Genomic DNA, 42814 nt, shown 5'->3' on the forward strand with positions numbered 1-42814 from the left:
AGAGCACTTGGTTTGGGACCAAGGGGTCGCAGGTTCGAATCCTGTCTTCCCGATTTATGGCGGTGTAGCTCAGCTGGCTAGAGCGTCCGGTTCATACCCGGGAGGTCGGGGGTTCGATCCCCTTCGCCGCTATATATGGATTACTTGGACCTTTAGCTCAACTGGTTAGAGCACTCGGCTCATAACCGAGCGGTCGTAGGTTCGAGTCCTACAAGGTCCATATATTATTTAATAATATTTGGAGGATTACCCAAGTCCGGCTGAAGGGAACGGTCTTGAAAACCGTCAGGCGTGTAAAAGCGTGCGTGGGTTCGAATCCCACATCCTCCTTATAATTAACGCGGGATGGAGCAGCTAGGTAGCTCGTCGGGCTCATAACCCGAAGGTCGTAGGTTCAAATCCTGCTCCCGCAATTTGGCTCGGTAGCTCAGTTGGTAGAGCAATGGATTGAAGCTCCATGTGTCGGCGGTTCGATTCCGTCTCGCGCCATTTTGTTGTTAAGCGGGTGTAGTTTAGTGGTAAAACTACAGCCTTCCAAGCTGTTGTCGCGAGTTCGATTCTCGTCACCCGCTTTATTTGGAAACAAATAGCCAAGCATTTAGCTTGGGCGCGTAGCTCAGATGGTTAGAGCGCACGCCTGATAAGCGTGAGGTCGGTGGTTCGATTCCACTCGTGCCCATATTGGAGAATTACTCAAGAGGCTGAAGAGGACGGTTTGCTAAATCGTTAGGTCGGGTAACTGGCGCGGGGGTTCGAATCCCCCATTCTCCGTATTATGACGAATTATCTTTTAGATAATTCGTTTTCTTTTTTATAGAGGTGGCAAAATGAAAAATAGTTTTTATCGATTTCTTCTATACGGGTTTGTTCTTATTCTATTTTTTGTAATGCTTTTTTCTTTTGTTTTTACAAACAATAAATTGTCCAAGGATGTTTCTTCTAATGTCTCGGGTGTTTTGTCTAAAGTAGATTCTGTTATTTCACTTCCATTTACTGCATTAGCAAAATCTCATGATGTTATTTCTGATTTTTTGTCAACCTATTCTGAGAATCGAGATTTAAAGAAATCATTATCTACTGTAGAAAATCAATCTGCTGTCATCTCTAATTTACAAGAAGAAAATGACTCTTTGAGAGCTTCTTTAAATCTTTCAGATAAACTTAGTCGTAATAATGTAATTACTGCTGAGGTTTCAATGCGTCCATCTGTTACTTGGTTGAAGGAGTTAACGATTAATGTTGGAAAGTCTAAGAATGTTAGTAAGTCTATGTTGGCAACTTCTAATGGAGGAGTAATTGGTTTTATAACTAAAATTTATGATCATAGCACAACTATTTCTTTACTCTCTAATAGCTCAAATGATTTTTATATTGCTTCTAGTGTAAATGGTGAGGATGGGAGTCAGATTTTTGGAATTATATCAGGTTATGATAATAAAAAGAAGCTTTTGGAAATGAGTCAGCTAAATTCATCTTCTGATGTTAAGGTTGGTTCTGAAGTGGTAACAAGCGGTCTGGATGAAGTTTCAGTAAAAAATGTCCCAATTGGTACGGTTGAATCTGTGATTGATTATGAAGGGAATCGTACGATTTTAGTTAAAGCTTATGCTGATTTTGATAAAATTTCTTATGTTACTCTTGTTGGAGATGGTAAATGATATGAAGTTTTTCAAGTTTTCTGTTATTCCATTCTGGTTAAGTATTATTCCTTTTCTATGGGATGGTCATATTTCGATGCTACTTAACCATTATTTTTCTCCAGAATTATTTCTATCGTCCCACCTCTTTATTATCTATATATTCATCTTAATTCTTAGCCGTCCTAATAATTTTTCATTTCTATACCTTGTTTGTTTAGGATTTCTATATGATACATATTATTTCAAAACACTCGGTATAGTAATTATAACTCTCCCACTTTTATCCTATCTATTAGCTCAACTATTGCGGTTTGTTAAGAGAAATGTTTATGTTGATTTTTTACTGGCCTTTTTATTCTTATTTCTCTTTGATACTATAAATTTTGGTTTTGCCTTATATTATGGCTTCACAAATGAGTCTATTAGTGATTTTATTATCTATCAACTCAGTCCTAGTCTAGTGTTTAATCTTTTAATTTTTATTTTGATCAAACCTATTGTCGAAAAATTATTTTTGTATCTGTCAGTTGATAGATTTAAATAAAACTGTAATATTAGCGTAACAAATTTTGCGCCATTTTTTGATACAATTAATGAGTCTTATCGAAAAGGAGTAGTATTTATATTATGAAAAAACGTATTCTTTCTGCAGTGTTGGTAAGTGGTGTAACCTTATCAGCAGCTGCATCAGTACATGCAGAGGATTATGATTCGCAAATTGCTGCTGCAGATAACGCAATTAGTAACCTTGCTTCTCAACAAGAGACTGCACAAGCGCAAGTTGCTACAATCCAATCTCAAGTATCTACACTTAGAACACAAAAATCAGAATTGGAAACTAAAAATGCTGAACTTGAAAAAGTATCAGCAGATTTGGAATCTGAAATTCAAGAATTATCAAGTAAAATTGTAGCTCGTCAAGATTCTTTGGCGAAACAAGCTCGTAGTGCTCAACAAAATAATACTGCGACTAGCTACATCAACTCTATCTTGAACTCTAAGTCAATCTCTGAAGCTATTACTCGTATCACAGCTATTTCAAAAGTTGTTACAGCTAATAATGACATGTTGACAAAACAAGAGTCTGATCAAAAAGAGCTTGCTGCAAAACAAGAAGAAAACCAAGCTGCTATTAATGAGATTGCAACTAATAAAGCAGAACTTGAAACTACAGAAGCTGGTTTGACAACTCAACAAGCAGAACTGGAAGCAGCACAAGTTACTTTGGCTGCAGAATTGGCTACAGCTCAAGATGAAAAAACATCACTTGTTTCTGCTAAATCAACTGCAGAAGCAGTGGCAGCTTCAACTGCAGCATCAGTTGCTCAGTCTCAAGCAATTGCAGAATCAGAGGCAGCAGCACAAGCAGTAGCTTCTTCAGAAGCGGCAGCATTTGTAGCTCAATCAGAGGCGGCAGCAACTTCAGAAGCTACTGTTTCAGAAACAGCAACATCCTCAGAAGCAGCACAAGAACCTGTTTCATCAGAAACTTCAGAAACTACTCAAGCTCCTGCAGCTCCAGCAACATCTGAAGCACAACCAGAATCAGCTGCTCCAGTAGCTTCAGAAGCTCCAGCTCCTGCTAGCGAAGCACCTGCGGCAACTTCAGAAGCACCTGTAAGTCAAGCGCCTGCAGCTTCAGAAGCTCCAGCCCCTGCAGCCTCAACTCCTAAAGTATCAGCTACCTCAACTCCTAATACATATCCTGTTGGTCAATGTACTTGGGGTGCTAAATCATTAGCTTCATGGGTTGGTAACTACTGGGGTAATGCTAAAAACTGGATTGCTAGCGCACAAGCAGCTGGCCACTCAGTTGGGACAACTCCTGTAGCCGGAGCAATTGCGGTTTGGCCAAATGATGGTGGTGGTTATGGTCACGTAGCTTACGTCACATCAGCATCAAGTGCAAATTCAATTCAAGTTATGGAATCAAACTATGCTGGTAACATGTCAATCGGTAACTACCGTGGTACATTTGATCCAACATCTTCAGCTCATGGTGGTTCTGTATATTATATTTACCCATAATGAATACAAAAAGGCGATTCGAATTTTTTCGAATCGTTTTTATTTTATCTTGAATTGTCAAATTAAGTGCATACTTTCCCTATAGAATACTTCATAAGGTGTCTTCCAGTTAAAACATTTTCGTGGCCTATTATTAAGTTTGTTCTGCCACAGCTGAATAGTCTGCACATCAACCAATGTTAAATCACTTCCTTTTGGAAAATATTCTCTTAGTAGTCCATTCGTATTCTCATTAGTCCCTCGTTGCCATGGAGCATGGGATCAGGAAAATAGACTTCAATTTTTACATGAGATAGTGAGTTATCATCAAAATGTCCTCTGTAAATGGCTCTATAGATTGTTTGATAACTAATAACACTTTTCCCATACTCTAATCTCAACTGACCTTCTATTTCTTCAGGAGACCATTGGTAATCGAGAAATAAATGTTTGATGGTATTGCTTAAATTGTGATTTCTTTCAAGCATACGTTTTCGCCCACAGTGTGATTTAGCAATATAGTAGGATTTCTGTTCATGACTTGGAGAATCTCTTCCTTCTTTTAGATGTCGCTTCCACTCACGACTAATACTAGACGGATGACGATGAAGTAATTTAGCAATTTGAGAAAAATCTATGCCTTGCGTACAGTAAATGAGCATACTTTCACGTTCGTCTATGGTAAAATGATGGTAGCTCATAAGATTTCCTTTCGTAACTAGTTCGTTCAATTCTATTTTACTAGAAGATCTTATGAGTTTTTATTGTGCACTTATATTGTATATTTAAGGTATAAATAATACCTTCAGCCTGGGAAAATAATGGTGTATGAAAAAAATCTAGATTAAGGGGAAATATTTTTATCCTTGTTAAGTTCATGTGACACCATTTATTTTGCATTGAAAATCAATCTAAAAAAAGGTAGAATGGTTTAGTAGATATTTTGGAGGAAATCATGTCTTATACGAATTTAAAGTTGTTTGCTTTGTCGTCTAACCAAGAATTAGCAGCAAAAGTTGCTGATGAAATTGGTATTGAACTTGGAAAGTCAAGTGTTCGTGAATTTTCAGATGGCGAGATTCAAGTTAATATTGAAGAGTCTATTCGTGGTCATCACGTTTTTATTCTTCAATCTACAAGCTCTCCTGTAAATGATAACTTGATGGAAATCTTGATTATGGTTGATGCACTAAAACGTGCTAGCGCTGAGACAATCAGTGTTGTTATGCCTTATTATGGATATGCACGTCAAGATCGAAAGGCACGTTCACGTGAACCAATCACATCTAAGTTGGTTGCTAATATGCTCGAGGTAGCAGGTGTTGACCGTCTTTTGACAGTTGACCTTCATGCTTCTCAAATTCAAGGATTCTTTGATATCCCAGTAGATCATTTGATGGGAGCTCCTCTTATCGCAGATTATTTTGATCGTGCTGGTCTTACTGGAGATGATGTTGTTGTTGTTTCTCCAGACCATGGTGGTGTGACTCGTGCGCGTAAACTTGCTCAATGTTTGAAAACACCAATCGCTATCATTGATAAACGTCGTAGTGTTGATAAAATGAACACTTCTGAGGTTATGAATATCATTGGTAATGTTAAAGGGAAAACATGTATCTTGATTGATGATATGATTGATACTGCGGGTACCATCTGTCATGCAGCGGATGCACTTGCTGAAGCTGGTGCAACTCATGTCTATGCCTCATGTACTCACCCTGTATTGTCAGGTCCAGCACTTGATAACATTCAAAAATCTGCTATTGAGAAGCTTGTCGTATTGGACACGATTTATCTTCCAGAAGAGCGTTTGATTGATAAGATTGAACAAATTTCTATTGCTGATTTGATTTCTGAAGCAATCATTCGTATTCATGAAAAACGTCCATTGTCACCATTGTTCGAAATGGGTCATAAATAGATTAAAGCTAGCCTAGGCTAGCTTTTTTTGGTGTTTAAATGCGTTTGAGTTTTTGATATAATGTAAGGCATAATTGCAAAGAGGTGACAGTAATGGATTTAACACAACGTTTTAATAAAAATTTAGATAAGATTGAAGTCTCAATGATTCGTCAGTTTGACCAATCAATTTCAGATGTTCCAGGTATTAAAAAGTTGACGCTTGGAGAACCTGATTTTACGACTCCAGATCATGTGAAAGAGGCTGCTAAAGCTGCGATTGATGCGAACCAGTCACACTATACAGGTATGGCTGGACTTCCTGATTTGCGTCAAGCTGCTGCGAATTTTGTTAAGGAAAAATATAATCTTACTTATAACCCAGATAATGAAATTTTGGTAACTATTGGGGCAACAGAAGCCCTTTCTGCAACTTTGACTGCTATTTTGGAGCCAGGAGATACGATTCTTTTACCTGCACCAGCCTATCCAGGATATGAGCCAATTGCAAATCTAGTTGGGGCTGAAATTGTTGAAATTGATACAACAGCTAATGATTTTGTTTTGACTCCGGAGATGTTAGAAAAGGCAATTTTGGAGCAGGGAGATAAGCTTAAAGCTGTTTTGCTTAACTACCCAACTAATCCAACAGGTGTGACTTATTCACGCCAACAGATTGAAGATCTTGCTGAAGTTCTGAAAAAATATGATATTTTTGTTGTTAGTGATGAAGTTTACTCTGAGCTAACTTATGTGGACCAACATGTATCTATTGCTGAGTATTTGCCGGAACAAACGATTTTGATTAATGGTTTGTCTAAATCTCATGCGATGACGGGCTGGCGTATTGGTTTGATTTTTGCACCTGCAGTCTTGACGGCTCAGTTGATTAAGAGTCACCAGTATTTGGTAACAGCTGCAGCTACTATGGCACAATTTGCAGCTATCGAAGCATTATCTGCTGGTAAGGATGATGCACAACCAATGAAAGTTGAGTATTTGAAACGTCGTGATTATATTCTTGAAAAAATGACTGAACTTGGTTTCAAAATTATTAAACCTGATGGTGCCTTCTACATCTTTGCTAAGATTCCAGAAGGATATAATCAAGACTCCTTTAAGTTCTGTCAAGACTTTGCTCGTGAAAAAGCTATTGCTATTATTCCTGGTGTTGCTTTTGGAAAATATGGCGAAGGTTATGTTCGCTTGTCGTATGCAGCCAGCATGGATACTATTGAAACAGCTATGGCTCGTTTGAAAGAGTTTATGGAAGAACATGCAGAAGCTTGAGAGTAGAGGGCTTGTCCTCTTCAATCGTAATTATCGTGAGAATGATAAGCTAGTTAAGATTTTTACCGAGCAAGCTGGGAAACGGATGTTTTTTGTTAGAGGTGGTGGGTCAGGTAAATTAAGTGCTGTGATTCAACCTTTAACCATCGCTGAATTCATGATGACTGTAAATGATGAGGGCTTATCTTTCATAGAGGATTATAGCCAGGCAGAGTCTTTTAAGGAAATTACAAGTGATATTTTTAAGCTGTCTTACGCGACCTATTTAGCTGCCTTGACTGATGCTGCTATTGCTGACGGTGTGGTAGATGCACAATTATTTGCATTTTTAGAGAAAACCCTTGAGTTAATGGAAGAGGGCTTAGATTATGAAATATTGACTAATATCTTTGAGATTCAAGTTTTGGACCGTTTTGGCGTACGATTGAATTTTCATGAATGTGTCTTTTGTCATCGTGTTGGTCTTCCTTTTGATTTCTCGTATAAGTTCTCAGGTTTACTTTGTCCCAATCATTACGAAGAAGATGAAAGGCGTAGTCATTTGGACCCTAATGTGCCTTATCTTTTAGATCGTTTTCAGGGTCTTTCGTTTGAAGAATTGAAAAGCATATCTGTTAAGGATGATATGAAACGAAAGTTGCGACAATTTATTGATGAGCTTTATGATAATTATGTTGGGATTCATCTTAAAAGCAAGAAGTTTATTGATAATCTAAATTCTTGGGGCCATATTATGAATAAAGAAGATAGTGCTGATTAAGCATTGTCTTTTTTTGTTTCACGTGAAACAGGAATGTAGAGGTTTTCAGTCTCAGGGGTTAAAATGCAGATCAGTTCGTGCTATAATAAGAAGATAATAAGCTGAAAGACTCTGCTAGAAACAGTGAACTAGTCCATTTTAGTTACATAATATTTTATTGATAGAAATCTGAGTTTATATTTGATGGCAGAGGACAAGAGGGAGAATGCTATGCATGTAATTGCAGTAGATGCTATGGGTGGCGATAATGCGCCACAAGCAATTGTAGAGGGAGTCAACCAAGCTATAGCAGATTTCAAAGATATTGAAATCCAGCTTTATGGTGATGAAGCTAAAATTAAGACCTATTTGACAGCGAATGAACGTGTGAGCATTGTGCATACTGATGAAAAGATAAATTCAGATGATGAGCCAGCTAAAGCCATTCGTAAGAAGAAAAAAGCTTCAATGGTCTTAGGTGCACAGGCTGTTAAGGAGAAAAAAGCAGGTGCCGTGATTTCTGCGGGGAATACAGGTGCTCTTTTGGCTGCCGGTCTTTTTATTGTTGGACGTATTAAGGGAGTTGAACGACCAGGTCTCATGTCAACGATGCCAAGTTTTACTGGTCAACCCTTTGATATGCTTGATTTGGGTGCTAATGCGGAAAATACAGCTAGTCATTTGCATCAATATGCTATTTTAGGATCTTTCTATGCTAAAAATGTTCGTGGAATTGCCAACCCTCGTGTAGGTCTCCTTAATAATGGGACTGAGGAAACAAAGGGGGATAGTCTTCGTAAGGAGGCTTTTGAGCTCTTATCTAAGGAGCTAAGTATTAACTTTGTTGGTAATGTTGAGGCGCGTGAAATCATGTCTGGAGCTGCTGATGTGGTAGTAGCTGATGGTTTCACAGGAAATGCAGTTCTCAAGGCAATTGAAGGAACGGGACTTGGTGCTATGAAGACCCTTAAGTCAGCTATCATGAATGGTGGTCTTAAAGCTAAGTTAGGTGCCTTCCTATTGAAAGACAGCCTAAAAGGGATGAAAGAGACTATGGATTACTCTAGCGCTGGAGGTGCGGTTCTCTTTGGTCTTAAAGCTCCCGTAGTAAAATGTCATGGATCTAGTGATGCTAAAGCAGTCTACTATACCATTAAGCAGGTTCGTACGATGCTCGATACTAAGGTGGTAGAGCAACTAGTTGACGCTTTCGACCCGAAAGAGGAGGCTAACTGATGAGTAGAGTAGAAATTCTTCAGGAAATGCAGCTCGTTATTCAAGAGCAGATGGGGAAAGAGGACATTGTTTTAACCGAAGCTACCAAATTAGATGACTTGGGTGTAGATTCAATAGAGCTTATGGAATTCATTATTAATTTGGAGGATGAGTTTGCCCTAGAGATTTCTGATAATACCATTGATCATATGGATAAGGTATCAGATTTGTTAGACTATTTGTCTGAGCAATTGAATAATAAATAAGAAAATTAGACTCTAGTTGTTAGATTCTAGAGGAATACAATAATGAAGCAACTATATGTTGCATTGTTATCATTTTATTAGAGTGAGATAAAAAGCTAAAAGTTACATTGATTTAGCACTATCTCACTCTTTTTTTCTATACATTTTTTATTAAAAAACTCTAAGTAATACCATAAATCCGAACTTTATTCGTTCAATCGATCGATAAAGTTTGCTATATGTTGGTTTTTGGATTCTGGTGTGGTATAATTAAGACGAATAAACTTGAAAGGCGAACAATTCTATGTCAAACCAACTGATTTATACTGGGAAAGCTAAAGATATTTATAGTACAGAAGACGAAAATGTGATTAAGTCGGTCTATAAAGACCAGGCAACCATGCTTAATGGTGCTCGTAAGGAGACTATTAAAGGAAAAGGTGTGCTAAATAATCAGATTTCGTCTCTTATTTTTGAAAAATTGAATGCTGCGGGTGTAGCTACTCACTTTATCGAACGTATTTCTGATACCGAACAACTTAACAAGAAAGTTACTATCATTCCTTTGGAGGTTGTTCTTCGTAATGTGACTGCGGGTTCTTTCTCTAAACGTTTTGGTGTTGAAGAGGGTTTGGACTTGAAAACTCCAATCGTTGAATTTTACTACAAGAACGATGATTTGGATGACCCATTCATCAATGACGAGCATGTGAAGTTCTTGGATATTGCCAATGATGAACAAATTGCTTATATCAAGGAAGAAACGCGTCGTATCAATGAATTGCTGAAAGATTGGTTTGCACAAATTGGTCTTCGCTTGATTGACTTCAAATTGGAATTTGGTTTTGATAAGGATGGCAAGATTATCTTGGCAGATGAATTCTCACCAGATAACTGCCGCCTCTGGGATGCTGAAGGGCACCATATGGACAAGGATGTTTTCCGTCGTGATCTTGGTAGCTTGACAGATGTTTATGAAGTTGTATTGGAAAAATTGAAAGGATTGAAGTAGTCTTTTACAAATAGAATACTTGGTCTTCACTACAATCTTTAAGTAGAAATAGATAAAGGAAATAAAATGGATAAACGTATTTTCGTTGAGAAAAAAGCTGATTTTCGTGTGAAATCGCAGTCTTTAGTGAAAGAATTAAAGCATAATCTTCAGTTGAGAACTTTGAATGATCTTCGTATTGTTCAGGTTTACGATGTCTTTAATTTGGCAGAGGACTTGTTTGCGCGTGCGGAAAAACACATCTTCTCTGAGCAAGTGACTGATACTGTTTTGGACGAGGATGCGGTTAAAGCTGATCTTGAGAAGTATGCTTTCTTTGCTATCGAAAGTTTGCCTGGTCAATTTGACCAACGTGCGGCATCTTCACAAGAAGCTTTGCTTTTGCTTGGTAGTTCAAATGATGTAACAGTGAACACAGCACAACTTTACTTGGTAAACAAGGATATTGATGCGAATGAGTTGGAAGCTGTCAAAAACTATCTCTTGAACCCAGTAGATTCTCGTTTCAAAGATATCACTGTTGGTATTGCTAAACAGGATTTCTCTGAGTCTGACAAGACCATTCCAAGCTTGGATTTCTTTGAAACTTATACGGCAGAAGATTTTGCTAAGTATAAGGCTGAGCAAGGATTGGCAATGGAAGTGGATGACCTTCTCTTCATCCAAGATTACTTCAAATCTATTGGACGTGTACCAACTGAGACTGAGCTTAAGGTTTTGGATACTTACTGGTCTGACCACTGCCGTCATACAACTTTCGAAACTGAGTTGAAAAACATCGACTTCTCAGCTTCTAAATTTGAAAAACAATTGCAAGCGACTTATGACAAGTATATTGCCATGCGTGATGAGTTGGGACGTACAGAAAAACCTCAAACCTTGATGGATATGGCGACTATTTTTGGTCGTTATGAGCGTGCCAATGGTCGTTTGGATGACATGGAAGTGTCTGATGAAATCAATGCCTGCTCAGTTGAAATTGAAGTGGATGTTAATGGTGTAAAAGAACCATGGCTTCTCATGTTCAAGAACGAAACTCATAACCACCCAACAGAAATCGAACCATTTGGTGGGGCTGCTACTTGTATCGGTGGTGCCATTCGTGACCCATTGTCAGGTCGTTCTTACGTTTACCAAGCAATGCGTATCTCAGGTGCTGGTGATATTACAACACCAATTGCTGAAACTCGTGCTGGTAAATTGCCACAACAAGTGATTTCTAAAACAGCGGCTCACGGTTATTCTTCATACGGTAACCAAATTGGTCTTGCAACAACTTATGTTCGTGAATACTTTCACCCAGGTTTCGTTGCTAAGCGTATGGAGCTAGGTGCAGTTGTCGGTGCGGCTCCTAAGGAAAATGTTGTCCGTGAAAAACCTGAAGCAGGTGATGTGATTATCTTGCTCGGTGGTAAGACTGGACGTGACGGTGTAGGTGGTGCGACAGGTTCTTCTAAAGTTCAAACGGTTGAATCTGTTGAAACAGCTGGTGCTGAAGTTCAAAAAGGGAATGCCATCGAAGAACGTAAGATTCAACGTCTTTTCCGTAATGGGGATGTGACACGTCTTATCAAGAAATCAAATGACTTTGGCGCTGGTGGTGTCTGTGTGGCTATCGGTGAATTAGCAGATGGTCTTGAAATCGACCTTAATAAAGTGCCTCTTAAATACCAAGGCTTGAATGGTACAGAAATTGCTATCTCTGAATCTCAGGAACGTATGGCTGTAGTGGTTCGTCCAGAAGATGTAGATGCCTTCGTTGCTGAATGTAACAAAGAAAATATTGATGCTGTTGTCGTTGCGACAGTGACTGAAAAACCAAATCTTGTCATGCACTGGAATGGTGAAACCATCGTTGATTTGGAACGTCGTTTCCTTGATACAAACGGTGTACGTGTGGTTGTAGATGCTAAGGTGGTTGACAAGGATGTCAAGCTTCCAGAAGAACGTCAAACATCTGCTGAAACCCTTGAAGCTGATACTCTTGAAGTCTTGGCTGACCTTAACCATGCCAGTCAAAAAGGTTTACAAACCATCTTTGATAGCTCAGTTGGTCGTTCAACAGTTAATCACCCACTCGGTGGTCGCTACCAAATCACACCAACAGAAGCTTCTGTACAGAAATTGCCAGTCCAACACGGCGTGACAACAACTGCTTCTGTTATGGCGCAAGGATTTAACCCTTATGTAGCAGAATGGTCTCCATATCATGGTGCTGCCTATGCAGTAATCGAAGCAACAGCTCGTTTGGTTGCTGCTGGTGCAAACTGGTCTAAGGCTCGTTTCTCTTATCAAGAATACTTTGAGCGTATGGATAAACAAGCAGAGCGTTTTGGTCAACCAGTATCAGCTCTCCTTGGATCAATCGAAGCTCAGATTCAACTTGGTTTGCCATCTATCGGTGGTAAAGACTCTATGTCTGGTACCTTTGAAGAATTGACAGTACCACCAACTTTGGTTGCCTTTGGTGTGACAACAGCAGATAGCCGTAAGGTTCTTTCTCCAGAATTTAAAGCTGCTGGTGAAAATATTTACTACATCCCAGGTCAAGCTTTGGCACAAGAAATTGACTTCGATCTTATCAAGTCTAACTTTGCTCAATTTGAAGCCATCCAAGCTGACCGCAAAGTCACATCTGCATCAGCTGTCAAATATGGTGGTGTCGTTGAAGCGCTTGCCCTTGCAACATTTGGTAACCATATTGGTGCCACTGTAACCCTTGAAAATCTTGAGACTGCCTTGACAGCTCAATTGGGTGGATTCGTCTTCACATCTCCGGAAGAAATTTCAGGTGTTGCCAAGATTGGACAAACAGCAGCTGACTTTACACTCACTGTCAATGGTGTAACGCTTGATGGACACAAACTTGACAGTGCCTTCCAAGGTAAATTGGAAGAGGTTTATCCAACAGAATTTGCACAAGCAACTGAGTTGGAAGAAGTACCAGCAGTGGCATCAGATGCTGTTATCAAAGCTAAAGAAATAGTTGAGACACCAGTGGTTTACATCCCAGTATTCCCAGGTACTAACTCTGAGTACGATTCAGCTAAGGCCTTCGAAAAAGAAGGTGCGAAAGTCAACTTGGTACCATTTGTAACACTTAATGAAGAAGCTATTGTCAAGTCTGTTGACACTATGGTTGACAATATCGAAAAATCTAACATTATCTTTTTTGCAGGTGGCTTCTCAGCAGCGGATGAACCAGATGGATCAGCTAAATTTATTGTTAACATCTTGCTCAATGAAAAAGTACGTGCAGCTATCGATAGCTTCATCGAACGTGGTGGTTTGATTATTGGTATCTGTAACGGATTCCAAGCCCTTGTTAAATCAGGTCTTCTTCCATACGGTAACTTTGAAGATGCAAGTAGCACGAGTCCAACCCTCTTCTACAATGATGCCAACCAACACGTGGCTAAGATGGTTGAAACACGTATTGCCAACACTAACTCACCATGGCTTGCTGGAGTAGAAGTTGGTGACATCCATGCCATCCCAGTATCACACGGTGAAGGTAAATTTGTCGTGACAGCTGAGGAATTCGCAGAGCTTCGCGATAATGGTCAAATCTTTACCCAATATGTTGACTTTGAAGGTAAACCAAGCATGGATTCTAAATACAATCCAAATGGATCTGTAAATGCTATCGAAGGTATCACAAGCAAGAACGGTCAAATTATTGGTAAGATGGGACACTCAGAACGTTTCGAAGATGGTCTCTTCCAAAATATTCCAGGAAATAAAGACCAGTATCTTTTTGCGTCAGCAGTTAAATACTTCACTGGAAAATAATAGAGCGTGTTTAGCGCGCTTAGTAATGATATTTTTCGCTGTAGCGATATTCCTAGATAACTTGAGAATTTTGCAAAATCGAGATCAAATTGGAAGAATGAGACGCTAGAGATAGCTACACTCATTCTTGTTACCTAAGGAAAATATCACAAATAAAAGGTATATAAAATGACATACGAAGTTAAATCTCTTAATGAAGAATGTGGTGTTTTTGGTATCTGGGGTCACTCGGATGCTGCCAAATTAACTTATTTCGGCCTTCACAGTCTTCAACACCGTGGTCAAGAGGGGGCAGGAATTCTCTCAAATGATGCGGGTCAATTGAAGCGTCATCGTGATATGGGGCTTCTCTCAGAAGTTTTCCGTGATCCAGCCAACTTAGACAAGCTAACTGGTACGGCTGCTATCGGTCATGTTCGTTATGCGACTGCCGGTGAGGCTTCTGTAGACAATATTCAACCATTTATGTTTAAGTTTCACGATGGACAGCTTGGTCTTGCTCATAATGGGAATTTGACTAATGCAGAGTCACTAAGACATGAGTTGGAAAAAAATGGTGCAATCTTTAGCTCAACATCTGACTCAGAAATTTTGGCTCACTTGATTCGTCGTAGCCACAACCCATCCTTCATGGGAAAGTTGAAAGAAGCTTTGAACACTGTTAAAGGTGGATTTGCTTACCTCCTCATGCTTGAGGACAAACTTATTGCAGCCTTGGATCCAAATGGTTTCCGTCCCCTTTCTATTGGTAAGATGGCCAATGGAGCTATCGTGGTTTCATCTGAAACCTGTGCCTTTGAAGTGGTTGGAGCAGAGTGGATTCGCGATGTAAATCCAGGTGAAGTTGTTATCATCGATGATAACGGAATCACTTACGATAACTATACAACGGACACCCAATTGGCTGTTTGTTCAATGGAGTATATCTACTTTGCCCGTCCTGATTCAAATATCCAAGGGGTCAATGTCCATACAGCTCGTAAACGTATGGGTGCTCAATTGGCACGTGAATTCAAACATGAAGCAGATATTGTAGTTGGTGTGCCTAATTCATCACTTAGTGCAGCCATGGGATTTGCTGAAGAATCAGGCTTGCCAAATGAAATGGGCTTGATTAAAAATCAATACACCCAACGTACCTTTATTCAACCAACACAAGAATTGCGTGAGCAAGGAGTTCGTATGAAACTCTCTGCCGTATCAGGTGTTGTTAAAGGAAAACGTGTGGTCATGATTGACGATTCCATTGTTCGTGGAACAACGTCCCGTCGTATCGTTCAACTCTTGAAAGAAGCAGGGGCGACTGAGGTTCACGTGGCTATCGGAAGCCCAGCCCTTGCCTACCCATGTTTCTACGGTATCGATATTCAAACACGTAAGGAATTGATTGCTGCCAATCACACAGTAGAAGAAACCCGTGAAATCATTGGTGCGGATAGCTTGACTTACTTGTCTATCAATGGCTTGATTGATTCTATTGGAATTGACACAGATGCACCAAATGGTGGCCTTTGTGTTGCTTACTTTGATGGTAAATATCCAACACCATTGTATGACTACGAAGAACGCTATTTGGAAAGTTTGAAAGAACACACTTCTTTCTATTAAGATCAGTGCAGAAGAAAAAAGAGGAAAAAATTATGTCTAAAAATGCTTACGCGCAGTCTGGCGTAGACGTTGAAGCAGGTTATGAAGTTGTTGAACGTATCAAAAAGCACGTTGCCCGTACAGAGCGTGCAGGTGTCATGGGAGCTCTCGGTGGCTTCGGTGGTATGTTCGACCTTTCAAAAACAGGTGTTAAAGAGCCCGTTTTGATCTCAGGTACAGATGGTGTCGGTACTAAACTCGTGCTTGCTATTAAGTACGACAAACACGATACTATCGGTCAAGACTGTGTCGCTATGTGTGTTAACGATATCATCGCCGCAGGTGCTGAGCCCCTTTACTTCCTTGACTACGTAGCCACTGGTAAAAATGAACCAGCTAAATTGGAGCAGGTCGTTGCTGGTGTTGCTGAAGGTTGTGTGCAAGCTGGTGCAGCTCTCATTGGTGGTGAAACTGCTGAAATGCCTGGTATGTACGGTGAAGAAGACTATGACTTGGCTGGTTTCGCAGTAGGTGTCGCTGAAAAATCACAAATCATCGACGGTTCAAAAGTGGCTGAAGGTGACGTGCTTCTTGGACTTGCTTCAAGTGGTATCCACTCAAATGGTTACTCACTCGTGCGTCGTGTCTTTGCTGATTACACAGGTGAAGAAGTTCTTCCAGAATTTGAAGGCAAAAAACTTAAAGACGTTCTTCTTGAACCAACTCGTATCTACGTCAAAGCAGCTTTGCCACTCATCAAAGAAGAATTGGTTAACGGTATTGCCCACATCACAGGTGGTGGTTTCATCGAAAATGTACCACGTATGTTCTCAGATGACTTGGCTGCTGAAATTGACGAAAGCAAAGTCCCAGTTCTTCCAATTTTCAAAGCCCTTGAAAAATATGGTGAAATCAAACATGAAGAAATGTTTGAAATCTTCAACATGGGTATTGGTCTCGTGCTTGCGGTGAAGACAGAAAATGTGGAACGTGTCAAAGAACTTCTTGACGAACCTGTTTATGAAATCGGTCGAATTGTGAAGAAAGATGGCGCAAGTGTGGTGATTAAATAATGGTGCTATCACCATTTTGTACATAGAAATTGTAGAAAGGAGTGTTTAGTTAGGAAGCCTAACTGAACACGGGACTCATTTTCTAGGAAAAAAGAGAAATCATTTTGTGTGCAAGCACCCAGCAATGATTTCCTATTTTTCTACGAAACTGTTCGGCTAGCCGAAACGTCCCTTTGTATCGAATATGAAGATTGCTGTATTTGCCTCTGGCAACGGCTCAAACTTTCAGGTGATCGCAGAACAGTTTCCAGTAGAATTTGTTTTTTCAGATCACCGTGATGCCTATGTCTTAGAACGTGCCAAAGACATTGGTGTAGCTAGACATGCCTTTGAACTCAAAGAATTTGACAATAAAGCGGCTTATGAAGAAGCTATCGTCAAACTCTTGGAAGAGCACCAGATTGATTTGGTTTGTTTGTCCGGTTATATGAAAATCGTTGGCCCAACCTTGCTAGCAGCTTATGAGGGTCGTATCATTAATATTCACCCGGCTTATCTCCCTGAATTTCCAGGTGCTCATGGTATTGAGGATGCTTGGAATGCAGGCGTTGACCAGTCTGGTGTGACCATTCACTGGGTGGATTCTGGTGTGGACACTGGTAAAGTCATCAAACAAGTCCGTGTGCCACGCCTTGAAGGTGATACCCTTGATATTTTCGAAACTCGCATCCACGAAACAGAGTACAAGCTCTATCCAGAAGTGTTGGATAGTTTGGGAGTTGCACGAAAATAAGAAAGCCCTAGAGCTGAAAGAAAATTTTCGACTGTAGCAGATAAAGAACTTTTTTAAAAAAAGGAAAAGAAAGAAAATGACTAAACGAGCACTTATCTCAGTCTCAGACAAAGCGGGCATTGTTGAATTTGCCCAAGAACTCAAAAAACTCGGTTGGGATATCATCTCAACAGGTGGTACCAAAGTTGCCCTTGACAATGCTGGGGTAGACACTATCGCCATCGATGATGTGACTGGTTTCCCAGAAATGATGGACGGTCGTGTGAAAACTCTCCACCCAAATATCCACGGTGGTCTCCTCGCTCGTCGTGACCTCGATAGCCACCTTCAAGCGGCTAAGGACAATAATATCGAATTGATTGACCTTGTTGTGGTAAACCTTTACCCATTCAAGGAAACCATCCTCAAACCAGACGTAACTTACGCTGACGCAGTTGAAAACATCGATATTGGTGGTCCATCAATGCTTCGTTCAGCAGCTAAAAACCACGCTAGCGTGACAGTTGTAGTAGATCCTGCTGATTATGCTGTTGTTCTTGACGAATTGGCAGCAAACGGCGAAACAAGCTACGAAACTCGCCAACGTTTGGCAGCGAAAGTATACCGTCACACAGCTTCATATGACGCTTTGATTGCAGAATACTTCACAGCTCAAGTGGGTGAAACAAAACCTGAAAAACTCACTTTGACTTATGACCTTAAGCAACCAATGCGTTACGGTGAAAACCCGCAACAAGACGCAGACTTCTACCAAAAAGGTTTGCCAACAGCTTACTCAATTGCCTCAGCTAAACAGCTTAACGGTAAAGAATTGTCATTCAACAATATCCGTGACGCTGATGCCACTATCCGTATCATCCGTGATTTCAAAGACCGTCCAACAGTCGTGGCTCTCAAACATATGAACCCGTGTGGTATCGGTCAAGCTGACGACATCGAAACAGCTTGGGACTATGCTTATGAAGCTGACCCAGTATCAATTTTTGGTGGTATTGTAGTCCTCAACCGTGAAGTTGACGCTGCGACAGCTAAGAAAATGCACGGTGTCTTCCTTGAAATTATCATTGCACCAAGCTACACAGACGAAGCGCTTGAAATCTTGACAACCAAGAAGAAAAACTTGCGTATCCTTGAGTTGCCATTTGACGCTCAAGACGCTAGCGAAGTGGAAGCAGAATACACTGGTGTTGTTGGTGGCCTTCTCGTTCAAAACCAAGACGTGGTCAAAGAAAGCCCAGCTGACTGGCAAGTGGTGACTAAACGCCAGCCAACTGAGACAGAAGCGACAGCCCTTGAGTTTGCTTGGAAGGCTATCAAGTACGTCAAATCAAACGGTATCATCGTGACCAATGACCACATGACACTTGGCGTTGGCCCAGGTCAAACCAACCGTGTGGGCTCCGTTCGTATTGCCATCGACCAAGCTAAAGACCGTCTTGATGGTGCTGTTCTTGCTTCAGATGCCTTCTTCCCATTTGCAGATAACGTAGAAGAAATCGCCAAAGCAGGTATTAAAGCTATCATCCAACCGGGTGGATCAGTACGTGACCAAGAGTCAATCGAAGTGGCTGATAAACATGGTTTGACAATGATCTTTACAGGCGTTCGTCACTTCCGTCATTAAGAATTTACAAAGCATCCAAGAATTTGGATGTTTTTTAGATCCCTTAAGTTTCCTTTAAGTTACCTAAGCTATACTAATACCATCCTAAAAAACTTTTCTTTTTCATAAATCTCCTAAGAGCTCAGCACTGGCTGGGCTTTTTTATTTCAGTGCATCAAAAAAACAACCGTTCTCACGATTGTTCAATAGATTTAAACCTTTTCAAGGACAGATTGGGTTACCCAAGTCTTGCGATTTCCGATTTGAACGAGGACGCCATCGCTAGGTGGGTCAATGGATAGTACTTTGAAGTTACCTGGAATAGTAAAGGTCTCACCAGGATTGAGGTACTGGTCTGATGTTGGATTGCCTTGTCCATCAACTTCAAGAACGGGTCCAGGATCAACGATATTGTATTTGGTTGGTGTGCCTCCAGCTAAATCTTGGCTGGTGATGGTATTTCCTGATACAGACGTGACACGGAAAGTTCCTGAGAAGCGCACTGTATCACCAACTTTGATAGAAGAGTTAGTAGAATTTCCATTTTGAGCTCCTGGTTCGAGGTCTTTAAAGTGGATATAACCAGACACCTGACTCTTATGGAAACTGCGTTTATGGTATTTCTCAGGACCTTGACCAGCATTATAGTTGTATTCTTCAATAGTCACCTGATTACCATTCACCTCGGCTACCCAAGCAACATGTCCCATGTATCCAGCTCCATTAACACCGTCTGAAAACCAAGCGATACTTCCAACAGCAGGATTCATGTCTACACGATGTCCATTCGCTCGTGCAATTGGTCCCCAAGTGATGGCATTCCCATAACCTACAGGCAAGGTGAAACCATTGGTGTTGCTGAGGCGATAGGCTGCAAAAGACGTACACTGCCGCCAGTACATGGTCCATGGATCGACACCGAAGCCCCCATATTTCCAAGAGGAAGGGTAGTCATCTCCGAGGACAGCCGCCTGAGCAGAACTTCCATACGAAACCGAAATAGTCACTAGACAAGCTAGCGGTAAGAGACAATTTAGTAATTTTTTCTTCATTTTAACCTCCACCTACCTATTCGCAGTTTTTCAGGAAAATGAAGATATTTTTGCGTTTAAGCCTCCCTTAAGCTACTCAGGATATACTATCATCAATCCTAAATAACTTTTTTCATTTTCATAATCTCCCAAGAGGCGGTCCAAGTGGCCGCCTTTTTTATGTCCAAATTTGGATACACACCCATATCTCCGAACAAATATGTTATAATGGTTGTATATAATTCGTGAAAATAGCTAATTTTTCCGAATGATTGTCGTTAACGGGCATTTGCCCCTAGTCTTATTTGATATTGAGGTATCTTTCAAATGAAACTTTTGGTTGTTGGTTCTGGTGGTCGTGAACATGCGATTGCCAAGAGATTAATGGAGTCTAAGGACGTTGAGCAAGTTTTCGTGGCTCCTGGTAATGACGGGATGACATTGGACGGTCTTGATTTAATCAATATCGGAATTTCCGAACATTCTAAGCTGATTGACTTTGCAAAAGCGAACGATATTGCTTGGACATTTATCGGTCCAGATGATGCTCTTGCGGCTGGTATCGTGGATGATTTCAATGTAGCTGGTCTTAAGGCTTTTGGTCCGACTAAGGCTGCGGCTGAGCTTGAGTGGTCTAAGGATTTTGCTAAGGAAATCATGGTCAAATACGACGTTCCGACAGCAGCCTATGGAACATTTTCAGATTTTGAGGAAGCCAAGGCCTATATCGAAGAAAAAGGCGCTCCAATCGTCGTTAAGGCAGATGGTTTGGCGCTTGGAAAGGGTGTTATCGTAGCTGAAACGGTTGAGCAAGCTGTCGAAGCTGCTCATGAGATGCTCTTGGACAATAAATTCGGTGATTCAGGTGCGCGTGTGGTCATCGAGGAATTCCTTGACGGGGAAGAGTTTTCTCTCTTTGCCTTTGTCAATGGGGAAAAGTTCTACATCATGCCAACGGCTCAGGACCACAAACGTGCTTATGATGGCGACAAGGGCCCTAACACGGGTGGTATGGGTGCCTATGCGCCAGTTCCACACTTACCACAGAGCGTGGTTGACATGACGGTTGACACTATTGTCAAGCCAGTTCTCGAAGGCATGATTAAAGAAGGTCGTCCTTACACTGGTGTCCTTTACGCTGGTCTTATCTTGACAGCTGACGGACCAAAAGTCATCGAGTTCAACTCACGTTTTGGTGACCCTGAAACGCAAATCATCTTGCCTCGTTTGACATCTGACTTTGCACAAAATATCACCGATATTTTGGATGGCAAAGAGCCAGCCATCACTTGGACGGACAAGGGTGTGACACTAGGCGTGGTTGTAGCCTCAAACGGCTACCCACATGCTTATGAGAAGGGTGTTAAACTTCCAGCCAAGACAGAGGGCGATATTATCACTTACTATGCCGGTGCTAAATTCGCTGAAAATGTCCAAGACCTCCTCTCAAACGGCGGACGTGTCTACATGCTTGTCACAACAGCAGATACCGTCAAAGATGTCCAAAACATTATCTACAACGAACTCAACAAACAAAACACAGAAGGCCTCTTCTATCGTACGGATATAGGTAGCAAGGCTAACAAATAAAACTCTTTGAAAATCTTCGATTGACTGTGTTAAAGCTCCTTGATGAACTTTCGTTCTATCTTCGTCGCTTTGCCTTGTCACTCTGTGAATTTCTTCGAGTTTTCGAATATCAGTGCTATATTAGGCGACGAAGTCGCAAATCCGATAATGGTCGTTTGATTTGCGAGCGTTAGCGAGCTAGTATAGGATAATCGTCGCAGTAGTGGAACTCCTAGTAGCAGAGCTACTAGGAGCGGAAAACTGGAGACTCAGGCTCCAGTTTTAGTAATGGAACGCTACAGGCGGTCGCTTACGTCCGCACTACATTAGACGATTATCAAAAAAGGAGAAAAAATGAAACCAGTAATTTCCATTATCATGGGCTCAAAATCCGACTGGGCAACCATGCAAAAAGCCGCTGAAGTCCTCGACAACTTCGGTGTTGCTTACGAAAAGAAAGTTGTTTCCGCACACCGTACACCAGACCTCATGTTCAAACATGCGGAAGAAGCACGTAGCCGAGGCATTAAAGTCATCATCGCTGGTGCTGGTGGCGCTGCTCACTTGCCAGGGATGGTCGCTGCTAAAACTACACTTCCAGTCATTGGTGTGCCAGTCAAATCACGTGCCCTTAGCGGTGTGGATTCGCTTTATTCCATCGTTCAGATGCCAGGTGGTGTACCTGTCGCAACCATGGCTATCGGTGAAGCTGGTGCGACTAACGCTGCCCTCTTTGCCCTCCGTCTCCTCTCAGTAGAAGACAAGGCCATTGCGGATGCACTTGCTAACTTTGCTGAAGAACAAGGAAAAATCGCAGAGGAGTCTACAAATGAGCTCAACTAAAACCATTGGTATCATTGGTGGTGGCCAACTCGGTCAGATGATGGCTATCTCAGCTATCTACATGGGCCACAAGGTTATTACCCTTGATCCAGCAGCAGATTGTCCATCTTCTCGTGTGTCTGAGGTTATCGTGGCACCTTATGACGATGTGGACGCCCTTCGCCAGTTGGCGGATCGCTGTGATGTTCTCACTTATGAATTTGAAAATGTCGACGCTGACGGCCTTGACGCTGTTATCAAAGACAGTCAACTTCCACAAGGAACAGACCTGCTTCGCATTTCACAAAACCGTATCTTTGAGAAAGACTTCCTCTCAAACAAGGCTAAAGTAACCGTTGCCCCTTACAAGGTCGTGACATCAAGCCTTGATTTGGAAGATATTGACCTTTCTAAAAAATACGTCCTCAAGACTGCGACAGGCGGTTACGATGGCCACGGTCAAAAAGTCATCATGTCAGCTGACGATTTGGAAGAGGCAAATGCCCTTGCTAACTCAGCTGAGTGTGTCTTGGAAGAGTTCGTCAACTTCGACCTTGAAATTTCAGTCATCGTGTCTGGTAATGGCAAGGATGTGACGGTTTTCCCAGTTCAGGAAAATATCCACCGCAACAACATCCTCTCTAAAACCATCGTGCCCGCTCGCATTTCTGATAGTCTAGCTGAGAAAGCTAAAACTATGGCTGTGAAGATTGCTGAGCAACTTAACCTCTCTGGTACCCTCTGTGTGGAAATGTTTGCGACAGCTGATGACATCATCGTCAACGAAATTGCCCCACGCCCACACAATTCAGGCCACTACTCAATCGAAGCTTGCGACTTTTCACAGTTTGACACGCATATCTTGGGCGTTCTCGGAGCACCACTCCCAGCAATCCACCTTCATGCGCCAGCTGTCATGCTCAATGTCCTCGGGCAACACGTCGAAGCAGCTGAGCGTTATGTCACAGAAAATCCAAGCGCCCACCTCCACATGTATGGTAAACTAGAAGCGAAGCACAACCGCAAAATGGGTCATGTGACTTTGTTTAGTGATGAACCAGATAGTGTGGTTGAGTTTGGGAAAGGAATTGATTTTTAGGAGGTAGTTTTGGAAACTTTTGTTCAATATGTTGTGCCAATTCTAGAATTAATCATGTCATTTATTGGTGTTGTTTTTCTTTTCAAACCATCTACTCCATCGGTAAATATTGATATTGGTGACAAGTATTATTTTACTCAGAATATCAACAAAGAAAGTAATAATTCTAATTCAACAAATCATAGCGATTATGGTCTTATGGTTTTATGTTTTTTGATATTTTTTGGGGTCTACCTTTTTTATTCATTGGCAGGAAAGTTAATGATTTTTATAATTATGGTAATTTCATTGATAAAAATTTTAAGATATTGGAGGTTAGGAATTGACTATAAATTTGAACTGATTCCTCCAGTAGTAAGTATTGTAGTTTTTTATCTTTTAAATTTTTTACCAACTAATGTAAAAGAATTTTGGGAAACAAATACAAAAATTGATTTTAGTAAGTTTTCTGGTTTACAATCAACCATTGAATCAATTTCAGCTCCTATACCAGAGTTTTTAAAGTTGTTTACAAATTTTAAAATTGATAGAATCAGAAATATTTCAATTTTTTCAATTTTGATAATGACTTTATTTGTTCTACTTTATGAAGGAACATCTGTATTGCAGAAAAAGGAAAATCTAAAAATATCATCTAAAAGTTTTGTAGCTTTTTATTGTATATCATTATTCATCTTACTGGGATACGCATTTTATAATATTGAGCAAAATCCTGTGAGAATTGTAACAGAAATGATTATTAAATATTTAAATAATTAAGCTGTATAACACTTATATCAATAATTTTTAAGTTATTTAGATTTAATTCGCCATTGGATACGGATCTAAGTAGCTTGCCGCACTATCCGTCGGTAGCTATAAGCAAGGAGGAATTTGATTAGTCTATGAAAACTATCGGTCTGATTGGTGGTATGAGTTGGGAAAGTACCACATCTTACTACCAAATCATCAACGCAACCATCAAAAAAGAGCTGGGTGGCTTGCATTCAGCTAAGATTCTACTTTATAGTGTTGATTTTGCAGAGATTGAGCATTATCAAGCAGTCGGAGACTGGGAGAAAAGCGGTCAACTTTTGGCAGATATTGCTCAGCGCTTGGAGCAAGCTGGTGCAGATTTCATCGTTATTTGTACCAACACTATGCACAAGGTTGCTTCGCAGATACAGGAGCAGATTACGATTCCAATCTTACATATTGCGCAAGCAACTGCGCAGGCCTTGTTGGCGGACGGTATTCAAAAAGTCGGTCTCCTAGGAACCAAGTACACCATGACTCAAGATTTTTACAAGGAGAAATTAATAGAGTCTGGGTTAGAAGTGCTGATTCCAGACCAAGTTGGTATTACAGAGGTCAATCGAATCATTTATGACGAACTCTGCCTAGGGGACATCAAAGAAAGCTCAAAACAGACTTATCTTGCCGTTGTAGATGATTTGAAAAAAGCAGGAGCTGAAGCTGTTATCTTGGGGTGTACCGAGATTGGTCTCCTCGTCAAGCAATCCGATACTGACCTACCTCTCTATGACACAACAGTGATTCATGCAGAAAAAGCAGCGGAGTGGGCGGTAAATAAATGATTATAGAAGACAAGCACAACCGTAGGGGAGGGAATATAACTTTGTTTAGTGATGCGCTAAATAGTGTGGTTGAATTAGGGGAAGGGATTGATTTTTAGGAGAAGACTATGATTCAAATCATCGTTAACGCATTTGTTGAAAAGGATAAGACTGGAGCAGTCGTCGAAGTCTTGTATGCTAGTAGCGATCATGAAAAAGTGAGAGCTAAGTATGAAGAGTTGGTTGCTCAATATTCTGAAAACTATTTAGCTATCTATGATATCCCGTTAGATACGGATTTGAATACACTAAATCATTACCCATCTGTGTGGATTGGGAAAGAGGAGTTTGAATAATATGACAAGAGTCTCACGGTATTTAATTATATCTGAAAAAAATAAATCAAATAAAATACTTCATGCTGAACCAGAAGAACTTATATCTTCAATCAATAAATCTACAGAGTTAGATTGTGGATCAGAATTCATTTCCGCTGAATCAAAAAAGTTTAAATATAATTTGAAATCAATTAAATTTGAAAACCAAACTAGAGATAAGAGTTTCTTTATCTTAGTTTTCCACTTGGATGATGAAAGCAATATTGAACAATTTGAATTTTTAGATAGTGAAATTAGTAATTTCATAGAATCTTATTCTGATTTAAAAATATTTATACTGGAAGACGCTATATCTCAGTATTATAGTAAAGAAGCTTATGAGTTAATTCATATTATTGAAAATAAGACACGAGCGTTAATTTCAGAAGTAATGTTTTTAAAATCAGAGACTCAGGCGTGGGAGCATCCGTTAACAAAGAATTTATCAATTAGAGATACAGGAAAATCAAACAATAAAAAATATAAGCCATTAGATGGTAAATATTTTAGTGATTTGACAACAATGTTGTTTACAATTTTTGATGATAAAAAAGATGATCGAAAAGATAATTTCAATAGTAATCTTAAATATTTTGACAATCTTATGCAGGAAGAGTTTTCTGAGTCATTTACTACAAAAATCAAAGAGTTACGAATAGCATTTGAAGAAATTAAGAAAACAGCTCCTCGATCTATATGGGATAGATATATTGCTAGTAGTTTGAAAGACAGTGAGAAGCTATTCAATAGTTTGAATACCGTACTTAAGCAACTTGAAGCCCCTAGAAATGACATTGCACATAATACTGTTTTTCGTAAAGAAAGTTATATACCTTTAAGGAAAGATGTCGAAAAAGTGGTCTTACAGATTGATAAAGCGATTGAGGAATTTGAAAATAGGGCAATCTCTAAATATTCTAAAGAAGAAGAAAAGGAAGTGCTAGATATTTTAGATAATTCTTCAATTGAAGAGACAGTCGTAGAAGAGACAACAGATGACGATTTGACTATTATTGTACCAGCTCAAGAAGAAGGCTTTCAGCAAGTGTTCCTTTGTGATCATGAATGGTATGATATACGAATTGGCAAAGCTCGAAGAAATAAAATTAAATATATTGCAGGCTACGAAGTCGCGCCACGAAGTGGAATACAATATATCGCTAAGATAAAAGAAATTGTTCCATCGGATAATTATTTAGGATACTGGAAAGTAGTTTTTGATGGGGAACCAGAAAAATATGACCAATTAATTCGCCTAGGCGATACATATCCACCGCAGAATATTCGATATACAACGAAGAGAGAATTAGATGAAGTAGCTGAAAAGAATGAAACATTGGAAAAAATCTTTAATAATCCATATTAAACCGAAATTCAAATAAGTTTATACATATACTAAAAATGTTTTGATTGTTGTATAAATAAAATTCAAAGTGCATAATATAAATATTTGAATTTCTATAAAAATATAATAAAGAAAGTAACAAGGATTCTCGTATTCACCAAAACTAAATACGGGCTCCGTAATTCTTAATTGTAAATAAAGAAAGGAAAGGGACATCTAGTTTGCAGAACTGAATCCGGGCGGAAAGCTCGGAATTTAGATAAACCTCCTAGGACGCAAGTGTCCATCGATGGTTTCCTAAAATTCAGTCGCGTTATAGTCGCCCTTGGTATCTTAAACATGATCAACCGTTACTCTCGCCCTGAGATGGCGAACATTTGGACTGAAGAAAATAAATACCGTGCTTGGCTTGAGGTGGAAATCTTGGCTGACGAAGCATGGGCTGAGTTGGGGGAAATCCCTAAGGAAGATGTGACTTTGATTCGTGAAAAAGCGGACTTTGACATCGACCGTATTTTGGAAATTGAGCAGCAAACTCGTCACGATGTGGTTGCCTTCACACGTGCGGTTTCTGAAACGCTTGGTGAAGAGCGTAAGTGGGTTCACTATGGTTTGACTTCTACTGACGTGGTAGATACTGCCTATGGTTACCTCTACAAACAAGCCAACGACATCATCCGCAAGGACCTTGAAAACTTCCTCAATATCATCGCTGATAAAGCGAAAGAACACAAGTTCACTATCATGATGGGTCGTACCCACGGTGTGCACGCTGAGCCTACAACTTTTGGTCTTAAATTGGCAACTTGGTACAGCGAAATGAAACGTAACATCGAGCGTTTCGAGCATGCTGCTGCTGGTGTGGAAGCTGGTAAGATTTCTGGTGCGGTTGGTAACTTTGCCAATATTCCACCATTCGTTGAAAAATACGTCTGCGATAAATTGGGTATCCGTGCTCAAGAAATTTCTACACAGGTCCTTCCTCGTGACCTTCATGCTGAGTATTTTGCAGTTCTTGCTAGCATCGCGACTTCCATCGAGCGTATGGCAACTGAAATTCGTGGTCTTCAAAAATCAGAACAACGTGAAGTGGAAGAGTTCTTTGCCAAAGGTCAAAAAGGTTCTTCAGCTATGCCTCACAAACGTAACCCAATCGGTTCTGAAAACATGACAGGTCTTGCACGTGTCATCCGTGGTCACATGGTAACAGCTTATGAGAATGTGTCACTCTGGCATGAACGTGATATCTCTCACTCATCAGCTGAGCGTATCATCACACCAGATACAACCATCTTGATTGACTACATGCTCAATCGTTTTGGAAACATCGTTAAGAACTTGACAGTCTTCCCAGAAAACATGATCCGCAACATGAACTCTACATTTGGTCTTATCTTCAGCCAACGTGCAATGCTTACTTTGATTGAAAAAGGCATGACACGTGAGCAAGCTTACGACCTTGTTCAACCTAAGACAGCCCAATCATGGGATAACCAAGTAGACTTCAAACCTCTTCTTGAAGCAGATCCAGAAGTGACTTCTCGCCTCACTCAAGAAGAAATCGACGAAATCTTCAACCCTGTTTACTACACTAAACGTGTTGATGAAATCTTCGAACGCATCGGTTTGGGTGACTAATTAATATACATAAAAAAAGTAGGTCCGCCCTGCTTTTTTTTGATGGTGACATTTATGTCACTAGTTTTGTTTCCTTTTCAGCCTTATAATAGGGTCATCGAAGAAAACGATCAGAAAGGAGAAGTTAGTAATCTTAAAAGGACGACTTAATTATTTACCGGAACTTAGCCTCTTAATAGTAAGCATTGCTTATAATATCATCCGCATCATGAATGATCTTGGAAGTATTAAAGCCCCCTCTTGGTTTTTAGATATGGATATTCCTAATGGTTCCTTATTATTACTTATTTTTCTTATTATTTTAAAAAGTGACAAAAGATAATAATCTCTTAAGCTACTTTTAAGTTTATTAAGATATATTATAATCATCCTAGTAAGGAACTAGCTTTTGTGAGCTAGAGGTAACATAATTTTTTCATAACTAATCTCCCCGAAGAAAGTCTAGAAATCTAGGCTTTCTTCTTCTTTTTGAGTTTTATTAGGATATTTTAAGAAAGTACTTGAAAACCCTTCGAAAAAAAGGGTAATATAGTTATATAAAGATTCTATTGGACAAGCGGTTACCTTGGAGGATTAGGAAGAAGAGGTTGGGAAGCCTGTACAATCGTATCTTTTCAGTGGTCTTTGGACTGCTGTTAAAATTCCTTAGGGGATTTTTTCTGCGATTTATGGTTTCTTTAAGGAAGGCGGGTTATACTTTAAGCCTCCTAAATAACTTTTACTGAACGCAGTTCAGTAAGTCTCGTTGGCTTACACTTTTTGTAGAACAACGAACTTTTCTTTTTCATAATCTCCAAAAGAGCTCAACACCATGTGTTGGGTTCTTTTTTTTGGCAATAAAAAAAACGCCCTTAGGCGTTTTGAATATGGCTTACATTTCGTCTGGAGCTTCAACACCGAGAAGGCGAAGGGCTTCTTTGAGGACTGTTGCTGTTGCATAGCAAAGAGCCAAACGGCTGTCACGTTCTGGGCTTTCGTCCAAGATACGTGTGTGCGCATAGTATTTGTTAAAGGCTTGAGCCAAGCTGATAGCAAATTTAGCAACGATAGATGGTTCAAAGTTGTCTGATGCACGGTTGATGATACGTGGGAAGTCTTGGATAAGTTTGATGATTTCCCAGCTTTCAACGTCGTTTAGGCTGTATGTAGCATCTGAATATGGCGTGAAGTTAGCCTTGCGCAAGATAGATTTGATACGAGCGTGTGCATATTGAACGTAAGGTCCAGTTTCTCCCTCGAAGGATACCATGGCATCAAGGTCAAAGTCGTACCCATTCATACGATCTGTTTTAAGGTCGTAGAATTTGATAGCTCCGACACCGACAGCATGAGCAACAGCTTCCTTGTCAGGCAAGTTTGGATTCTTAGCTTCGATTTGAGCTTGGGCACGGTTAACAGCTTCGGCGATAGTTGGCTCAAGCAAGATAACGTTACCTTTACGAGTTGACAATTTCTTACCGTTCTTAGTGACAAGACCAAAGGCAACGTGAGTCATGTCGTCAGACCAGTCGTAGCCCATTTCTTTAAGAACAGCTTTCAACTGTTTGAAGTGAGCAGATTGTTCATTACCAACCACATAGATGGCTTTGGCAAAGTCGTAAGTACGTTTACGGTAGAGGGCAGCAGCCAAGTCACGTGTGATGTAGAGTGTCGCACCATCTGATTTTTTGATGAGGGCTGGGTGTTCGATACCGTATTTTTCAAGGTTAACCACTTGGGCACCTTGAGATTCTTGGAGAAGTCCTTTTTCTGTCAAGATGTCAACGACTTCATCCATCTTATCATTGTAGAAGGCTTCACCGTTGTAGCTATCAAAAGAAACACCGAGTTCATCGTAAAGACGGTTGAATTCCACCAAGCTTTCGTCACGGAACCATTGCCAGAGGGCAGTTGCTTCCTCGTCACCAGCTTCCAATTTACGAAACCATTCACGAGCTTCTTCGTCTACAGATGGGTTTTCTTCAGCTTCGGCATTGATACGCACATAAAGTTGAAGGAGTTCGTTGATAGGGTTGGCTTTGACAGCTTCCTCGTTACCCCATTTCTTATAGGCAACAATCAGCATACCAAACTGTTTACCCCAGTCACCCAAGTGGTTGATACGGACCGGTTTGTAGCCTTGTTTAGCTACGATGTTGGCAAGAGCATCAGCGATAACCGTTGAACGCAAGTGACCGATAGAGAAAGGTTTCGCGATGTTAGGACTAGACATATCAAAGGCGATGTTACGTCCGTGACCGATGTTTTGGTCAGCGTAGTGGCTACCTTGAGCGATGACTTGGCCAAGAACGTCCGCTGAGATTTTTGATTTATCGAGGAAGAAGTTGATGTAAGGACCAACAGCTTCAACCTTTTCAAAGTTTGAGGCATCGATTTTTTCAGCGATGTCTGCTGCAATCATTTGAGGAGCCTTGCGCAAGACTTTTGCCAATGAGAAGGCAGGAAAGGCGAGGTCTCCCATGTCAGCATTTTTAGGGGTTTCAAGCAGATTTTGAATGTTTTCTTGTTCCAATTCGGGAACAACTTTGGCAATTTCTGCTGCAATGAGTTCTTTAGTATTCATAGGTACTCCATTTCAAATCTTGTCATTCATACCTATTTTACCATTATTTTAGTTAATAGGGTAGGGACAAGAAAGCATCTATTAGGAAGAATTTCATGAAAAAATACAAAAATTCTGTTATAATATGCAAAGAATATACATAAAAAGAGGAAAGATAATGAAGAGAGATCGTCAAGCTGTTATCAAACAGATGATTTCAAGAGATAAAATTGGGACACAAGAGGAAATTAAGCAACGCCTAGAGGCGGAAGGTATCACGGTTACCCAGGCTACCTTGTCACGTGACTTGCGTGAGATTGGCCTCTTGAAGCTTCGTGATGAAGAAGGCAGACTCTACTATAGTTTGTCTGAGCATGTGCTTCCAAGTTTGGATCCTACGGTTAAGGACTATGTTAAATCAGTTTCTCGTGCCCAGTTTATGTTAGTCCTTCACACAGAGTTGGGTGAAGCTGATGTTTTGGCCAACCTGATTGACAGTGATGAAAATCCTGAAATTTTAGGAACTGTTGCTGGAGCAGATACCCTCTTGGTAATCTGTAAGGATGCTGTGGTTGCTGAAAAACTGGAAAGCGAGTTTCACTGATGAACACTCCTCATCAGGATCTCCAAAAAGCCAAAGAAGAGTTAATCGACCTCCTCAAACACCATGAGGTGGTTCTTGCTTTTCAAGAGGCTGAGAAGGCCATTGGACAGGTGCCTCAAATCAGTCATCTGGCTGGACAGATGAAGGCTTATCAACAAGAAGCAGTGCTTTTTCAAAAAATCGAGAAACAACGTGCCTATGAGGAGGCAGGTGAGCAGGCAGATTTGATTCAGCATGAGTTGGAAAATTTGCCTATTGTTCAGGACTACCGTCAAAAAATGCAGGATGCCAGTGACTTGATCCAATATGTGACCAAGTCTATCGAAGAAAGGATTAACGAGGAGTTAAGACATGGCTAAGGAAAAAATATCTCCAGGAATGCAGCAGTATTTGGATATCAAGGAAAATTATCCAGATGCTTTTTTGCTTTTTCGGATGGGGGATTTTTACGAATTATTTTACGAGGATGCTGTTAAGGCTGCCCAAATATTGGAAATTAGCCTAACGAGTCGTAATAAGAACGCCGATAATCCCATTCCTATGGCAGGTGTTCCTTATCATTCGGCTCAAGCCTATATTGATGTCTTGGTTGAGATGGGCTACAAGGTAGCCATTGCTGAGCAGATGGAGGATCCTAAACAGGCTGTTGGTGTGGTTAAGCGTGAGGTGGTTCAGGTTATCACGCCAGGGACAGTGGTTGACAGTTCTAAACCTGATAATGCCAATAATTTCTTGGTAGCCGTTGACAAGGCTGGAAGTCGATTCGGTCTGGCCTATATGGATGTGTCAACGGGTGAATTTTTTGCGACAGAGTTGGATGATTTTAGTTCAGTTTGTAGTGAAATTCAGAATCTTAAGGCACGTGAAGTAGTGGTTGGTTATGATTTACCTGAAGCTGATGAACAAGTTTTGGTGAAGCAACTAAACCTTCTACTTTCCAAGGAAACAGAGGTTTACGATGATGTCCACTTGATTGACACCAGCTTGACAGACTTGGAAAGCAGTGTAGCGGGTAAACTTCTCCAGTATGTGCACCGTACTCAGATGCGTGAGCTCAGCCATTTACAAAAGGCTCAGCACTATGAGATTAAGGATTACTTGCAGATGTCTTATGCGACCAAGTCAAGTTTGGATTTGTTGGAAAATGCTAGAACGGGTAAGAAACACGGTTCTCTTTTCTGGCTCTTGGATGAAACCAAGACAGCTATGGGAATGCGTCTCTTGCGAACTTGGATTGATCGTCCTTTAGTGAATCAAGCTGCAATCATGGAGCGTCAGAATATTATCCAAGTTTTCTTGGACAATTTCTTCGAGCGTAGTGACTTGACTGAGAGTCTTAAAGGGGTTTACGATATTGAGCGCTTGGCTAGTCGTGTTTCCTTCGGGAAGGCTAATCCTAAAGATTTGATTCAGCTAGGTCATACCCTAGCTCAGGTTCCGGTCATTAAGGCAATTTTGGAGTCTTTTGATGATGAGGCCTTGTCACGTCTTTTACAAGAATTGGATGCTCTGCCAGAATTAGAGAGTCTGATTCGGTCGGCTATTGATCCCGATGCTCCTGCAACCATTACGGAAGGTGGCATTATCCGTGCTGGTTTTGATGAGACCTTGGACAAGTATCGCAAGGTGATGAGCGAGGGGACGTCATGGATCGCAGACATCGAAGCCAAGGAACGTGAAGCATCTGGTATTACAACACTAAAAATTGATTATAACCGTAAAGATGGTTATTACTTCCATGTGACTAACTCTAATCTTAGCTTGGTTCCTGACCATTTCTTCCGTAAGGCAACCCTGAAAAATTCAGAGCGCTTTGGAACTGCTGAGTTGGCTAAGATTGAAGGTGAAATGCTTGAGGCACGTGAAAAATCATCAACGCTAGAGTATGATATTTTCATGCGTGTCCGTGAGCAGGTTGAACGCTATATTGACCGTCTGCAATCTTTGGCTAAGGCTATTGCGACAGTCGATGTGCTTCAGAGTTTGGCTGTTACAGCAGAGACTAATCATTATGTTCGTCCTGTGTTCAATGATGAACATCGTATCGTTATTTATCAAGGTCGTCATGCAGTGGTTGAGAAGGTTATGGGCGTTCAGGAATATATTCCAAATACGATTACCTTTGACAGTCAGACCAATATTCAACTCATCACAGGACCAAATATGAGTGGTAAATCCACCTATATGCGTCAGTTGGCTTTGTCAGTTGTTATGGCTCAGATGGGCTCTTATGTGCCAGCAGATAGCATTGATTTACCGATTTTTGATGCCATCTATACACGTATTGGTGCTGCAGATGACCTGATTTCAGGTCAGTCTACCTTTATGGTTGAGATGATGGAGGCTAATCATGCTATTAAGCGGGCCACACCTAATTCCTTGATTATTTTTGATGAGTTGGGGCGTGGGACAGCCACTTATGATGGTATGGCTTTGGCCCAGTCTATTATTGAGTTTATTCATGACAAGGTCGGTGCTAAGACCATGTTTGCTACCCATTATCATGAGTTGACAGTCCTATCAAACAGTTTGACACACCTTGTCAACGTCCATGTTGCTACTCTTGAAAAGGACGGAGAGGTGACTTTCCTTCACAAGATTGTTGATGGCCCAGCCGATAAATCTTATGGTATTCATGTGGCTAAGATTGCAGGTTTACCAGCAGATTTACTGGAACGTGCTGACACCATCTTGACACAATTAGAGGGCGAGACAGTTACTATCCAACCTCAGGAAAATGTATCGCCTCAAGAACAGCTTGCCACTGAAACGCATGTCAATGAGCAAATCTCTCTCTTTGATGATTTTACTGAAAATCCAGTTCTTCAAGAGTTACGTGATTTGGACATTTACAATATGACACCGATGCAGGTCATGATGGCTGTAGCAGATTTAAAACAGAAACTATAAAAGAAGCTTGTCGATTGACAGGCTTCTTGTCTTTTATAGGTGTTTCAATTCTTGGTTGAGTTGTTCAATATCCTTTTTCATTTTCCAATAAGAGAAGACCCAAACGAGGAGATAGATAAGGCTGAATTCAATGACTAGCTCCAAGTAGAAAGTTAAACGTAGAGGGAACCATCCGCTGAGGGTAGCTAGTGGAATGAAACCTAGACAGGTCAAGGCGTAGTGAGTGAGGGTTGCACGAAGCAAACTCCACTCAGCCTTACGGAAAATATAACTAGCGATTTCAAAGAGGATACCGATAGCAAACCAAGTGATGAGGCAGTAGGCCAATACTATAGATCCGTGAACCTGATGTGACGTCATCCATTGTCCAATGGCTGAGTGAGGATTTAGAGGCATGTAACTTGGTGCCCAGATAAGAGACATAATCATGGATACGGCAAGTCCAATAAGGATGCCCTTTGTGCCTGATTTAAAAAGTTGCTTTTTCATTGTAATTTCTCCTTTATTGCTTTGAGGTAACGACGTGATGAGTAGGTGGTTTCCTTGTTTTTTAGGTGAATTTCAACGAGGCCGTTAGGGGTAATGTTGAAGCGTTCGATTTCTTTAAGATTGACAATTTCTGATTGTGAGATTTTGATAAAGTAAGATGGCAGTTTTTCTAAAACTTGATAGAGACGTAAGCCTAAGTGATACTCCCCTTGAATAGTTTCAGCTAGAACTTGACGATTTTCGATATAAATTCTGGAAATAGTATTAGGCTCGATGAGATAAGTTTCGCCATCCTTTTTTCCTTTGAGTCGTTGGTTATCATCCAAACTTTCGACAAACTCGACGACTTGCTGAATCTTGGGCGTCCGACTAGGTGCCTGAATCTGCAACGTTTCTTCTTGAAATACCGAGTCAATCTGAACTTTTAGTTTCATAACTATCCTTTCTTATTGGTAATTGAGGAGGCCTCCTCCCTTTCACACCTTTATTAAACACTATTTACCGGTCCACAGCAATAGCGTTTGTCTATGTGGTCCTATGTGGTGTCTAAGTGGTTGAAAATATTTTCGAAAACCCCTATACTTAATGAAAACGTACTGACGAGGTAATCACATGAAATCTATAATGAAATGGCTAGCAGGAATTTTTCTTGCTTGCAGTCTGATTTTGAGCTTTTTTACACCTTTTGAAAAGGCGCTAACACTGAACTTGCTCTTGCTTTATTTCTTTGTAAAGCAGTTTATGGATTCGACAAGCTCACCCAAAACCTACCAATGGATTTTCCAAATTGTCTACCTCTTGATTTTTTCTGGGCTCATTTGGTTCAATCTTCGTCATGGAGATATGATTGTTATAGCCACAGCCTTATCTTGGCTAACAGTTGTGTGTGAGTTATGGCTTTATAGGAAGCATCAGTAACAGTTAGAAACAGTGATCTCTCAACCTTTTAGAAGGGAAAATAATAATTATGCCAAAAATCATCGAATTACCCGAGGTGTTAGCCAACCAGATTGCTGCTGGTGAGGTCGTAGAGCGCCCAGCCAGTGTTGTCAAAGAGTTGGTGGAAAATGCTATTGATGCAGGCAGCACCCAGATTACCATTGAAGTTGAAGAATCAGGCCTCTCAAAAATTCAAATCACAGACAATGGTGAAGGAATGGCTCAAGCTGATGTGGCTATGAGTTTGCGCCGTCATGCAACGAGTAAAATCAAAAATCAAGGAGATCTCTTTCGTATTCGAACCCTTGGTTTCCGAGGTGAGGCCCTACCATCAATAGCTTCTATCAGCCACCTAACTATTGTGACAGCAGCGGATGGAGAAGCCTATGGGACTAAACTGGTTGCTAAAGGTGGAGAAATTGAGAGTCAGGATCCTATTTCAACACCAGTTGGAACAAAGATTACCGTTGAAAACCTATTTTATAATACCCCAGCTCGTCTCAAGTATATGAAAAGTTTACAGGCTGAGTTGGCCCATATTGTTGATGTTGTCAATCGTCTGAGTCTAGCTCATCCCGAGGTTGCCTTTACCTTGCTTAATGATGGTCGTCAGTTGACACAGACATCAGGTACTGGAGACCTCCGTCAGGCCATTGCTGGTATTTATGGTTTGACAACGGCTAAAAAAATGGTGGAGATTTCAAATTCTGACCTTGATTTTGAAGTTTCTGGATATGTTAGTCTCCCTGAGTTAACCCGTGCGAATCGTAACTACATCACGATTCTCATTAACGGACGTTATATTAAAAACTTCCTGCTTAACCGTGCTATTTTTGATGGTTATGGTTCTAAACTCATGGTAGGACGCTTCCCTATTGCAGTTATTGATATTCAAATTGATCCCTACTTGGCCGATGTCAATGTTCATCCAACCAAGCAGGAAGTACGTATTTCTAAAGAAAAAGAGCTCATGGCCCTTATCAGCTCTGCCATTGCTCAAAGCCTTAGAGAGCAGGATTTGATTCCTGATGCCCTTGAAAATTTGGCCAAGTCTAGTACCAGAGGTGCAACTAAGTCAGTCCAAACCAGTCTCCCACTCAAACAAACCAATCTTTACTATGATAGCAGTCGTAATGATTTCTTTGTCAAACCAGAGACAGTCCAAGAAGATATCAAACCTCTTGTATCAGAGTCTCCAGTTTTATCGGTAGAAAACAAACCGCAACCTTCTGTTAAACAGGCACAACGTTCAGTAGATGAAGGTGATAGCGAACACGAAAAACTCGATTATAAAAACAAGTCGAAAATGAAGCGTATGCTTGAAACTTTGGATAATGAGGAAACATCAACCTTCCCTGAATTGGAGTTTTTTGGTCAAATGCATGGAACCTATCTCTTTGCTCAAGGACAAGGCGGACTTTACATCATTGACCAGCATGCTGCCCAAGAACGTGTCAAGTATGAGTACTATCGTGAAAAGATTGGTGAGGTTGACAGCAGTTTACAACAGCTTTTGGTTCCTTATCTCTTTGAATTTTCAGGTTCAGATTACATTAGTTTACAAGAAAAAATGCTCCTTCTTAACCAGGTTGGTATCTATTTAGAGCCTTATGGGAATAACACCTTCATTCTTCGTGAACATCCTATCTGGATGAAGGAAGAAGAGATTGAATCAGCGGTCTATGAAATGTGTGACATGCTTCTTTTGACGAATGAAGTGTCCGTCAAGACCTACCGTGCTGAGTTAGCCATCATGATGAGTTGTAAACGTTCAATCAAGGCTAATCATGCTCTTGATGATTACTCTGCGCGTGACCTACTAGTACAGCTTGCCCAGTGTAAAAATCCCTACAATTGTCCTCACGGACGTCCAGTACTTGTCAACTTCACCAAGTCTGATATGGAAAAAATGTTCCGTCGTATTCAAGAAAATCATACAAGTCTACGTGATCTAGGGAAGTATTAAAACTTTTTTGGTCTTGCTTTACGAATAGGAATGTTAGATTTATAATAGTGGTGAAGATGAGGAGTCTTCTAATGTTTTAGCATATCATTGTAGGATGATTGCCTGATTTTTAAGTTAGGAGGTAGAGTGATGAGACACCTAACAAAAACTAATAAACACTTTTTACTTGTAGGCTTAACATTTTTAGCGACTAGCTTGATTTTCTATATTTTGGCCTGGTTAGGTCAACCAAGTTTGGAGAATACTCTAGTAAACGTTTCTAGCATTGCCTTTACTTTAGGCGTTGTAACATATATTCTATTAGGCCTGAAGATGATTATAGATACTTTAAAGACAAGTAGTCATACTTAAAATAGAGCAAACAGAATCCACTTTCGAGTGGATTTTTTGTTACAATAGTACAGCAGTACTTGAGATGACAAAATAAACACTCAAGACAATTATCTTACAAGTATAAAATGATAAAGCAAACCATTGACGAAACGAACGAGAAAGGAAATCACACGCCATGTATGATTACATCAAGGGAACTCTAGTGAAAATTACTGCCAAGTATATTGTTATAGAAGCAAACGGCTTAGGTTATATTGTCACTGTAGCGAATCCATATAGTTTTTCTGACCAAATGAATCAGACTATTCAAGTCTATCTTCATCAGGTTATTAGAGATGACGCTCACCTCCTTTTTGGTTTCCATACTGAAGATGAAAAAGAGGTATTCCTTAAGCTTATTTCAGTTTCTGGAATAGGTCCGACGACTGCCCTAGCCATTGTTGCTGTAGATGATAATCAAGGTTTGGTGGCTGCCGTTGATAATAGTGATATCAAGTACTTGATGAAGTTTCCAAAGATTGGTAAAAAGACAGCTCAGCAAATGGTTCTGGACTTGGCAGGGAAATTTGCAGAGTTACCAACAGAAACGACCAAGACGACACCAAGTCAACCTGAAGGGAATCATCAGTTGGATGAGGCTATGGAAGCCTTGCTTGCTCTTGGTTATAAAGCCGCGGAACTTAAGAAAATCAAGGCCTTCTTCGATGGAACTAATGAAACGGCAGAGCAATACATTAAATCAGCTCTTAAAATGTTGATGAAATGAGGTAAGCAATGGTCAATCGTTGTCGTTGGGTTCCAACAAACAATAAATTATATTGTGATTACCATGACAAGGAGTGGGGAAAGCCTATTGGTGACGATCAAAAACTTTTTGAGCTACTTTGCTTAGAAAGTTATCAGTCAGGACTTTCTTGGTTAACTGTTTTAAATAAACGCCAGGCCTTTAATCGTGTTTTTCATGACTATGATATTGAGCGTGTTGCCCGGTTTAGTCTAAGTGAACTTGAAGATGCGCTTCAAAATCCAGACATCATTAGGCACAAACTTAAGCTAGAAGCAACCGTAAATAATGCCAAACAAGTACTAAAACTCCAAGATGAATTTGGCTCTCTGTCTCATTATTTTTGGCATTACTTTGACGGAAAGCCCTTGATAAATAATGTTCCCACATATAAGGATGTCCCATCGTCAACTGATTTATCTCAACAGATTGCCAAAAATCTAAAAAATAGAGGGTTCAAATTTTTAGGACCGACTACTATATATTCATTTTTACAAGCCGCAGGATTTGTGAATGATCATGAAAATAACTGTGATTTCAAGGAAATGAGTAGATTTGATTGACAAGACGATAAAAACGTGTTAGTTTATAAACAAACATGTTTTTGAGATTATTTTACGAATAGTAATATAGGTGAACCAATGAAAGCTGAATTGATTGCAGTAGGAACTGAAATCCTAACCGGGCAAATCACCAATACCAATGCCCAATTTTTATCTGAGAAACTAGCTGAAGTAGGAATTGACGTGTATTTTCACACAGCAGTAGGAGATAATGAAAACCGCCTACTTTCAGTTCTTGATCAGGCTAGTCAACGTAGTGATTTAGTTATACTTTGTGGTGGACTTGGCCCTACTGAGGACGACTTAACCAAGCAAACACTGGCTAAGTTTTTAGAAAAAGAACTCGTTTTTGATGAGGAGGCAAGTAAAAAACTGGATAGTTTCTTTGCTACTCGCCCTAAACACACACGAACGCCTAATAATGAACGTCAAGCACAAATTATTGAGGGGGCTATTCCTTTGCAAAACCCTACAGGTCTTGCAGTTGGAGGCATCATTACTGCTCAAGGGGTGACCTATGTAGTTTTACCTGGTCCACCAAGTGAACTCAAACCGATGGTGAATCAAGAACTTATTCCAGCTCTTACAGAGAATCATACTACTCTTTATTCTAGAGTCCTAAGGTTTTTTGGTGTTGGAGAAAGTCAATTGGTGACTATTCTTAAAGATCTCATTGTTAACCAAACGGACCCAACCATTGCGCCCTATGCTAAAGTGGGAGAAGTAACACTTCGGTTGTCAACAAAGGCTTCTTCACAAGAAGAAGCAGACCAAAAACTAGATGTTTTAGAAAAACAAATTCGTTTAACTAAAACTCTAGATGGCAAATCCTTATCTGATTTTATTTATGGATATGGAGAATCTAATAGTTTAGCCTTTGAAGCTTTTCGTTTGCTTAAGAATCATGGTAAGACTATCACTGCAGCTGAAAGCCTAACAGCAGGTTTATTCCAGGCTAGTATTGCTGATTTTTCAGGAGCCTCACAAGTATTTAAAGGTGGCTTTGTTACTTACAGCATTGAAGAAAAAGCTAAAATGTTGGGGATTCCTTTGTTGCAACTAGAAGAACATGGTGTTGTTAGTCATTTTACAGCAGAAAAAATGGCTGAGGGTGCCCGAGCTAAGACAGATAGTGATTACGGAATTGCGCTTACTGGAGTGGCTGGACCAGATTCATTAGAAGGACATCCAGCGGGTACAGTATTTATTGGTATTGCTGATAGGAATCAAGCAAGGTCAATTAAGGTTGTTATAGGTGGAAGAAGTCGTTCTGATGTTAGATATATTAGTACCCTCTATGCCTTTAACCTAGTTCGCCAAGCTTTATTACAAGAAGACAACTTGATTTAAGTTTGTCATTTATCATAGAAAGAAGAGGAAATTAAGTGGCTAAAAAAACAAAGAAAACAGAAGAAATCACAAAGAAGTTTGGTGATGAGCGTCGCAAGGCACTCGACGATGCATTAAAAAATATTGAAAAAGATTTTGGTAAGGGTGCAGTTATGCGTCTTGGTGAGCGTGCAGAGCAAAAAGTTCAGGTTATGAGCTCAGGCTCGCTAGCTTTGGATATTGCTCTTGGTGCGGGTGGTTATCCTAAAGGTCGTATTATTGAAATTTACGGGCCAGAATCATCAGGTAAAACAACCGTTGCCCTTCATGCAGTTGCTCAGACTCAAAAAGAAGGTGGCATCGCAGCTTTTATCGATGCTGAGCATGCTCTTGACCCTGCGTATGCAGCAGCTCTAGGTGTTAATATCGATGAGCTTCTTTTGTCACAACCTGATTCTGGTGAGCAAGGCCTGGAAATTGCAGGTAAGCTGATTGACTCTGGTGCAGTGGATTTGGTTGTTGTTGACTCAGTTGCGGCCTTGGTACCACGAGCAGAAATTGATGGAGATATTGGTGATAGTCATGTAGGACTTCAAGCGCGTATGATGAGTCAAGCCATGCGTAAACTTTCTGCATCTATTAATAAAACAAAAACGATTGCTATCTTTATTAACCAGTTGCGTGAAAAAGTTGGCATCATGTTTGGTAACCCAGAGACTACCCCAGGTGGACGTGCTTTAAAATTCTATGCATCAGTACGTCTTGATGTACGTGGTAATACACAAATTAAAGGAACCGGTGACAAAAAGGACCAGAATGTCGGTAAGGAAACCAAGATTAAGGTTGTGAAAAACAAAGTTGCTCCACCATTTAAAGAAGCTTTTGTTGAAATTATGTACGGCGAAGGAATTTCACAAACTGGTGAACTTGTAAAAATTGCAAGTGATTTAGGTATTATTCAAAAAGCCGGGGCTTGGTTCTCATATAATGGGGAGAAAATTGGTCAAGGATCTGAAAATGCTAAGAAATATTTAGCAGATCACCCAGAGATTTTTGAAGAAATCGATCATAAAGTACGCGTACACTACGGTTTGATTGAGACAGATGAAGACGATGTTGTTGAAGGTACACAAGTTGAAGAAACCTCAGATGAACTTGTTTTAGACCTAGATTCAACCATTGAAATTGAAGAATAAATATAAAAGAGCCAACGAGCTCTTTTTTCTTTGTTTTAATCTAAATAAAAAGGGTCTATGATAATTGAAAAAGTCCCCAAGATTCAAAATAGGTCGCTAGACCGATTTTTTAAATCAAGGACAGTGATAAGATAATAGTATCATGTGACAGAAAGAGAGAATTAACATGATTAAGATTTATACAATCTCAAGTTGTACAAGTTGTAAAAAAGCAAAAACATGGTTGAACAACCATCAACTTCCTTATAAAGAACAAAACCTTGGTAAAGAACCACTTACAAAAGAAGAAATCTTAAACATCTTATCAAAAACAGAGAATGGTGTTGAGAGCATTGTTTCATCAAAAAATCGCTATGCTAAAGCTCTAAATTGTGATATTGATGAGCTTAGCGTCAGTGAAGTAATTGATCTGATTCAAGACAATCCTAGAATTTTGAAGAGCCCAATCTTGATTGATGATAAGAGATTACAAGTGGGTTATAAAGAAGATGATATTCGTGCTTTCTTACCACGTTCAATCCGTAATGTCGAAAATTCACAAGCACGCATGCGCGCAGCTCTATAAAAAGTAAAAAAGGAGATACTAGCGATCTTCTTTTTTACTTTAACCTCTGTCATAGAAAATAAGTGTTGACATTAGTTCGCAAACTTGATAGACTAATAAAGTCTTAAGGAAATTGTCCAGTAACAAAAAGTTTGAAAAAAACTTAAAAAAGTTATTGACAAGTTTAAGCAGAGATGATATTATAAATAAGCTGTTTCGGAAGGGACGGCTAACACCGAGAAGTAAAAAAACTTTAAAAAAGGTGTTGACAAGTTATTCTATCTTTGATAGAATATAGAAGTTGTCTCAAGAGAGGCAAAGACCTTTGAGAACTGAATAAGAA

At 40.2% G+C, this 42814-nt stretch carries 38 protein-coding genes, 8 tRNA genes and 3 pseudogenes; 43 read left to right on the forward strand and 6 right to left on the reverse strand.

The genetic code is table 11. The features are described 5' to 3' along the window. Positions 1-58 precede the first annotated feature (58 nt). The 11 genes from RDY04_RS08230 (at position 59) to RDY04_RS08280 (ending at position 3668) form a co-directional block, all read left to right on the forward strand. Positions 59-132: transfer RNA gene (locus RDY04_RS08230), tRNA-Met, on the forward strand. A gap of 14 nt (positions 133-146) precedes the next feature. Beyond that, positions 147-220 (forward strand) — tRNA-Ile (locus tag RDY04_RS08235). A 20-nt stretch (positions 221-240) separates the two neighbouring features. Beyond that, positions 241-330 (forward strand) — tRNA-Ser (locus RDY04_RS08240). A 9-nt stretch (positions 331-339) separates the two neighbouring features. Then, positions 340-413: transfer RNA gene (locus RDY04_RS08245), tRNA-Met, on the forward strand. 3 nt (positions 414-416) lie between these two features. Then, a tRNA-Phe gene (locus tag RDY04_RS08250) sits at positions 417-489 on the forward strand. 12 nt (positions 490-501) lie between these two features. Continuing rightward, positions 502-572, forward strand: a tRNA-Gly gene (locus RDY04_RS08255). A 33-nt stretch (positions 573-605) separates the two neighbouring features. Continuing rightward, a tRNA-Ile gene (locus tag RDY04_RS08260) sits at positions 606-679 on the forward strand. 4 nt (positions 680-683) lie between these two features. Then, a tRNA-Ser gene (locus RDY04_RS08265) sits at positions 684-771 on the forward strand. Positions 772-827: 56 nt separating this feature from the next. Next, the gene (gene mreC, locus RDY04_RS08270) at positions 828-1658 is read left to right on the forward strand and encodes a rod shape-determining protein MreC (protein ID WP_303951020.1); all 831 of its coding nucleotides are present in this window, start codon (positions 828-830) and stop codon (positions 1656-1658) included. 1 nt (position 1659) lies between these two features. Further along, positions 1660-2184 (forward strand): rod shape-determining protein MreD, encoded by a 525-nt coding sequence (gene mreD, locus RDY04_RS08275; protein WP_303951093.1) that lies wholly within the window; start codon positions 1660-1662, stop codon positions 2182-2184. An 83-nt stretch (positions 2185-2267) separates the two neighbouring features. After that, on the forward strand, positions 2268-3668 hold the full coding sequence (locus RDY04_RS08280) for a CHAP domain-containing protein (RefSeq protein ID WP_303951023.1): 1401 nt from the start codon (positions 2268-2270) through the stop codon (positions 3666-3668). A gap of 57 nt (positions 3669-3725) precedes the next feature. Here the strand turns inward: RDY04_RS08280 and RDY04_RS08285 are convergent. Together RDY04_RS08285 and RDY04_RS09640 are read right to left on the reverse strand one after the other, a co-directional pair. After that, positions 3726-3926: pseudogene (locus RDY04_RS08285) on the reverse strand (transposase); the annotation flags it as partial. Next, the gene (locus RDY04_RS09640) at positions 3878-4348 is read right to left on the reverse strand and encodes a transposase (protein WP_374110373.1); all 471 of its coding nucleotides are present in this window, start codon (positions 4346-4348) and stop codon (positions 3878-3880) included. The pseudogene RDY04_RS08285 and the gene RDY04_RS09640, both read right to left, overlap by 49 nt. A gap of 254 nt (positions 4349-4602) precedes the next feature. Here RDY04_RS09640 and RDY04_RS08295 point away from each other — a divergent pair, with 254 nt between their 5' ends. From RDY04_RS08295 to purH, 11 genes are all read left to right on the forward strand, one after another. Beyond that, entirely contained in the window at positions 4603-5568 is a 966-nt protein-coding gene (locus RDY04_RS08295; protein WP_303951025.1) for a ribose-phosphate diphosphokinase, read from the forward strand. 92 nt (positions 5569-5660) lie between these two features. Further along, the gene (locus tag RDY04_RS08300) at positions 5661-6836 is read left to right on the forward strand and encodes a pyridoxal phosphate-dependent aminotransferase (protein WP_303951027.1); all 1176 of its coding nucleotides are present in this window, start codon (positions 5661-5663) and stop codon (positions 6834-6836) included. Then, positions 6823-7596 (forward strand): DNA repair protein RecO, encoded by a 774-nt coding sequence (recO, locus tag RDY04_RS08305; RefSeq protein ID WP_303951029.1) that lies wholly within the window; start codon positions 6823-6825, stop codon positions 7594-7596. Before RDY04_RS08300 ends, recO begins: the two co-directional genes overlap by 14 nt. 210 nt (positions 7597-7806) lie before the next feature. Further along, on the forward strand, positions 7807-8811 hold the full coding sequence (gene plsX, locus RDY04_RS08310; protein WP_295495052.1) for a phosphate acyltransferase PlsX: 1005 nt from the start codon (positions 7807-7809) through the stop codon (positions 8809-8811). After that, complete coding sequence (locus tag RDY04_RS08315; RefSeq protein WP_303951032.1) at positions 8811-9056, forward strand: phosphopantetheine-binding protein; 246 nt, start codon at positions 8811-8813, stop codon at positions 9054-9056. The genes plsX and RDY04_RS08315 overlap by 1 nt, the downstream gene beginning before the upstream one ends. Positions 9057-9339: 283 nt before the next feature. Then, a complete protein-coding gene (gene purC, locus RDY04_RS08320) occupies positions 9340-10047 on the forward strand; it encodes a phosphoribosylaminoimidazolesuccinocarboxamide synthase (protein ID WP_303951035.1) in 708 nt (235 codons plus the stop codon). A 66-nt stretch (positions 10048-10113) separates the two neighbouring features. Beyond that, complete coding sequence (locus tag RDY04_RS08325) at positions 10114-13839, forward strand: phosphoribosylformylglycinamidine synthase (protein WP_303951037.1); 3726 nt, start codon at positions 10114-10116, stop codon at positions 13837-13839. Between the two features lie 168 nt (positions 13840-14007). Then, positions 14008-15447 carry an amidophosphoribosyltransferase gene (gene purF / locus RDY04_RS08330; RefSeq protein ID WP_303951039.1) on the forward strand — a complete coding sequence of 480 codons (1440 nt, stop codon included), beginning with the start codon at positions 14008-14010 and terminating at the stop codon, positions 15445-15447. Between the two features lie 29 nt (positions 15448-15476). Then, positions 15477-16499 (forward strand): phosphoribosylformylglycinamidine cyclo-ligase, encoded by a 1023-nt coding sequence (gene purM / locus RDY04_RS08335; protein WP_303951097.1) that lies wholly within the window; start codon positions 15477-15479, stop codon positions 16497-16499. A gap of 184 nt (positions 16500-16683) precedes the next feature. Next, entirely contained in the window at positions 16684-17232 is a 549-nt protein-coding gene (gene purN / locus RDY04_RS08340) for a phosphoribosylglycinamide formyltransferase (RefSeq protein ID WP_303951042.1), read from the forward strand. A gap of 76 nt (positions 17233-17308) precedes the next feature. Beyond that, positions 17309-18856, forward strand: a complete 1548-nt coding sequence (gene purH, locus RDY04_RS08345; RefSeq protein WP_303951045.1) for a bifunctional phosphoribosylaminoimidazolecarboxamide formyltransferase/IMP cyclohydrolase — start codon at positions 17309-17311, stop codon at positions 18854-18856. A 191-nt stretch (positions 18857-19047) separates the two neighbouring features. Here the strand turns inward: purH and RDY04_RS08350 are convergent, their stop codons facing one another. After that, positions 19048-19887 (reverse strand): CHAP domain-containing protein, encoded by an 840-nt coding sequence (locus RDY04_RS08350; RefSeq protein WP_303951047.1) that lies wholly within the window; start codon positions 19885-19887, stop codon positions 19048-19050. Positions 19888-20193: 306 nt separating this feature from the next. Between RDY04_RS08350 and purD the strand changes: the two genes are divergently transcribed. The 10 genes and pseudogenes from purD (at position 20194) to purB (ending at position 28272) form a co-directional block, all read left to right on the forward strand. Then, positions 20194-21456: a phosphoribosylamine--glycine ligase gene (gene purD, locus RDY04_RS08355; protein ID WP_303951049.1), complete on the forward strand. Its 1263-nt coding sequence runs from the start codon at positions 20194-20196 to the stop codon at positions 21454-21456. A 333-nt stretch (positions 21457-21789) separates the two neighbouring features. Beyond that, a complete protein-coding gene (gene purE / locus RDY04_RS08360; protein WP_014633767.1) occupies positions 21790-22278 on the forward strand; it encodes a 5-(carboxyamino)imidazole ribonucleotide mutase in 489 nt (162 codons plus the stop codon). Then, positions 22265-23356: a 5-(carboxyamino)imidazole ribonucleotide synthase gene (gene purK, locus RDY04_RS08365; RefSeq protein WP_303951057.1), complete on the forward strand. Its 1092-nt coding sequence runs from the start codon at positions 22265-22267 to the stop codon at positions 23354-23356. The genes purE and purK overlap by 14 nt, the downstream gene beginning before the upstream one ends. Before the next feature lie 9 nt (positions 23357-23365). Continuing rightward, positions 23366-24115, forward strand: coding sequence for a hypothetical protein (locus RDY04_RS08370; RefSeq protein ID WP_303951059.1), 750 nt, complete (start codon positions 23366-23368; stop codon positions 24113-24115). A 41-nt stretch (positions 24116-24156) separates the two neighbouring features. After that, a pseudogene (locus RDY04_RS09645) lies at positions 24157-24237 on the forward strand (phosphoribosylaminoimidazole carboxylase); the annotation flags it as partial. Between the two features lie 3 nt (positions 24238-24240). Beyond that, positions 24241-24933, forward strand: coding sequence for an aspartate/glutamate racemase family protein (locus RDY04_RS08375; RefSeq protein WP_303951062.1), 693 nt, complete (start codon positions 24241-24243; stop codon positions 24931-24933). 2 nt (positions 24934-24935) lie between these two features. Then, a pseudogene (locus RDY04_RS08380) lies at positions 24936-25031 on the forward strand (phosphoribosylaminoimidazole carboxylase); the annotation flags it as partial. 9 nt (positions 25032-25040) lie between these two features. Continuing rightward, complete coding sequence (locus RDY04_RS08385; protein ID WP_303951063.1) at positions 25041-25268, forward strand: phosphoribosylaminoimidazole carboxylase; 228 nt, start codon at positions 25041-25043, stop codon at positions 25266-25268. Between the two features lies 1 nt (position 25269). Further along, positions 25270-26655: a hypothetical protein gene (locus RDY04_RS08390; RefSeq protein ID WP_303951065.1), complete on the forward strand. Its 1386-nt coding sequence runs from the start codon at positions 25270-25272 to the stop codon at positions 26653-26655. A gap of 318 nt (positions 26656-26973) precedes the next feature. Continuing rightward, positions 26974-28272: an adenylosuccinate lyase gene (gene purB, locus RDY04_RS08395; RefSeq protein WP_303951099.1), complete on the forward strand. Its 1299-nt coding sequence runs from the start codon at positions 26974-26976 to the stop codon at positions 28270-28272. A gap of 871 nt (positions 28273-29143) precedes the next feature. Here the strand turns inward: purB and argS are convergent. Further along, positions 29144-30835 (reverse strand): arginine--tRNA ligase, encoded by a 1692-nt coding sequence (gene argS, locus RDY04_RS08400; protein WP_303951068.1) that lies wholly within the window; start codon positions 30833-30835, stop codon positions 29144-29146. A 154-nt stretch (positions 30836-30989) separates the two neighbouring features. Here argS and argR point away from each other — a divergent pair, with 154 nt between their 5' ends. From argR to mutS, 3 genes are read left to right on the forward strand one after another with little or no spacing between them, the layout of a single operon-like run. Next, entirely contained in the window at positions 30990-31418 is a 429-nt protein-coding gene (gene argR / locus RDY04_RS08405) for an arginine repressor (protein WP_303951101.1), read from the forward strand. Next, positions 31418-31777, forward strand: coding sequence for a YlbF family regulator (locus RDY04_RS08410; protein WP_303951071.1), 360 nt, complete (start codon positions 31418-31420; stop codon positions 31775-31777). The genes argR and RDY04_RS08410 overlap by 1 nt, the downstream gene beginning before the upstream one ends. Before the next feature lie 19 nt (positions 31778-31796). Next, entirely contained in the window at positions 31797-34328 is a 2532-nt protein-coding gene (gene mutS / locus RDY04_RS08415) for a DNA mismatch repair protein MutS (RefSeq protein WP_374110374.1), read from the forward strand. Between the two features lie 33 nt (positions 34329-34361). Here the strand turns inward: mutS and RDY04_RS08420 are convergent, their stop codons facing one another. Then, the gene (locus RDY04_RS08420; protein WP_295495605.1) at positions 34362-34817 is read right to left on the reverse strand and encodes a DUF3021 domain-containing protein; all 456 of its coding nucleotides are present in this window, start codon (positions 34815-34817) and stop codon (positions 34362-34364) included. Further along, positions 34814-35251: a LytTR family DNA-binding domain-containing protein gene (locus tag RDY04_RS08425; RefSeq protein WP_295495602.1), complete on the reverse strand. Its 438-nt coding sequence runs from the start codon at positions 35249-35251 to the stop codon at positions 34814-34816. Before RDY04_RS08425 ends, RDY04_RS08420 begins: the two co-directional genes overlap by 4 nt. 178 nt (positions 35252-35429) lie before the next feature. Here RDY04_RS08425 and RDY04_RS08430 point away from each other — a divergent pair, with 178 nt between their 5' ends. The 8 genes from RDY04_RS08430 to spx all read left to right on the forward strand — a co-directional run bounded on the left by RDY04_RS08430 (position 35430) and on the right by spx (position 42492). Further along, on the forward strand, positions 35430-35735 hold the full coding sequence (locus RDY04_RS08430; protein ID WP_118189692.1) for a hypothetical protein: 306 nt from the start codon (positions 35430-35432) through the stop codon (positions 35733-35735). Positions 35736-35784: 49 nt separating this feature from the next. Further along, positions 35785-37722, forward strand: a complete 1938-nt coding sequence (mutL, locus tag RDY04_RS08435) for a DNA mismatch repair endonuclease MutL (protein WP_303951082.1) — start codon at positions 35785-35787, stop codon at positions 37720-37722. Positions 37723-37851: 129 nt separating this feature from the next. Beyond that, on the forward strand, positions 37852-38073 hold the full coding sequence (locus tag RDY04_RS08440; protein WP_303951084.1) for a hypothetical protein: 222 nt from the start codon (positions 37852-37854) through the stop codon (positions 38071-38073). 157 nt (positions 38074-38230) lie between these two features. Next, positions 38231-38821 (forward strand): Holliday junction branch migration protein RuvA, encoded by a 591-nt coding sequence (gene ruvA, locus RDY04_RS08445; RefSeq protein WP_278628398.1) that lies wholly within the window; start codon positions 38231-38233, stop codon positions 38819-38821. An 8-nt stretch (positions 38822-38829) separates the two neighbouring features. Then, complete coding sequence (locus RDY04_RS08450) at positions 38830-39402, forward strand: DNA-3-methyladenine glycosylase I (RefSeq protein ID WP_303951085.1); 573 nt, start codon at positions 38830-38832, stop codon at positions 39400-39402. Between the two features lie 78 nt (positions 39403-39480). Next, the gene (locus tag RDY04_RS08455) at positions 39481-40752 is read left to right on the forward strand and encodes a competence/damage-inducible protein A (protein ID WP_303951087.1); all 1272 of its coding nucleotides are present in this window, start codon (positions 39481-39483) and stop codon (positions 40750-40752) included. 35 nt (positions 40753-40787) lie between these two features. Beyond that, positions 40788-41927, forward strand: a complete 1140-nt coding sequence (recA, locus tag RDY04_RS08460) for a recombinase RecA (protein WP_303951089.1) — start codon at positions 40788-40790, stop codon at positions 41925-41927. A 166-nt stretch (positions 41928-42093) separates the two neighbouring features. Next, a complete protein-coding gene (spx, locus tag RDY04_RS08465; RefSeq protein ID WP_303951091.1) occupies positions 42094-42492 on the forward strand; it encodes a transcriptional regulator Spx in 399 nt (132 codons plus the stop codon). Positions 42493-42814: the final 322 nt, after the last annotated feature.

It is taken from the genome of uncultured Streptococcus sp., assembly GCF_902463925.1.
Classification (GTDB): Bacteria; Bacillota; Bacilli; order Lactobacillales; family Streptococcaceae; genus Streptococcus.

Coding starts and splice junctions, on each gene's coding strand:
- RDY04_RS08420 (WP_295495605.1), bottom strand. CDS start 34,817: ATGAAAAAGCAACTTTTTAAATCAGGCACAAAGGGCATCCTTATTGGA.
- mutL (WP_303951082.1), top strand. CDS start 35,785: ATGCCAAAAATCATCGAATTACCCGAGGTGTTAGCCAACCAGATTGCT.
- purF (WP_303951039.1), top strand. CDS start 14,008: ATGACATACGAAGTTAAATCTCTTAATGAAGAATGTGGTGTTTTTGGT.
- RDY04_RS08295 (WP_303951025.1), top strand. CDS start 4,603: ATGTCTTATACGAATTTAAAGTTGTTTGCTTTGTCGTCTAACCAAGAA.
- RDY04_RS08315 (WP_303951032.1), top strand. CDS start 8,811: ATGAGTAGAGTAGAAATTCTTCAGGAAATGCAGCTCGTTATTCAAGAG.
- RDY04_RS08450 (WP_303951085.1), top strand. CDS start 38,830: ATGGTCAATCGTTGTCGTTGGGTTCCAACAAACAATAAATTATATTGT.
- RDY04_RS08425 (WP_295495602.1), bottom strand. CDS start 35,251: ATGAAACTAAAAGTTCAGATTGACTCGGTATTTCAAGAAGAAACGTTG.
- purE (WP_014633767.1), top strand. CDS start 21,790: ATGAAACCAGTAATTTCCATTATCATGGGCTCAAAATCCGACTGGGCA.
- plsX (WP_295495052.1), top strand. CDS start 7,807: ATGCATGTAATTGCAGTAGATGCTATGGGTGGCGATAATGCGCCACAA.
- RDY04_RS08455 (WP_303951087.1), top strand. CDS start 39,481: ATGAAAGCTGAATTGATTGCAGTAGGAACTGAAATCCTAACCGGGCAA.
- RDY04_RS08385 (WP_303951063.1), top strand. CDS start 25,041: ATGATTCAAATCATCGTTAACGCATTTGTTGAAAAGGATAAGACTGGA.
- RDY04_RS08325 (WP_303951037.1), top strand. CDS start 10,114: ATGGATAAACGTATTTTCGTTGAGAAAAAAGCTGATTTTCGTGTGAAA.
- purD (WP_303951049.1), top strand. CDS start 20,194: ATGAAACTTTTGGTTGTTGGTTCTGGTGGTCGTGAACATGCGATTGCC.
- RDY04_RS08410 (WP_303951071.1), top strand. CDS start 31,418: ATGAACACTCCTCATCAGGATCTCCAAAAAGCCAAAGAAGAGTTAATC.
- RDY04_RS08430 (WP_118189692.1), top strand. CDS start 35,430: ATGAAATCTATAATGAAATGGCTAGCAGGAATTTTTCTTGCTTGCAGT.
- RDY04_RS08375 (WP_303951062.1), top strand. CDS start 24,241: ATGAAAACTATCGGTCTGATTGGTGGTATGAGTTGGGAAAGTACCACA.
- RDY04_RS08440 (WP_303951084.1), top strand. CDS start 37,852: ATGAGACACCTAACAAAAACTAATAAACACTTTTTACTTGTAGGCTTA.
- RDY04_RS08390 (WP_303951065.1), top strand. CDS start 25,270: ATGACAAGAGTCTCACGGTATTTAATTATATCTGAAAAAAATAAATCA.
- purC (WP_303951035.1), top strand. CDS start 9,340: ATGTCAAACCAACTGATTTATACTGGGAAAGCTAAAGATATTTATAGT.
- purN (WP_303951042.1), top strand. CDS start 16,684: ATGAAGATTGCTGTATTTGCCTCTGGCAACGGCTCAAACTTTCAGGTG.
- RDY04_RS08350 (WP_303951047.1), bottom strand. CDS start 19,887: ATGAAGAAAAAATTACTAAATTGTCTCTTACCGCTAGCTTGTCTAGTG.
- spx (WP_303951091.1), top strand. CDS start 42,094: ATGATTAAGATTTATACAATCTCAAGTTGTACAAGTTGTAAAAAAGCA.
- purH (WP_303951045.1), top strand. CDS start 17,309: ATGACTAAACGAGCACTTATCTCAGTCTCAGACAAAGCGGGCATTGTT.
- mutS (WP_374110374.1), top strand. CDS start 31,797: ATGCAGCAGTATTTGGATATCAAGGAAAATTATCCAGATGCTTTTTTG.
- RDY04_RS08280 (WP_303951023.1), top strand. CDS start 2,268: ATGAAAAAACGTATTCTTTCTGCAGTGTTGGTAAGTGGTGTAACCTTA.
- argS (WP_303951068.1), bottom strand. CDS start 30,835: ATGAATACTAAAGAACTCATTGCAGCAGAAATTGCCAAAGTTGTTCCC.
- purB (WP_303951099.1), top strand. CDS start 26,974: ATGATCAACCGTTACTCTCGCCCTGAGATGGCGAACATTTGGACTGAA.
- recO (WP_303951029.1), top strand. CDS start 6,823: ATGCAGAAGCTTGAGAGTAGAGGGCTTGTCCTCTTCAATCGTAATTAT.
- RDY04_RS08300 (WP_303951027.1), top strand. CDS start 5,661: ATGGATTTAACACAACGTTTTAATAAAAATTTAGATAAGATTGAAGTC.
- mreD (WP_303951093.1), top strand. CDS start 1,660: ATGAAGTTTTTCAAGTTTTCTGTTATTCCATTCTGGTTAAGTATTATT.
- mreC (WP_303951020.1), top strand. CDS start 828: ATGAAAAATAGTTTTTATCGATTTCTTCTATACGGGTTTGTTCTTATT.
- ruvA (WP_278628398.1), top strand. CDS start 38,231: ATGTATGATTACATCAAGGGAACTCTAGTGAAAATTACTGCCAAGTAT.
- RDY04_RS09640 (WP_374110373.1), bottom strand. CDS start 4,348: ATGAGCTACCATCATTTTACCATAGACGAACGTGAAAGTATGCTCATT.
- purK (WP_303951057.1), top strand. CDS start 22,265: ATGAGCTCAACTAAAACCATTGGTATCATTGGTGGTGGCCAACTCGGT.